Annotated in this window: 51 protein-coding genes and 1 tRNA gene (2 of these 52 running past the window's edge); 30 read left to right on the plus strand and 22 right to left on the minus strand. The window is 32.6% G+C overall.

Translation table 11 applies throughout. The features are described from left to right. Nucleotides 1-469 carry the 5' portion of an alpha/beta fold hydrolase gene (locus H6589_04900; protein MCB9173926.1) on the minus strand. The gene continues 332 nt to the left of window position 1, outside the view, so the window shows 469 of its 801 coding nt (coding positions 1-469); the start codon lies at nt 467-469; its stop codon lies off the left edge, out of view. Between the two features lie 86 nt (nt 470-555). Between H6589_04900 and H6589_04905 the strand changes: the two genes are divergently transcribed. From H6589_04905 to H6589_04920, 4 genes are all read left to right on the plus strand, one after another. Further along, the gene (locus H6589_04905) at nt 556-2,016 is read left to right on the plus strand and encodes a redoxin domain-containing protein (GenBank protein ID MCB9173927.1); all 1,461 of its coding nucleotides are present in this window, start codon (nt 556-558) and stop codon (nt 2,014-2,016) included. Continuing rightward, entirely contained in the window at nt 2,013-2,657 is a 645-nt protein-coding gene (locus tag H6589_04910) for an SCO family protein (GenBank protein ID MCB9173928.1), read from the plus strand. The genes H6589_04905 and H6589_04910 overlap by 4 nt, the downstream gene beginning before the upstream one ends. A 61-nt stretch (nt 2,658-2,718) precedes the next feature. Then, complete coding sequence (locus H6589_04915; protein ID MCB9173929.1) at nt 2,719-3,078, plus strand: hypothetical protein; 360 nt, start codon at nt 2,719-2,721, stop codon at nt 3,076-3,078. 3 nt (nt 3,079-3,081) lie between these two features. Next, the gene (locus H6589_04920) at nt 3,082-3,999 is read left to right on the plus strand and encodes a M28 family peptidase (protein MCB9173930.1); all 918 of its coding nucleotides are present in this window, start codon (nt 3,082-3,084) and stop codon (nt 3,997-3,999) included. A gap of 1 nt (nt 4,000) precedes the next feature. On the opposite strand, the gene H6589_04925 is transcribed toward H6589_04920, so the two are convergent. Next, entirely contained in the window at nt 4,001-6,055 is a 2,055-nt protein-coding gene (locus H6589_04925; protein MCB9173931.1) for an HDIG domain-containing protein, read from the minus strand. A 148-nt stretch (nt 6,056-6,203) separates the two neighbouring features. Here H6589_04925 and H6589_04930 point away from each other — a divergent pair, with 148 nt between their 5' ends. Together H6589_04930 and H6589_04935 are read left to right on the plus strand one after the other, a co-directional pair. Further along, nucleotides 6,204-7,379, plus strand: a complete 1,176-nt coding sequence (locus tag H6589_04930; GenBank protein ID MCB9173932.1) for an acetyl-CoA C-acyltransferase — start codon at nt 6,204-6,206, stop codon at nt 7,377-7,379. Between the two features lie 133 nt (nt 7,380-7,512). Beyond that, the gene (locus tag H6589_04935; GenBank protein ID MCB9173933.1) at nt 7,513-8,295 is read left to right on the plus strand and encodes a C40 family peptidase; all 783 of its coding nucleotides are present in this window, start codon (nt 7,513-7,515) and stop codon (nt 8,293-8,295) included. 50 nt (nt 8,296-8,345) lie between these two features. Here H6589_04935 and H6589_04940 read toward each other — a convergent pair whose 3' ends face one another. Next, nucleotides 8,346-8,675 (minus strand): hypothetical protein, encoded by a 330-nt coding sequence (locus tag H6589_04940; protein MCB9173934.1) that lies wholly within the window; start codon nt 8,673-8,675, stop codon nt 8,346-8,348. Between the two features lie 114 nt (nt 8,676-8,789). Further along, the gene (locus H6589_04945) at nt 8,790-12,281 is read right to left on the minus strand and encodes a M4 family metallopeptidase (protein MCB9173935.1); all 3,492 of its coding nucleotides are present in this window, start codon (nt 12,279-12,281) and stop codon (nt 8,790-8,792) included. A 175-nt stretch (nt 12,282-12,456) separates the two neighbouring features. Here H6589_04945 and H6589_04950 point away from each other — a divergent pair, with 175 nt between their 5' ends. Next, on the plus strand, nt 12,457-14,106 hold the full coding sequence (locus H6589_04950; GenBank protein ID MCB9173936.1) for a T9SS type A sorting domain-containing protein: 1,650 nt from the start codon (nt 12,457-12,459) through the stop codon (nt 14,104-14,106). A gap of 73 nt (nt 14,107-14,179) precedes the next feature. On the opposite strand, the gene H6589_04955 is transcribed toward H6589_04950, so the two are convergent. Next, nucleotides 14,180-15,409 carry an imidazolonepropionase gene (locus H6589_04955; protein ID MCB9173937.1) on the minus strand — a complete coding sequence of 410 codons (1,230 nt, stop codon included), beginning with the start codon at nt 15,407-15,409 and terminating at the stop codon, nt 14,180-14,182. 93 nt (nt 15,410-15,502) lie between these two features. Between H6589_04955 and aroC the strand changes: the two genes are divergently transcribed. From aroC to H6589_04980, 5 genes are all read left to right on the plus strand, one after another. Further along, nucleotides 15,503-16,606 carry a chorismate synthase gene (aroC, locus tag H6589_04960; protein MCB9173938.1) on the plus strand — a complete coding sequence of 368 codons (1,104 nt, stop codon included), beginning with the start codon at nt 15,503-15,505 and terminating at the stop codon, nt 16,604-16,606. Nucleotides 16,607-16,613: 7 nt separating this feature from the next. Next, nucleotides 16,614-18,020, plus strand: a complete 1,407-nt coding sequence (locus tag H6589_04965; GenBank protein MCB9173939.1) for a dicarboxylate/amino acid:cation symporter — start codon at nt 16,614-16,616, stop codon at nt 18,018-18,020. A gap of 71 nt (nt 18,021-18,091) precedes the next feature. After that, the gene (locus H6589_04970; GenBank protein MCB9173940.1) at nt 18,092-20,899 is read left to right on the plus strand and encodes a hypothetical protein; all 2,808 of its coding nucleotides are present in this window, start codon (nt 18,092-18,094) and stop codon (nt 20,897-20,899) included. 14 nt (nt 20,900-20,913) lie between these two features. Then, nucleotides 20,914-22,920: an OmpA family protein gene (locus H6589_04975; GenBank protein ID MCB9173941.1), complete on the plus strand. Its 2,007-nt coding sequence runs from the start codon at nt 20,914-20,916 to the stop codon at nt 22,918-22,920. 4 nt (nt 22,921-22,924) lie between these two features. Beyond that, nucleotides 22,925-23,009: transfer RNA gene (locus H6589_04980), tRNA-Ser, on the plus strand. Nucleotides 23,010-23,017: 8 nt separating this feature from the next. Here the strand turns inward: H6589_04980 and H6589_04985 are convergent. Both H6589_04985 and H6589_04990 read right to left on the minus strand, forming a co-directional pair. Beyond that, complete coding sequence (locus tag H6589_04985; protein MCB9173942.1) at nt 23,018-23,554, minus strand: hypothetical protein; 537 nt, start codon at nt 23,552-23,554, stop codon at nt 23,018-23,020. A gap of 3 nt (nt 23,555-23,557) precedes the next feature. Continuing rightward, nucleotides 23,558-24,196 carry an MBL fold metallo-hydrolase gene (locus H6589_04990; protein MCB9173943.1) on the minus strand — a complete coding sequence of 213 codons (639 nt, stop codon included), beginning with the start codon at nt 24,194-24,196 and terminating at the stop codon, nt 23,558-23,560. A 161-nt stretch (nt 24,197-24,357) separates the two neighbouring features. On the opposite strand from H6589_04990, the gene H6589_04995 reads away from it, so the two are divergent. The 3 genes from H6589_04995 to H6589_05005 all read left to right on the plus strand — a co-directional run bounded on the left by H6589_04995 (nt 24,358) and on the right by H6589_05005 (nt 29,076). Then, a complete protein-coding gene (locus tag H6589_04995; protein MCB9173944.1) occupies nt 24,358-27,579 on the plus strand; it encodes a PD40 domain-containing protein in 3,222 nt (1,073 codons plus the stop codon). Nucleotides 27,580-27,581: 2 nt separating this feature from the next. Further along, complete coding sequence (locus H6589_05000) at nt 27,582-28,772, plus strand: amidohydrolase (protein MCB9173945.1); 1,191 nt, start codon at nt 27,582-27,584, stop codon at nt 28,770-28,772. 82 nt (nt 28,773-28,854) lie between these two features. After that, on the plus strand, nt 28,855-29,076 hold the full coding sequence (locus tag H6589_05005; protein MCB9173946.1) for a 30S ribosomal protein THX: 222 nt from the start codon (nt 28,855-28,857) through the stop codon (nt 29,074-29,076). A gap of 24 nt (nt 29,077-29,100) precedes the next feature. On the opposite strand, the gene H6589_05010 is transcribed toward H6589_05005, so the two are convergent. The 13 genes from H6589_05010 to H6589_05070 all read right to left on the minus strand — a co-directional run bounded on the left by H6589_05010 (nt 29,101) and on the right by H6589_05070 (nt 41,573). Next, complete coding sequence (locus H6589_05010) at nt 29,101-29,340, minus strand: DUF3820 family protein (GenBank protein MCB9173947.1); 240 nt, start codon at nt 29,338-29,340, stop codon at nt 29,101-29,103. After that, nucleotides 29,341-31,017: a formate--tetrahydrofolate ligase gene (locus tag H6589_05015; GenBank protein ID MCB9173948.1), complete on the minus strand. Its 1,677-nt coding sequence runs from the start codon at nt 31,015-31,017 to the stop codon at nt 29,341-29,343. 172 nt (nt 31,018-31,189) lie between these two features. Then, nucleotides 31,190-31,729: a DUF1573 domain-containing protein gene (locus tag H6589_05020; GenBank protein MCB9173949.1), complete on the minus strand. Its 540-nt coding sequence runs from the start codon at nt 31,727-31,729 to the stop codon at nt 31,190-31,192. Nucleotides 31,730-31,743: 14 nt separating this feature from the next. Further along, nucleotides 31,744-33,333, minus strand: a complete 1,590-nt coding sequence (locus tag H6589_05025; GenBank protein MCB9173950.1) for a S41 family peptidase — start codon at nt 33,331-33,333, stop codon at nt 31,744-31,746. Nucleotides 33,334-33,468: 135 nt separating this feature from the next. Then, on the minus strand, nt 33,469-34,098 hold the full coding sequence (locus H6589_05030; GenBank protein ID MCB9173951.1) for a DUF3575 domain-containing protein: 630 nt from the start codon (nt 34,096-34,098) through the stop codon (nt 33,469-33,471). A 25-nt stretch (nt 34,099-34,123) separates the two neighbouring features. Continuing rightward, on the minus strand, nt 34,124-35,086 hold the full coding sequence (locus tag H6589_05035; GenBank protein ID MCB9173952.1) for a hypothetical protein: 963 nt from the start codon (nt 35,084-35,086) through the stop codon (nt 34,124-34,126). Nucleotides 35,087-35,113: 27 nt separating this feature from the next. After that, nucleotides 35,114-36,061 (minus strand): hypothetical protein, encoded by a 948-nt coding sequence (locus tag H6589_05040; protein MCB9173953.1) that lies wholly within the window; start codon nt 36,059-36,061, stop codon nt 35,114-35,116. Nucleotides 36,062-36,087: 26 nt separating this feature from the next. Next, nucleotides 36,088-36,600, minus strand: a complete 513-nt coding sequence (locus tag H6589_05045; protein MCB9173954.1) for a hypothetical protein — start codon at nt 36,598-36,600, stop codon at nt 36,088-36,090. An 18-nt stretch (nt 36,601-36,618) separates the two neighbouring features. Then, nucleotides 36,619-37,140, minus strand: a complete 522-nt coding sequence (locus tag H6589_05050) for a hypothetical protein (protein ID MCB9173955.1) — start codon at nt 37,138-37,140, stop codon at nt 36,619-36,621. Nucleotides 37,141-37,160: 20 nt separating this feature from the next. Beyond that, nucleotides 37,161-38,507, minus strand: coding sequence for a hypothetical protein (locus tag H6589_05055; GenBank protein MCB9173956.1), 1,347 nt, complete (start codon nt 38,505-38,507; stop codon nt 37,161-37,163). A 138-nt stretch (nt 38,508-38,645) separates the two neighbouring features. Next, nucleotides 38,646-39,182: a hypothetical protein gene (locus H6589_05060; GenBank protein MCB9173957.1), complete on the minus strand. Its 537-nt coding sequence runs from the start codon at nt 39,180-39,182 to the stop codon at nt 38,646-38,648. 62 nt (nt 39,183-39,244) lie between these two features. After that, nucleotides 39,245-40,705, minus strand: a complete 1,461-nt coding sequence (locus tag H6589_05065) for a glyceraldehyde-3-phosphate dehydrogenase (protein ID MCB9173958.1) — start codon at nt 40,703-40,705, stop codon at nt 39,245-39,247. 4 nt (nt 40,706-40,709) lie between these two features. Further along, nucleotides 40,710-41,573: an RNA polymerase sigma factor RpoD/SigA gene (locus H6589_05070; GenBank protein MCB9173959.1), complete on the minus strand. Its 864-nt coding sequence runs from the start codon at nt 41,571-41,573 to the stop codon at nt 40,710-40,712. Nucleotides 41,574-41,940: 367 nt separating this feature from the next. Between H6589_05070 and H6589_05075 the strand changes: the two genes are divergently transcribed. After that, a complete protein-coding gene (locus H6589_05075) occupies nt 41,941-42,486 on the plus strand; it encodes a hypothetical protein (GenBank protein MCB9173960.1) in 546 nt (181 codons plus the stop codon). 200 nt (nt 42,487-42,686) lie between these two features. Here the strand turns inward: H6589_05075 and H6589_05080 are convergent, their stop codons facing one another. Next, nucleotides 42,687-44,138, minus strand: a complete 1,452-nt coding sequence (locus H6589_05080; protein MCB9173961.1) for a trypsin-like peptidase domain-containing protein — start codon at nt 44,136-44,138, stop codon at nt 42,687-42,689. A 380-nt stretch (nt 44,139-44,518) separates the two neighbouring features. Here H6589_05080 and H6589_05085 point away from each other — a divergent pair, with 380 nt between their 5' ends. The 11 genes from H6589_05085 (at nt 44,519) to H6589_05135 (ending at nt 53,757) form a co-directional block, all read left to right on the plus strand. Then, complete coding sequence (locus H6589_05085) at nt 44,519-45,376, plus strand: ATP phosphoribosyltransferase (GenBank protein ID MCB9173962.1); 858 nt, start codon at nt 44,519-44,521, stop codon at nt 45,374-45,376. Nucleotides 45,377-45,473: 97 nt separating this feature from the next. Beyond that, a complete protein-coding gene (hisD, locus tag H6589_05090; GenBank protein MCB9173963.1) occupies nt 45,474-46,766 on the plus strand; it encodes a histidinol dehydrogenase in 1,293 nt (430 codons plus the stop codon). A 13-nt stretch (nt 46,767-46,779) separates the two neighbouring features. Continuing rightward, nucleotides 46,780-47,808, plus strand: a complete 1,029-nt coding sequence (gene hisC, locus H6589_05095) for a histidinol-phosphate transaminase (protein MCB9173964.1) — start codon at nt 46,780-46,782, stop codon at nt 47,806-47,808. After that, entirely contained in the window at nt 47,805-48,914 is a 1,110-nt protein-coding gene (hisB, locus tag H6589_05100; GenBank protein MCB9173965.1) for a bifunctional histidinol-phosphatase/imidazoleglycerol-phosphate dehydratase HisB, read from the plus strand. The genes hisC and hisB overlap by 4 nt, the downstream gene beginning before the upstream one ends. 101 nt (nt 48,915-49,015) lie before the next feature. Continuing rightward, a complete protein-coding gene (gene hisH, locus H6589_05105; GenBank protein ID MCB9173966.1) occupies nt 49,016-49,597 on the plus strand; it encodes an imidazole glycerol phosphate synthase subunit HisH in 582 nt (193 codons plus the stop codon). A 114-nt stretch (nt 49,598-49,711) separates the two neighbouring features. Further along, on the plus strand, nt 49,712-50,440 hold the full coding sequence (gene hisA, locus H6589_05110; GenBank protein MCB9173967.1) for a 1-(5-phosphoribosyl)-5-[(5-phosphoribosylamino)methylideneamino]imidazole-4-carboxamide isomerase: 729 nt from the start codon (nt 49,712-49,714) through the stop codon (nt 50,438-50,440). Between the two features lies 1 nt (nt 50,441). Next, nucleotides 50,442-51,197: an imidazole glycerol phosphate synthase subunit HisF gene (gene hisF, locus H6589_05115; protein MCB9173968.1), complete on the plus strand. Its 756-nt coding sequence runs from the start codon at nt 50,442-50,444 to the stop codon at nt 51,195-51,197. Nucleotides 51,198-51,274: 77 nt separating this feature from the next. Further along, nucleotides 51,275-51,868 (plus strand): bifunctional phosphoribosyl-AMP cyclohydrolase/phosphoribosyl-ATP diphosphatase HisIE, encoded by a 594-nt coding sequence (locus tag H6589_05120; protein ID MCB9173969.1) that lies wholly within the window; start codon nt 51,275-51,277, stop codon nt 51,866-51,868. Nucleotides 51,869-51,922: 54 nt separating this feature from the next. Further along, complete coding sequence (locus H6589_05125; protein MCB9173970.1) at nt 51,923-52,447, plus strand: outer membrane beta-barrel protein; 525 nt, start codon at nt 51,923-51,925, stop codon at nt 52,445-52,447. 18 nt (nt 52,448-52,465) lie between these two features. Next, nucleotides 52,466-53,374 (plus strand): hypothetical protein, encoded by a 909-nt coding sequence (locus H6589_05130; GenBank protein ID MCB9173971.1) that lies wholly within the window; start codon nt 52,466-52,468, stop codon nt 53,372-53,374. A 2-nt stretch (nt 53,375-53,376) separates the two neighbouring features. Further along, the gene (locus H6589_05135) at nt 53,377-53,757 is read left to right on the plus strand and encodes a DUF2237 domain-containing protein (GenBank protein ID MCB9173972.1); all 381 of its coding nucleotides are present in this window, start codon (nt 53,377-53,379) and stop codon (nt 53,755-53,757) included. Here the strand turns inward: H6589_05135 and H6589_05140 are convergent. Next, nucleotides 53,754-54,368, minus strand: a complete 615-nt coding sequence (locus tag H6589_05140) for a hypothetical protein (protein ID MCB9173973.1) — start codon at nt 54,366-54,368, stop codon at nt 53,754-53,756. The genes H6589_05135 and H6589_05140 overlap by 4 nt on opposite strands. Nucleotides 54,369-54,462: 94 nt before the next feature. On the opposite strand from H6589_05140, the gene H6589_05145 reads away from it, so the two are divergent. From H6589_05145 to nspC, 3 genes are all read left to right on the plus strand, one after another. Next, nucleotides 54,463-56,061 (plus strand): ATP-binding cassette domain-containing protein, encoded by a 1,599-nt coding sequence (locus H6589_05145; GenBank protein ID MCB9173974.1) that lies wholly within the window; start codon nt 54,463-54,465, stop codon nt 56,059-56,061. A 47-nt stretch (nt 56,062-56,108) separates the two neighbouring features. After that, on the plus strand, nt 56,109-57,311 hold the full coding sequence (locus H6589_05150) for a saccharopine dehydrogenase family protein (protein ID MCB9173975.1): 1,203 nt from the start codon (nt 56,109-56,111) through the stop codon (nt 57,309-57,311). 160 nt (nt 57,312-57,471) lie between these two features. Continuing rightward, nucleotides 57,472-57,671, plus strand: partial view of a carboxynorspermidine decarboxylase gene (gene nspC, locus H6589_05155; GenBank protein MCB9173976.1) — the 5' portion only. 937 nt of this gene lie beyond the right edge of the window; the window shows 200 of its 1,137 coding nt (coding positions 1-200); the start codon lies at nt 57,472-57,474; the stop codon falls past the right edge of the window.

Raw genomic sequence — 57,671 nt, forward strand, 5'->3', positions numbered from 1 at the left:
CAATACCTGTGCCTAGTGAAGTTCCATAGATGATTATATCACGTTCTTTATAGTCGTAAAGTAACTTTTTGTAAATCATCAAGGCATCAGCCATAATCATTTTTTCATTTTTTACTTTACCTGTACTTTTTCCAAAGCCTCTATAATCATACATCAAAATATCATAACCACGACTAGTAAAATCAATAGCTCGTACACCCCAATACTCAAGATTGTCGGCGTTTCCGTGGTGGTAATAAACTATTCCTTTTGCTTTTAAATTTGTTTTAAAAAGCAGCGCATTAATAGTTTTACCGTCTTCTGTAGTGTAGTTTATCTCAGTAAATGCGGGTTCAAATTTAAACAAGTGTTTTTGCGACAGCTTTAAAGGATGAAAAATTAACCGCTCCTGAAAAACATATAATGCAATACCTAAGCTAATTACAACAGCTGGCAAAATAATTGATAAGTATAGAATAAAGGTATTCAAGTTAAAAGTTTGTTAAAATACTTGTGTTGACTGTTAAAGCCAATTATATCATTAAATTTGAAACACTAAATAATTTTTATAAAGTTATGAAGAAACTATTAGTTATTGCAATCATTTCGAGCTTTTGTTTAACTGCATTGGCAGGTAACGATGGCTACAAAATCAAAATTAAATTTAAAGGGTTAAAAGATAGTACCGTTTATTTAGGTAATTATTTTGGCAACAAACAATATTATAAAGACACCGCCAAAATAGATGCAAACGGTATGTGTGTGTTCGAAGGTAAAGAGCCCTTACCTGGAGGGATGTATACAATTATTTACAACAATATGCAGTTGTTTGAATTGGTTGTAACAGAACCTTTTATTGAATTAGAGACGGATACCTTAAACTATGTGAAGAACATGGTAATTAAGAAGTCAGAAGAAAATAAAATTTTCTTTAAGAATATGTTGTTTATTGGGGATAAACAGCAAAAAATGATGGAATTACAGAGTAAAATGAATGATGAAAAGACTCCAGAAGCGGAAAAAAAGGAAATACAAGCTCAGTTGGATAGAATCAATGAAGAGGTGATAAAATTTAGAAGTGATATAATGGTAAATTATCCAAATTCATTTGTTACGGCAACTTTTAAAGCAATGAAAGAACCAGAAATTCCTGAGTTTTCAGAAGAGAAAAATGACTCTATTATTCGATATAAGAAGTACTATTACTTTAAAGATCATTTTTGGGATGAATTTGACTTTAAAGATGATCGATTGATGAGAACTCCAATTTATCACAATAAATTAGAGAAGTATTTCAATAAAATTGTTTTACAACACCCTGATTCTATAAATGCAGAAGCAGATAAAATAATATCTAAAACTACTTTTGGTTCAGAAATTTATAAATATACCGTTCATTACGTTACCAATACGTTTGAGAAATCTAAATTTATGGGAATGGATGCTGTTTTTGTACACATGGCATTAAAATATTATACGCACGAATTGGCATTTTGGGTAGATTCTGCACAAATAGAAAAAATACAAGAAAGAGCTAAAATACAAGAACCTTTGTTGATAGGTAAAAAAGCCATCAACTTAAGTTTATTAGATACTGCTGGTGTTTGGCAAAGCATGTATAAAATTCCTACGGAGTTAACTATACTTGTTTTTTGGGACCCAGAGTGTGGACACTGTAAAAAAGAACTACCTAAATTGGCAGAATATTTCGAGAAAATTAGAAAAAATAATAGTGTTTCGGTTTATGCAGTAAGCTCTGACCATAACGATGCTTGGAAAAAATTTATTAGAGACAATAAATTAGATTTTATCAATGTAGCTGTTCCACAAGAGGTTTATAAAGACCAAATGAAGGTAAATGAATACGTTTTAGGCGGTTATACTGATGTAAAAAGTTTGAACTATTCTACCACCTACGATATTTTTACAACGCCCCAAATTTATTTGTTGGATAAAGATAAAACGATTGTTGGTAAAAAATTAGATACAGAATTGTTACAACAGGTTTTAGAACAACGTTTTAAAATTAAAGAATGAAGAGATTAATTCCAGCAGCGGCTATTGTTGTTATAGGAATGGTTGTCGCTTATTTTTTAATTAAGCCTAAGGTACTACCAGTATTTAATCCATCCGATATCAACCCAAAGTTGGTTGATGAATCGGTGCAAGGGGTAACTAAATTGCATCGAGTGGGTGCGTTTAGTTTAATCAATCAAGAGGGTAAAACCATTACTGAAAAAGATTACCAAGACAAAATTTATGTAACCGATTTCTTTTTTGTTACCTGCCCAACCATTTGCCCAAAAATGACCAAACAAATGTTTCGTGTTTACAGTGAGTTTAAATCGAATAACGATGTGTTGTTTTTATCACATACCGTTATGCCCGAAAACGATTCGGTACCTGTTTTAAGTGAATATGCTAAAAAACACAACATTGATGCAAGCAAATGGAATTTAGTAACTGGCGATAAAAAACAGATTTATGATTTAGCCCGTAAAACCTACTTTGCAGCAATAACAGAAGGCGATGGAGGAGTAGATGATTTTATACATACCGAAAATTTTGTGTTGATTGATAAGGAAAAACGAATAAGAGGTTTTTACGATGGAACATCAGAAAATGACGTGGACAGACTAATTAACGACATTAATACGTTATTAAATGAATATGATTAAAATGTCATAGTGAGCTTGTTGAACTATTGTTAATAGCATCTTTACAATTAGATTTAAAATTATGAACAGATACCTAAAAATACTTTCGCTTATTGTTTTAGTTATAGGATTGATGCCTATATACTCGTGTAGTAAAAAATTAGACCAAAACAACATGTTTCAGGGGAGAACTACCCGAAACAAAAAAATGGGACACTACGATACTGGTGTTAGACGAAACAAACCCATGAGCGTACAATTGGCAGATGATTTAAGAAAAGAAAACAAAGACGCTACCAACCCACGAAAAGCAGCTAAAAAGGAAGAAAAAGAATTGCAAAAGAAAAAAGCCATTTCTCAAAAAGCTAGAGCCAAACACAATAAAAAAACACGTGTAAAAGTTAAAACAACAAAAGGTGCTGCTACTGGTGGAGGGAATTAAATAATGAAGTTCATACTACTAATAATTTTTTCGAGTGTCCTAAACCGGTCAGGCTTTGCGAACAATCAAGTTGATACCTCTCAGATTAAAAATCATTTAATTGCTATCACAAAGACAAATGGGTATAGAAATTATAAAAATGTCGAGTTATTAAATAATACTGCAGATTATATTTTCAATCATTTTCAGAAGTACGCCGATACTGTCTATTTTCAAGAATATATTGTCGATAAAATAACCTATAAAAATGTAATCTGTTCATTTGGAATTGAAAAATTAAAGACAATTGTTGTAGGAGCTCATTACGACGTATGTGGAAACCAAGAAGGTGCAGATGACAATGCAAGTGGAATTGTTGGTCTTCTTCAATTAGCTAAAGAGCTGAGTGGAAAAGAATTAAATCACAAAATAGAATTAGTAGCTTATACTATAGAAGAGCCTCCGTATTTTCGAACTGAATTTATGGGGAGTTATGTTCATGCAAAATCATTGATTGATAATAATGTTGATGTTTATGGTATGGTTTCATTAGAAATGATTGGATACTTTAAAGAAGAAAAAAGAACACAATCTTATCCTCTTGGTATTTTATCATTATTTTATGGGAATAGGGGAAATTATATAACTTTAGTAAATAAGTTTGGAAAAGGTTCTTTTGCAAGAAGGTTTTCTAAAGAATTTAAAAAAACTAAAATAATAAATACAAAAAAGTTTACTGGACCAAAATCATTGCCAGGAATAGATTTTTCTGATCATTTAAATTATTGGAAATTTGGATTTAGTTCCTTAATGATAACTGATACGGCATTCTATAGGAATAAGAATTATCACGAAAAAACAGATGTGCTTGAATCTTTAGATTTTTCAAAAATGGGATTAGTTATTGACGGAGTTCTAAAGTCACTACTGGAATTAAAATAAATTATTTAGGGTATTCCACTCGAACATGGTAAATGTTCATCAGTTTTTTAATAAACAGTTTTTTTACTACTGTAACATCTTTAAAGGTAATATCGGTATTAATAAACTGGTTTTCTCTTACCTGAGCATCTAAAATATTGGTTACCAAATCGGTTATGGTTTCTAAGGTATAGGTTTTTAAACTTCTCGAAGCGGCTTCAACACTATCCGCCATCATTAAAATAGCGGTTTCTTTATTAAACGGAATAGGGCCAGGGTATTGAAAAATTTCATCATCAATATTCAAATCGGGGTTATCGGCAGCAAACAAACGTAAAAAATACTGTGTTTTTGAGGTTCCGTGGTGCGTTCTAATAAAATCAATAATTTGTTCGGGCAATTGGTGTTTTTTAGCAATTTCAACACCGTTAATTACATGGCTAATAATAATGGTAGCACTTTCTTCATAGCTTAAATCGTCGTGTGGGTTTATGCCCGACGATTGATTTTCGATAAAATATGCAGGAGCCAACATTTTACCAATATCGTGATACAGCGCACCTGTACGAACCAAAAGTGGATTTCCACCAATTGCTCTACTGGCTTCTTCGGCAAGATTCGCAACTTGTAAAGAGTGCTGGAACGTTCCTGGTGCTTTTAGGTTTAGTTCACGTAAAAGTTTGTTGTTGGTATCCGATAATTCTAACAAAGTAACATCCGAAATGTAACCAAAAATCTTTTCCAACACATAAATAAAAGGGTAAGAAAAAACCGTTAAACCAGCACTTATCGCAAACCAATTTAAGTTTTTCCAGTTTATGGAGTAAATAGAGCCCTCTTGAATAATAGAAAAGCCAATAAAAATTAACGAGTAGGCAATAAAAATGGTTAAGGCGGTAAAAAACAATTCCGAGCGTTTGTTTACATTTAAAATGGTAAACAATGCAATAATACCCGCTACAATTTCAATCAATACAAATTCAAAAGGGTTGGGTACAATAAAACTGACAATGAAAATGGTGATTACATATACAAACAAGGCAATTCGGTTTCCAAAAAATGTTCGAATCAAAATAGGTAAGGAACAAAAAGGAATTAAATACACGTTAAGGCTCGAAAACTTTAACACCAACAAGGTGAGCAGTAAAAAACCAACCATTACTAAGGTTAAGAAAACAATGTCTTTATTGTCGTAAAACACTTTGTTTGATACGTTTTTTAGAAAAACAAAAAGTGTATAAAATATGATGAAAATGATAATAAACTGACCAATTAAAATCCAAACAAAAGAAGTGTTGCTACCCAACTTTGTTTCGTAATCGTTTTTTAGCGACTCCAAAATCAAGAATTTTTTGTCGTTAATAACCTCGCCTGTACTAATAATTTTTTGTCCGTTTAAAACACCTCCACGAGTTGTAGAAATGTTTTTTAAATCGTTGTTAAGTTGGTCGTTGGTTAGTTTTGCGTCGTAAATTACATTTTCGTGTAAACAACTTTTTATTAAATCAATAACCGCAGAATCAATGGTGTTATACTCTTTACTGATGTTATCAAAAGCTTCGGATTTAGTAAGTAAATCGCTAAAAGCAAACTCTTCACCAATATTTTGTTCGTTTAAAAGTAAAACAGGGTGGTTCTCTTTAATGTTAACTAAATCGCTTGAGGGTTCATAAATACCAATGTTGTAAGTTTGATGCAGTATTTTAGTTCCAATATTTAAAAAGGCTGGTTTATTTGATTTAATGTTTACATTGTTAGTTGCCAACTCATTTAATTTTACGTTAAAATCGCTTAACGATAATTTCTCCACATCTAATCTTCTTTTAAAATAGAGTAGGTGAGAGGCTTTTAATTGAGTTTTTTCTTTTTCAATATCTTTTTTTGATTTTAAAATAGCAAAATCAAAAGGAGCATATAAATCTTGATGAGCCCAAGCTTTGTTTTTTTGAAACTCGTATTTGAATTTTCCTTCACGCGGAAACAAGAATACAACAAGGGTAATTGCAGCTAAAAATATCAACAGCTTTAAAATAAACTCGTGTTTATCTCTTACTTTATTTAATAACTTATCCGACATTAAATTGCAAATTAAAAAGTAAAAGTAATTCTAAAAGTTTTACCCTTAATAATCAAAAGTAAATTAATGTTTTTTTGTTTAGACATTTAACTTGAAATACCTAACTTCGTAACGCTAAAAAAAGTAAGGAATTTAAACCAAAAAAAGTATGAAAGAAGTATATATTATAGCCGCAGCAAGAACTCCAATAGGTAGTTTTATGGGAAGTTTATCAACTGTTGAAGCAACAAAATTAGGAGCAGCTGCAATTAAAGGAGCTATTAAAAAAGCAAACATAAGTGTTGATGTTGTTGATGAAGTGTTTATGGGTAATGTACTTCAAGCTAATTTAGGACAAGCTCCTGCTCGTCAGGCAGCTATTTTTGCTGGTTTAAATCAAAATGTACCTTGTACTACAGTAAATAAAGTGTGTGCTTCGGGTATGAAAGCAATTATGTTGGGTGCTCAAACCATTATGGCTGGCGATAACAATTGTGTTGTGGTTGGTGGTATGGAAAACATGAGTATGGTTCCTCACTATTACAACGCTAGAAATGGTGTTAAACTAGGTGATATTAAGTTGGTTGACGGAATGGTTAAAGATGGTTTAACGGATGTTTACAACAGAGTACACATGGGTGTTTGTGCCGAAAAATGTGCAACAGAAAAAAAGATAAGTAGAGAAGAGCAAGATAATTTTGCGATAGAATCATATAAAAGATCTGCAGCAGCTTGGGATGCTGGTAAATTTAACGAAGAGGTCGTTCCAGTAGAAGTTCCTCAACGTAAAGGTGATGCCATCATTGTTTCAAAAGATGAAGAGTATTTGAATGTTAGAATGGATAAAATTCCAGCATTAAGCCCTGTTTTTGATAAAGAAGGAACGGTAACTGCTGCAAATGCTTCAACATTAAACGACGGTGCTTCCGCACTCATTTTAATGAGTAAAGAAAAAATGGAAGAATTGGGATTAAAAGCTCTTGCTAAAATTGTAAACTATGCTGATGCTGCTCAAGCACCTGAGTGGTTTACAACTTCTCCAACATTGGCAGTAAATAAAGCGTTAGAAAAAGCAAAATTAACGGTTGATAATATTGATTATTGGGAATTGAATCAAGCCTTTTCTGTTGTAGGTATAGCAAATACTAGAATGTTAAACTTAAATCCTGCAAAAGTAGATGTAAATGGTGGAGCTGTAGCTTTAGGACACCCACTTGGAAACTCAGGCTCAAGAATTATTGTCACCTTAATTAACGTGTTAAAACAAAATGGAGGTAAGTTAGGTGCAGCAGGTATTTGTAATGGTGGAGGCGGAGCTTCTGCTTTAATTATAGAAAACATATAAGCCTCCCCAACCCCTCCGAAGGAGGGGCTTGAGAAGAGGTGAAAAAAAGAAATAAAATAATCTTAAGCATTTTTAGTGGGGCTTAGTTTAGAATTATAACTATTAACTTTTAACAATTAACCAATAACTCATTTTGAAATACGGAATTTGTCATTTAAGTGTTGTACCCTGTAGGTTTGAACCCTCTGATAGAAGCGAGATGGTTACACAATTACTTTTTGGCGAAACGGTTAAGATTTACGAAGAAAAAAAAGGGGATTGGCGTAGAATTAAAACTGCCTTTGATGATTACGATTGTTGGGTAGATAAAAAACAAATCACCGAAATACCTATTGAAGAGTTTGATGATATCAATGGTAAATCTAGAGTATTGAGCGGTGAATTGGTACATGTTATCCATAATAAATCTACAGAGGAATTTATTCCGATTGTTTTAGGTAGTTTTTTGCCAAACTACAATAAAAACAAAGTTTCATTTAACGTTACCGATTATATTTTTGATGGATTAACTTTTGATACATCAAAGGAAAGTTTAAAAAATAAATTGGTTGAGAATGCTTACTTGTATTTAAATACGCCATATTTGTGGGGAGGTCGTTCGCCTTTTGGAATTGATTGTTCAGGATTTACTCAGCTTTTATATAAATTAAATGGAGTAAAGTTACCTCGTGATGCATCTCAACAGGCAAAAGTTGGACAGACCTTGAGTTTTGTTGAGGAGTCTGAAGCAGGCGATTTAGCTTTTTTTGATAACGAAGAGGGAAATATTATACATGTAGGAATGGTTCTAGAAAACAATAGAATTATCCACGCCTCTGGGAAAGTAAGAATAGACCGATTAGATCATCAAGGAATTTATAATGTTGATACCAATAAGTATTCTCATCGGTTAAGATTGATTAAAAAGATATTATAAATAAAAAAACCAGCATTCGCTGGTTTTTTTATTTATAATATCAATGGTTTTTATTCGTCACCAGTATTGGTTTTGTCTTTTACGCCTTCTTCCATTATAGCTCTGTCAGTATCATCACCTTCTTTTATAGGAGTAGCACAACATGCTTTTTTACAATCTTTAGCACATTTTTTTTCGTCTTTCTTTACGCAACATTCTTTTTTGCAATCCTTTTCACATTTTTTAGCATCTTTTTTTGCGCAACATTCCTTTTTGCAGTCTTTTTCACATTTTGTTGCTTTTTCGGTTGTAGCTTTAGTTGTTGCTTGTGCTTGAGCTGTGTTTGATGAAACTACAACAAATAAAAAAGCAGTAAGACATAATACGATAAAATTTTTCATAATTAAGATAGTTTAGTTTATAATTGGGTTAGTTCAATTTTTATGCCAAGGTAATAAAAAAAACCTCATAACTTAGTTATGAGGTTTTAATTTTTAAAAGAGCTATACAGAATTTTATTTTATAACTTTCTCTGTATAAGTATCTGTACCATTACTCATTTGAATAAAGTAAATACCATTAGAATGATTTGAGATGTTTATTGATTCTTTAAAATTTACATCAGAAATAGCTATTGTTTTATTGTATACGGTTTGTCCTAACGAATTGAATATGTTTAAGGTATATTCTCCTTTATCTAAACCTTTAGAAATTATTTCTACATTCCCATTTGAATGATTAAAAAATGAGGTCCATCCAGATTCATTTGATAAAGAATTGACATCAGTACATAGGCTTACAATTGCATCAACGGGCTCCCTAGGACTAGTACAATTTGATCCTTTTACTATCCAATCATAAAAATAATAGTAATAAGATAAACCAGCACTACTATTTTTAATAGATGCCAGACCGCTAATAGCGTAAGGATAAGTTACCCCAGCATTATTACGGTATAAATCTTTTACACTTGAAGCATCAGCTAAAACCAATCTGTAATCTGTGCCAGGACTAATGTTAAATGCTACAGTTACTGTTCGTAACCCAGTTGAAATACTAGTAGTTCTTGTATTTAATACGTTTCCATTATTATCTTGTAATTGAATTGTTCTAGTACCAGCTGTTTGAGCATAAACTTTAACAGATTGTAAAAACATTTGATCGTAAACATCAAAAACTAGATACTGTTCATTGTTAAGGTACCCACCGCCACCAGAATTATCTATCTTACCAAGTTGTTGATTTTGAGCAGCTATGAAATCTTCAACATAATAAGTAGTAGAATTTGTTAGTATTGGGGTGGTGTAACTTGAACCTGTGCTTAATATAGTTGTACTTACAGGAGAATCATACCATTTTAAAGTTCCAGCACCTGTTGCAGATAGGAAAGCCGTATTATTTGTACAAATACTATCCCCTTGAACAACAGGAGCATCGGGCATATTAACAAAAATGTAACCAGTTTTAACTTCTGTATTTGATCCAACAACATTTGTAGCTGTTAGTTGTACCGTATAAAGCCCTGGTTGAGTATACGTATAGTTTGGGTTTTGAATGTTTGAGGTGTTACCATCACCAAAATCCCAAGCCCATGCATTTGGTCCATTAGATGATAAATCTTGAAATTTTACATTACCTGTACAAGTAGTGTCAACATCTACGGTAAAATCTACAGTTGGAGCAGCAGTTGCTATATCGCAAGTCCAATCAATTTGAAAACCAGATTCTTCCAGTCCAGGATCTGAAGTAAACAAAATTGTAATAGAACTGCTTGATGAAGAAATGGTAGCAGGAGGCAGATTGTTATTGCAATAGGTTCCTATTAATGGATAAGTAGTATTTGGTCCATCATAAATTTTTAGATTATCATAGTTACATATCGTACCACCTTGATCCCCAGATTCGACATCAAATAATGGAAAAGTTAAATGAACTTGACCAGCCATTGTTGGCGAAATTGTAGCTATGGCAGTTTGATTTGCACCGTAAGGAGCACATGGACCTCCGCTATCAAATAAAGAACCTGAACAACTTGTTAAAGAAGTTGAACCTGAAGTTGGCATAATGGTATTACACGTTAATGTTGAATCAATTGTGATGTAGGCTGTTTTAATTTCGGTATCACTTCCACAAGTAGGACCTCCATCTGCGAAAAGTTCTACATTATAGGTGCCATAGTTAGTATAGGTATGAGACGGGTTCATACTATTACTGGTTGAACCATCACCAAAGTCCCATGTAAATGTTCCTCCATTTACACTTGTATTATTAAAATTAACTGTAAATGGAGCAGAGCATGATGTTGTTAGACAAGTTTCAAAATCACTTACCGTAAAAGGCTGATACATACTTCCAACACCAACAGCATACCAAGCATTGGTAACAGATTCAACATGAGCAGTACAAGCCCCAAATAAATCTACTGTTGCTTGAATAGAAAAAAATCTAGCATCTGCATAATCAGAACTTGATGTTAAATAAACCGTTAAATTTCTAAATGCGACTTTACTAGCATCTTCTAAACCGATAGCATTAACAGTATAAGCATCATTATTATCATTAGTTCCTGATCCTCCATCAACCAATAAAACATACCAAAAATTTTGTACGCCACTATTGGTGTGAACCCCACCATTATCAGCGCCACCAAGAGCAGCCCAATATGTTCCAAAATAAGTATCTGGGTCACTTTTTGAGTTAGGGTTTGCCATGTTTCTAATTCCAGTTCCACCTAAGTCTTCACCCATTATCCAATTGGCTAAGGCAGGACGAGCAACATACTCAACTGAAACTCCAAAAATATCACTAAACGACTCGTTTAATGCTCCTGATTCATCTTGATAGACAAGATTAGCAGTAAATGTTGTTAATCCATGAGTTATTTCATGTCCAGCAATATCCAATGCCGTAAAAGGTCTATTTCCTGAACTACCATCTCCATAAGTCATTCGTTGTCCATCCCAAAAAGCATTGCCGTAATTTAAATCATAATGTACATAGCTATCTAATCTAAAACCTGCATTATCAATACTGTTTCTACCGTGTTTATTTAAATAGTAGTCATAGGTCATTTCAGCACCCCAATGAGCATCTGTTGCATATTTATCAACACCAGCTAAATTCCAAACACTTGATGTATTTGTAAAATTTGTATTAGAATAATTTGTAGTCGTCCCACAATTAAATGTTCTTACTCCATTTCCTCTCCCTGTCTCTTGTAAACGATAATTACCAGCACTTACCATATCTGATGTCATAGTTTGAGTGCCGCTATAGCCAGTTACAGCTGATCCAACTTCATCAACATGATGTATTTTATTCTCACTCCATAAAACCTCGCCAGTATTAGCGTCAACATAAATTTCTTGTCTTGATAATGGCTCCTGAGCATAAATGTTAAACGAATAAGCAAGTTTTAATTCATTTTTTATTTTTCCATCTTTATTTATATAAATTAATTTTCCTTCAGGAAAATAAGTCGCATTTGGATTGTTTTGTTCCCATTTTAAATGAGTTTCTTCAGATGGGATTTCCCATTTGTATTTAGATGCATTTACAAACGATAATGCCTTAGAAAGTGCAATTGTTTCGGATAATGAATGATTATTGGAGTTGATGGGACTAAATAACTCACCATTCATTGAAATTATTTTTCCATTTTTAGTATGAACAATATACATTCCTAATTTAACAGGAATGTTGTTTATGGTTTGTTGAAACCTATAGTGTATGAACCCTAAAAGGTCCTTTTCTTCACTTAATAGATTTAATCCAAATTTTGTATCAGCATTAGATAAACTATTTAAGTAGCTTTCCAACTTATTAAATGGCAATTCATTACCTTCTTTAAATTTAATGAAATTTGGTATTAATGAGAATTCTTTATACCTAAGTATTTCAGTACCATTAATTTTATCATTTGCTTTTTTACCATACAATTCTATTGTTTCAGAGTAAACAGATATAACTGTAAATAAAGCTAGAACAATTGTAATTATTTTTTTCATGAAAATTAGTTTGGTTAGGTTGTGAATTCAAATGTAATTTTTTTTATAAAGAATAAAAATCACTTTAATTGTTATTGTTGGATTGTTGATTTTTAAATGTTAATTTTTTTAACTTAGATAAAAAAAAGGTTAGATTTGTAAAAATTAATAATATTAATAACCAAAAAATTAAATTATGAAAAAAATGTACATTTTAGGTTTAGCTTCTATGTTTGTTTTGGGTGCAACAGCTCAAAATAGGGTTCAAGTTAAATCGTTAAAAAAATCTGAATCATCAGTTAATGCTAAATTAGGTAATAATGGTGGGTCTTCAATTTCTCAAATTGCTGGTAATCTTGTTTGTACTACTCCGTATGTAGCTGGTACTACAATGGACTTAAATTTTGAGTTAACTTTAACAAACACTGATTTTGAATATGGTGACTATTTGGAAATTACTTTTCCTGCAGGTATAACACCTAATTCTAGTCCAAATGACCCATTTGCTTCAGATGCTGCAGATCCAGGTCCTGATGGTCCAGAAGCACTAAATCCAATTGTAGGTCAAGTTATTTCATGGGGTAATAATGATGATAATTGGGGTGGTATAGTTGCTGACGGAACTACATATCCATTTACTGTAAATGTTACGATTGCACCTGGTACAACAGGTAATTTACCTGCTAACTATGTGCTTTCAGGGGATCAATATACAGGTCCAGCTCCTGATCAAACAGGTTCAATTACTATTTTTGAAGCTGGAGCTTCTATTGATGATGTTCAAGCATTTTTAGGTGGTGCACAAACGTTGACAAACTGTAATAATGGTATGTTAGATGTTGCTGTAAGAATCAAAAATTTAGGAACAACTACTGTTTCTGGTTTCCCAGTTTCATACAAAATCAATGCTTTACCAGCTGTAACAGAAACTGTTTCTGCAACTTTAGCTCCTGGTGATTCGACTGATTATATATTTACTGCTCAAGGAGATTTTTCTGCTGAAGGAGTTTATGCAGTTAAAGTATATACTGGCTTAGTTGGTGATGCTGTTAATTCAAATGATACAATAAACCAATCTTTTTATAATGGTGTTTCTGTGGATTTATCTACTACTCCTTATGCAAATGGTATAGAAACTTCTGCAGAAGTTGCTCAATTAACTGTAGCAGCTAATCCTGGTACTGTTGCAAATTGGGGCTTATCAACTGTTACTTTTCAATCAGGTGTTCAGGCATTATTTTTAACAGGTTCTTCAGCGATTGCTGATTCTTGGGTATTTACTAAATGCTTAGATGTAACTGCTGGTGAAACTTATAGAGTTACTTATTGGACTAGAACTAATACTGGTTTTAATGGTGGTATGAGTGTTAGTGTTGGAGCTACTAATTCAGCTGCAGGTATGACTGCTGGTACTGAAATTAAGGCTTTTACTGCTAATACTGCTGATGCTACATGGAGAAAAGATTCAGCTGATTATACTCCATCTGCTTCAGGTACTGTTTATTTTGGATTTAGAGGTCAAGGAACTGCTGCTGGTAGTGGTACAAATGTTCGTTTAGATAACATTAATATATTCAAAACTACTACTGTAGGTGTTTCTGAATTAGCTACTTCTAACGAAGTTTCGATTTTCCCTAACCCTAGTACAGGTATATTTACTGTTAAAGCTTTAGATAATAATTCAACAGTTGAAGTTTACAACATTGTTGGAGAAAGAATGTTATCAAGCAAGTTAGTAAACGGAAATAATACTATTAACATGTCTAACATGTCAGTTGGAACTTATTTCTTCAAAGTAACTTCTAATGGCGAAGTAACAACTAAAAAAGTTGTTTTATCTAAATAAGATAAATCATATTTAAGCTAAAAGAGTCCCGAATATTCGGGACTCTTTTTTTATAGCAATTTTTTGTATTTTATTAAATCACCCTATCCACACAACTACTTCCAAAATAATAAGGAATAAAAGCAATAGATGGTATTTCTTTTGTGATAAAAATACTCGCCTTTTTTCCAACAGTAATACTTCCATGAGTTTTTTCAATACCCATTGCATAAGCAGCATTAATAGTTGCAGCATTAATAGCTTCTTCTGGTGTTATTTTGTAATTGATACAAGCAAGTGAAATTACAAAGTTCATGTTACCTGAAGGAGTAGAGCCAGGGTTGAAATCAGTTGCTAAAGCTAAAGGAAGTCCACTATTAATTAGTTCTCTTGCGGGTGCATAAGGTATGCCTAAGAAAAATGAGCATGAAGGTAAAAGTGTTGGCATTACTTCAGATTTAGAAAGATCTATAATGTCTTGTTCTGACATTATTTCTAAATGGTCAACAGAAAGGGCTTTGTTTTTAATTCCAACCTGTATTCCGCCAATAGATGTAAATTGATTAACATGTATTTTAGGTGTCAAACCAATTTTAATACCAGCTTCCAAGATTCTATTCGTTTCTTCAGGGGTGTAATAATTTGTTTCGCAGAACACATCAATATAATCCGCTAATTGCTCTTTTTGTATAGTAGGCAGCATTTCATTAATAATTAAATCAATGTATGCTGTTCTATTTTCTTTAAATGCTGTTGGGATGGCGTGTGCACCCAAAAACGTAGCTTTTATAGTAATGTTGCAATTTTCTTTTAGTCTTTTAATAACGCGTAACATTTTTAGTTCCGAATCTACAGTTAAGCCATATCCACTTTTTATTTCAACTGCACCTGTTCCCAATTGTTGTATTTCTTGTATTCTTAAAAGTGCATCATTATAAAGTTCGTCTTCCGATTTATCTTGTAGTTTTTTAGCAGAATTTAAAATTCCACCACCCTTAGCTGCAATTTCTTGATAGGTTAACCCTTTAATTCTATCCACAAACTCTTCCTCACGACTTGCTGCAAAGACCAAGTGAGTATGCGAATCGCACCAAGTAGGAAAAACCATTTTACCTGTAGCATCAATTACTTCAAGGTTCGTCCAATCAGAAATTCCTTCCCAATCGTCCATTTTACCAAATCCGACAATCAAATCATCTTCAATAGCAAGCCAAGCATTTTTAATGGTTGATAAATGAGCCATTTCTTTACCTGACAGTTTTCGTACGTTTTTATCTAGTACTTGAACAAGCTCTTTAATGTTTTTGATTAGGATTCTACTCATTGTTTTTGTAATTATGTTTCGAAATTAGTAAAAAAATGATTGAAGGGTTAAATTATAATTAATAGTATTTTAGTGTTAATTTCGTAATTACTTATGAGCGGCAATAGTTTTGGACATATTTTTAAGTTAACCACTTATGGTGAATCTCATGGTGTGGCTATTGGTGGTGTTGTTGATGGTTGTCCGGCTGGTTTGCCATTAGATGTTGGTTTTATTCAACATGAATTGGATAAAAGAAAACCTGGACAGTCGAAAATTACAACTCAACGCAAAGAAAGTGACCAAGTGGAATTTTTAAGTGGAATTTTTGAAGGTGTTACCACGGGTACGCCAATAGGTTTTGTTATTAAAAACACCAATCAAAAATCAAAAGATTACGACCATAATAACGATGTATTTCGACCATCACATGCCGACTATACTTATCATGCAAAATATGGGGTAAGAGATTATAAAGGAGGAGGAAGAAGTTCTGCTCGAGAAACAGCTTGTAGAGTTGTTGGAGGTGCTATTGCAAAATTGGTTTTAAAGCATTATGGAATAACCATATTTGGATATGTTTCTCAAGTTGGAGACATTAAATTATTAAAGTCATACAAAGAGCTTGATTTAAATTTAACTTATACAAATTCTGTTCATTGTCCTGATAAACAAATTGCAGAGGTAATGTTTAACTTTATTGATAAAATAAGAAAAGAAGGAGATACTGTTGGTGGAATTGTTAGTTGTGTGATTAAAAACACACCTGTTGGTTTAGGTGCTCCAGTTTTCGACAGATTAGAAGCGGATTTAGCAAAAGCGATGTTAAGTATAAATGCATCAAAAGGGTTTGAAATAGGTTCAGGGTTCTCAGGTATCACTCAAAAAGGTTCAGAGCATAATGATGAATTTTTCTGTCATCCTGAGCCTGTCAAAGAATCTAAAAAAATTGGTACTCGAACAAATAATTCTGGAGGAATTCAAGGAGGGATAAGCAATGGAGAGGATATATATTTTAATGTAGCTTTTAAGCCTGTTGCTACCATTATGCAAAAACAACAAACGGTTGATGCAAATTTTAATGAAACAGAAATTTCTGGAAAAGGAAGGCACGACCCTTGTGTTTTACCAAGAGCAGTTCCTATAGTTGAGGCAATGGCTGCATTGGTTCTTGTTGACCATTTTTTACGCAATAAAACAATTAAATTAAACGGATAATCATTTTATGAAAAAACTTGCACTGCATTGGAAAATAATAATAGGATTAATTTTAGGTGTTGTTTGGGCTTATGTTTCTTCAAGTCTAGGTTGGGCAGGATTTACTAAGAGTTGGATAGCTCCGTGGGGTGATATCTTTATTAACTTATTAAAATTAATAGCCATTCCGTTGGTGCTTTTTTCTGTTATAACAGGAATAGCAGGTTTGTCGGATATTAAAAAACTAGGTAGGGTTGGGTTTAAAACACTCTCGGCATATTTGCTTACTACCATATTTGCGGTTTCTTTGGGTTTGGTATTGGTAAATACTATAAAACCGGGTAAAAATTTAAGCGACGACCAAAAAATAAAAAATAGAATTTCATACGAATTGTGGGCGCAAGAGAACAATATTAAAATTAAAGATGATAAAAAATTCTTGATAAATCCTAAGTACGTTAGTTATTTAGATGAGGCTAATCAACAGTTTCAAGAGGAAAAATTAAGAACAGAATCAGACGCAAGTATTCAAGATAGAAAAAAAACAGCACAACAAACCAAAGAAGCAGGTCCATTAGCGTTTATTGTAGAAATGGTTCCTGACAATATTTTTCTTTCTTTATCAAACAACAAGTTGATGTTACAAATCATCTTTTTTGCCATCTTTTTTGGAGTTGTTTTACTACAAATTGATAAAACAAAAGCGCTGAATGTAACCACTTTTTTAGATTCATTTAACGATGTATTTTTAAAAATGGTGGACATTATTATGGCAGGTTCGCCATTTTTTGTTTTTGCTTTAATGGCATCTAAACTAACCGAAATGGCTGGAGATAATCCTGATGCCATTAAAGAAATAATTATCAATTTAGGTTGGTATAGTATTGTGGTAGTTTTAGGCTTGGTATTAATGGCATTTGTTGTTTATCCGTTTTTGATAAAAATCTTTGTAAAAAAGTTTAATTACATTGATTTTTTCAAAAAGATTAGTCCAGCACAATTGTTGGCTTTTTCATCAAGTTCAAGTGCAGCAACATTGCCAGTTACTATGGAATGTGTCAACGATAATTTAAAAGTACCAGAAGAAGTTTCAAATTTTGTTTTACCAATTGGAGCTACTGTAAACATGGATGGAACAAGTTTGTATCAAGCAGTAGCCGTAATTTATTTGGCTCAAATTCATTTGATTGATTTAGATTTTACACAACAATTAACTATAGTTCTTACTGCAACACTTGCATCTATAGGTTCTGCTGCAGTACCAAGTGCGGGTTTAGTAATGCTGATGATTGTGTTAGATTCTGTAGGTTTAAACCCTGCATGGATTGCCATTATTTTTCCAATAGATAGAATTCTAGATATGTGTAGAACAGTTGTAAATGTTACTGGAGATATAACTGTTTCAACAATTATCGCTAAAACCGAAGAAAAATAATACAAAAGGATTTCTATAAAAACATTAATTTTAGCACAGTTATTGATTAACTCATTAAAACTTAAATTACGATGAAAAAAGCCCTTAAAATCACTGGAATTTCAATTTTAGCATTACTAATTATTATCGTTTCGTTACCATTTATTTTTAAAGGTAAAATCATAGAAATGGTGAAAGAAGAAACCAATTCAATGTTGAATGCAAAGGTCGATTTTGGTGAATTTGATATGGGGTTAATCAGTACGTTTCCTGATTTTAATTTTACTATCGATAATGTAAAAGTTGAAGGTGTTGATAAATTTGAGGGTATAGCTTTAGCTGACATTAAAAATCTTACACTTAAAGTAGATTTAATGAGTGTTATTAGTGGATCTGAAATTAATATCAAAACGATTAAAATAGAAAGTCCAATTATAAATGCTATTGTTTTAGCTGATACAACTGCAAACTGGGATATCATGAAAGTATCTGCAGAGGATACTGTTACAACTGTTGAAGAACCATCTAATTTTAAATTAGGGTTAAAAGAATTAACCATAAACAATGCTCGCATTGTTTACAAGGATGAGACCATGAATTTGGTCACCGAAATGATTGGTTTAAACTTTAATTTAAGTGGTGATATGACAGCTTATTTTACCTCATTAAAAACCAAAACAAGCATTGATACTTTGAACTTAAAAATGGATGGTATCAATTACATGAAAAATGCTGTGGTTGTTGCAACTGCCGATATTGATGCTGATTTGGCTAACTCTAAATATACGTTTAAGGAAAATGAATTTAAAATCAATGAGTTGATTCTTGGGTTAGATGGTTTTGTTGCCATGCTAACAGATGATATTGACATGGATTTGAAATTCAGTGCTAAAAAAACAGATTTCAAAAACATACTTTCCATGGTTCCTGCGGTTTATATGACTGACTTTAAAAACGTTAAAACAGCTGGTAAATTAGCTTTAGATGGTTTTGCAAAAGGAGTATATGCAGAAAACAAATTACCAGCATTTGCATTAAACTTAATTGTGGAGAATGCTATGTTTAAATACCCTGATTTACCAAAATCGGTAAACAACATTCAGGTTGATTTGCATGTAACCAATATTGATGGAGTAGAAGACCATACCGTAATTGATTTAAAGAAATTTCACATGGAAATGGCAGGGAATCCTATCGATGCTAAATTGTTGCTTAAATCTCCAATTTCTGACCCAGACGTGTTGGCTAGCTTAAAAGCAAAAATAGATTTAGCTACTTTAAAAGATATCATACCTTTAGAAAAAGGTGACGAAATGAATGGAATTTTCACTTCTGATGTAAATATTAAGGGGAGGATGTCGTCGATTGAAAAAGAAAAATACGAAGAGTTTAATGCTGAAGGTATGATGAGTTTAACAGGAATGTTATACAAGAGCGATTCTTTACCTTATGATGTAATGTTGAACCAAATGGGGTTAAAATTCTCGCCTCAATTTGTTGAGTTAACAGCGTTTGATGCTAAAATTGGTAAAACTGATTTACAAGCAAATGGTCGTATAGATAATATTTTATCGTATGTATTTAGCGAAGATCAAGTGTTAACAGGTCGTTTTAACCTTTCTTCATCTAATCTTGATGTAAATGAGTTTATGAGTGATAGTGACGAACCTGCAACTACTTCAACGGTTACTGCAGAAGAACCACTGTCGGTTGTTGAAGTTCCTAAAAACATTGATTTCACCTTAACATCATCATTTACTAAAATTATTTACGATAATATTCAAATAGACAATGTTAAAGGTTTATTGGTGGTGAGAGATCAAAAAATTGACATGCAAAATTTAAGCATGAATTTAATGGATGGAAGTATGATAATGGATGGTTTCTATGAAACGACTAATCCAATTCAGCCAGGCATTAAATTTGATATGGACATTAAAGAGTTTGATGTACAAAAAGTAGCCAATACCTTTACATCTGTTGCTGAAATGGCTCCAATTGTTAACAATACTCATGGTAAGTTTAATACAAAACTTGCTGTTAAAGGTGTATTAAACGATAAAATGGAACCAGACTTACAAACGTTGAATGGTGATGGAGTTATCCAAACAAAGAACATAGAGGTTAGAGACTTTAAACCAATGGTTAAATTGGCTGATGTGCTTAAAAATGATAAATTAAGAACTGTAAGTGTTGCTAATACTAATGTTACTTATGAAATTAAAGATGGTAGAGTTTACACAAAGCCGTTTGATGTGAAATTGGGTAATACTGTTGGAACAATGTCTGGTTCTAATGGTTTAGACCAAACAATTGATTATACTATGGCTTTAAAAATACCAAGTAAAGATTTAGGCGTAAGCAATGCGTTAAATCAAATGTCATCGCAAGCAAGTGGTTTAGGTTTAGATATTAAAGCTGCAGAACACATAAATGTTGATGTGTTGATTGGTGGTACAGTTACTGAACCTAAAATTTCTACCAATTTAAAGGGTGCTGCAAAAAATATTGTTGGTGATGTTAAAGAACAAGTTAAAGAAAAAATTAACCAAGAAATTGACAAAGCAAAAGAACAAGCTATAGCTAAAGCTAAAGAAGAAGCTGCTAAATTGGTTGCAGAAGCTAAAAATCAAGCAGATAAATTGCGTGCTGAAGGAAAAAAAGCTGGAGATGCTATAAGATCTGAAGCTGATAAACAAGCTCAAAAATTATTAGATGAAGCGGGAGGTAATTTTATCAAGAAAAAATTAGCTGAAGAATCTGGAAAGAAGTTAAAAGAGACTGCTGATAAACAAGCCTTAAAAGTAGAAGCAGAAGCTAATACTAAAGCTGATCAGGTTGAAGCAAAGGCTCAAGAAGAAGCAGATAAATTAATTGCAAAAGCAGAAGCTCAGAAGTAATTCTGATGATTAACATGAAGCAGTATTTTTTAATAGGTTTATTAATCCTTTCATCTTCTTGTGTTTTCTCTCAAGAGGATGATGCTGGTTGTCCTGAACCTAAAAAAAAAGCGTTGAAATTGGTTGAAACTGCTAAAAAAGGAGATTACGAAAATTATTATCGAGCATTAATTGAAGCAATAAAAATTGATGAAAATTTTTTAGAAGCTTACGATGAACTAGCCAGTATTAATGAACGAAAATCGGCTACAGCAAAATCTACCAGAGATGCTCAACAACATGTAAACCGTGCATTAGAATATTACAACAAAATAATAGAAATATGCGCTGAATATCGTGGCTTTTATGCTCCTATGCGTTTGGGCGATTACTATTATAGTATGAAGGATTATGGTAAAGCAAAACCGTATTACCAAACCATTTTAAGTTCTCCAAAAGCATTTAAAAAAGATGAACGTAAAGCTTTCGACAGGGTTCAAAACATCGATGCTTATTTCGCTTTGTTAAAAGATACTGTTCCGTTTAATCCTCAATTGGTTGTGGGGCCAGCTACTTCTAAAGATGAGTATTTACCAATGTTATCTCCCGATAATAAGTACCTGTATTTTACACGTAAGATGCCAGATGAAACTAAAGGTTCGTTTGATGGTGGAGATAAGGAATTGTTTATTGTAAGTCGACAAATAGCAAAAGACAAGTTTAGTGGTGGAATACCAATGCCAGAACCTTTTAATTTAGGTCAGTTTCAAGGTGGAGTGAGTATCTCTGTAAACAACAAAATTATTTTTATTACCATAGTAGAAGTTATTCCTTACCGAGGAACGAACCCTGCTGGTAGAGGTCAAATGTTTGATAATGCTGATATTTATTTTTCGGAATTTGTTGATGGTGTTTGGACCAAACTACAATCTATTGGAAGTAATATCAATACAGAAACAACTTGGGAAGCTCAACCCTCCATATCGGCAGATAATAAAACGCTTTATTTTACAAGAGTTACCGACCCTTTTGCACCAAACATGGACATTTACAAAAGTGAACGACGACCAGATGGCATGTGGGGAGACCCTATTAACTTAGGAGAAACAATCAACACTCCAACAGGCGATGAAAAATCACCTTTTATGCACTCCGATAGTTATACCTTGTATTTTTCTTCAACAGGTCATTTGGGCTTGGGAGGTTACGATATCTTTTATTCTAAATTAGACCCTACAACCAATCAGTTTTCAAAGCCAATAAACATTGGTTATCCTATTAATTCTGAAAATGATGAACATGGTTTTATTGTAAATCGTGATGGTGATAAAGCATATTTTGGTTCGGAAGATGCTGTAACCAAAGATTTAAACATTTATTCGTTTGATTTATACGAAAAAGCTCGACCACAAAAAGTAGTGTTTGTAAATGGCGAAATAAAAAACAATAAAGGCGAAGTTCCAGAAGGGGCACAAGTTATGTTAAAGAACACCAAAACAAACAGAGAAGTAGAAGGGGTAATAGATAAAAATACAGGAGAATATGTGGCTGTTATGACTGTTGATAAAGATGAAGATATTATGTTAACGGCAAAAAAGAAAGGTTATGCATTCAGTTCTCAACTGATTAGCTCTGATGAAATAGTAATAGGTAAACCAGTAAGAACGGAAGCCGTTGAAATTAAACCTATAGAGGTTGGAGAAGCGTATAAAATTAACAACATCAATTTTGCAACCAATTCGTTTGAGATTACACCAAAAATCACCTTGGTATTGAACGAGTTTATTGCGTTCTTAAAAGATAACCCAACAGTAAAAGTAGCCATACACGGACATACCGATAATGTTGGTGATGCTAAAGAGAACTTGTTGTTATCCGAAAACAGAGCAAAAGCTGTGTTTAATTATTTAATTTTGGAAGATATAAATCCTGCACGATTATCGTTTAAAGGTTTTGGATCAACCAAACCAATTGCAAATAACAATACCGACGAGGGTAAGGCTAAAAACCGTAGAACCGAGTTTGTGGTTGTAGGTAAATAAATACAGAAGAGTGGCCGAGTGGCTTAAGGCGCACGCTTGGAAAGCGTGTATACAGCAATGTATCGGGGGTTCGAATCCCTTCTCTTCTGCAAATTTCTTATTTTCGAAAAGTCCTGTCTTTTATTACAGTTAACCCAAAAATTCCTTTAGCCAACGTAATATCAATTGTTTTAGCAGCAACAAACTCTTCTAAATTAACATTACTCATACTGGTAATCTTTGGGTCAATTACTCCAATTTCTGATTGTAATTTTAGCTCAATGTTTTGTCCGCTCGTTTTGCAACCTATTATTTGATAATTAATGGTTTGGGCATTAGTAGTAATTAGCAAATTAAGTACAAGAAATAAGCCTGTAAACAAAGGTCCTACGCCCAATATATTAAATAAAATCATTTCATATTTTATAAATTGAAACCATTTTTGATACAATTTTAGTGGAATTAGAAAACCAACTACTGTAAAGCCAACAAAAAATTGAGTTAGCGTAAAAAAGTTGATTAAAATAAAGGGGTAAATGGTTATAATTAATCCAAAACCAATAAACATAGCAAAAACGGCAATAGTAATTACTTTTTTACTGTTGTCTTTAATTGGTTGATAAGGAGTTTCTACTTTATGTGTACTAGGTTTCAAAGGTTAATTTAAAAAAGGGTTGTGTTTTTTTTCATAACCAATAGTTGTTGTTGGGCCGTGTCCGGTATGTACTTCAAAATCATCAGGTAAAGCAAACATTTTGGTTTTAATACTTCTAATGAGGGTGTTGTGGTCGCCACCAGGCAAATCGGTTCTTCCAATACTTCCTCTAAACAACACATCGCCGTTAATTACAAATTTTTGTTCGTGATGTACAAAAACAACATGTCCAGGAGCATGACCGGGTACAAAAAGTACATCAAGACTTGAATTTCCAAATGTAATTTTATCTCCATCGTTAATAAAATGAGTAGGTTCTGGAGATTTGTCAACGGTAAAACCATATAAATGTCCGTATTCGGTAGTGGCGTGTAAGGTTGGTAAGTCTAATTCGTGCATATATAATTCAATATTAAACTTTGAACAAACATAATTATTGCCCAAAATATGGTCGATATGGCAATGTGTATTCAATAATTTAACAGGTTTCAGGTTATTGTTGGTAATGTATTTTGATAACTCAGCTTGTTCTGCACTAGAACAACATCCTGGGTCAATAATTACAGCTTCGTTGGTTTCATCATGTAAGATGTAAGTATTTTCTTGAAATCCGTTATAAACAAACGTTTGAATAGTTATCATTTTATTACTTTTTTAGATTAAATGTAAAAGTACACTTATTCAAAAAAATAAACACCTTGTTAACCCATTTGAGTAACTATTTTGAACTAAAATTGGTTATTTTTACAACTACTTTAAACAATTGTATTATTACTTTTTTTAAAAGATATAAATTCCTTTTGATGATTTTGGTTATGATTATTTTAAATAATCAGCAATCAAAAGCACAGTTTTATAATGGTACCAACACAGGGTTTGGTAAAAACAGGGTTCAGTTTAAAAATTACGAATGGAAATATTATCGTTTCGATAATTATGAAACCTATTTTTATACAGGAGGTAATGAATTAGCTGTTTACACATCAAAAATTGCGAAAGACTTTATTGAACAACAAGAAGATTTTTTTGATTTTGATTTACGTGAAAAAATCCAATTTATCATCTACAATAAACAATCTGATTTTAAACAAAGTAACATTGGGTTAAGTTTAGAAAATGGTGAAATAGGGGGGATTACTCAAATAATGGGTTCCAAAGTGTTTATTTATTTTAATGGTAACCATGCCGATTTTGACAAACAAATTAAGGCTGGAATTGCCGAAGTTTTAATCAACCAACAAGTTTATGGAGCAAGTTGGGGGCAAGTAGTTAAAAATTCGAGTTTACTCAATTTACCAGAATGGTACATCACTGGGTTAACATCGTATATTTCCGACCAATGGAATCCAGAAATTGAAAACCAAGTTAGAGATGGTATACAATCAGGAAAATATCAAAAATTCAATCGATTAAATACACATGAAGCTAATGTCGCTGGTCATTCCATGTGGGCATACATTGCAAATACCTATGGCGATAATGTAATTCCGAATATTTTATACATGACTCGATTAACTCAAAGTGTTGATAAAGGATTTTTATATGTATTGGGAGTATCATTAAAAACGTTGCGAAAAGATTGGGTAGAATATTATCAACACGATTACGAGAACTTACCTGATAATACTTTGGTGTATAAAGAATATGAGAAGCTTAAGTTAAGAAAACATCGAGAGTACAAACAGTTTAAAGTTAGCCCAGATGGACAATCGTTTGCTTATGTAACTGACCAATTGGGTCAATATAAAATTTATGTAACGTATTTATCTTCAACTAACAAGAAATACAAAATCTACAAACGTGAGTTTAAAATGTATCGAATAAATGACAAAACTTATCCAGTTTTGGCTTGGCACCCTGCTAGTGAAATATTAGCTTTTGTTACAGAGGAAAAAGGCTTGTTAATGATGCATTATTTTGATATTAATTCTGGAGGAATTGAAGTAAAAGCCTTGTTTAATTTAGAAAAAGTGACCGATATGGCGTACTCATCTGATGGGAAACAAATGATTTTCTCAGGTGTTTATAAAGGGCAGTCTGATTTGTTTTTGTATAACATTGCTGCCAACTCTCATAAAAATTTAACACAAGACATTTACGATGATTTAAACCCTAAGTTTATTGATAATTCTACTAAAATAGTTTTTTCATCAAATCGTACCAACGATTCGTTAGGAACAAAAGCTAAAAATCAAGAATTTGGGCAGAGTAAGCAATTTGATATTTGGGTGTTAGACCATGCTGCTGAAGATAAATCGTTGTTTCAAGTTACTACAACTAAAGATTCTGAAATACAGGCTTATGGTGTTGACTCCGCAATTTATTATTTAGGAGTTAAAAACGGTATTTATAATAGGTATCACGCGGTTAAAGATAGCTTTATTACCAGTATTGATACGAGTATTCATTATCATAAATTTTATGAAACCAGACCTAGTCAACAAAATAATAGTAGAGGAATTATAGAGCAAAGTATAAATCCTTTAGGAAATTTCACCGAAATAATTTTGGATAACTATAAGTATCATTTACTTACTAAGGAATATGCTAATATTTTAACACCTTATCCATCTGTTGCTGATACTTTAATTAAAAATAACATTGATACTACGTTTAAGGGAAGTGATGTTCAATCAACTGTTCCTTTGGTGTTGTTTAATTCTATTCAATTAACAAAAGATACGGTTGTTGAAACTGTAAATATTGACAAGTATATTTTTGAAAAAGAGAAAGAAAAAATATCGAAACGTACGGTTGTAATTGGAGATGATAAGCACGAAAAAGATAGTTTGATTAAAGAGTTTAAATTACCAAACCAACGAAACTATAATTTATCTTTTTTCAACGACAACTCATCTTTAAAACTATCTAATTCGTTTGTAAACCAAGAGTATCAAATATTTACAGGAGGTCCTTTTACAGGACCAGATATTGGAGGGGTTTTAAAACTTGGAGTTGTTGATTTGTTCGAAGACCATAAGTTATTTGGAGGGGCAAGAGTATCGTCAGGTTCAAGAGAATATTTTATGACCTTACAAAATTTTTCGCAACGAAGAGATAAAGAATACACTTTTGCAAGAAGTACTGCTGATGCAAGTGATGGGTTTGATATTTATGGTGTTACAAGTAACATAGGAAAGTATTCGGTTAAATATCCTTTTAGCGAAGTCGCATCTTTACAATTTACAACTGGTGTAAGAAACGATGTTATAGTGGTGAAATCTATTGATAGAGTTTCGTTGTTGGCAGAGAATTTAAATGAGTACAGAGGTACTTTAAAGGCTGCTTATGTTTTCGATAATTCGTTACCAAAAATGTTAAACATTTATTACGGAACCAAATTTAAGGTGTTTGCAGAGTATTATCAGGAGGCATTTGACAATAGAGATGGTAAAAATGGAAACACTCAAATTGTAGGATTTGATTTACGTAACTCATTAAAACTAAGTCGTGAATTAATATGGGTAAACCGTATTGCGGCTAGTTCATCTTTTGGTAAGGAAAAACTAATTTATTATTTGGGTAGTGTAGATAATTGGTTGGATCAATTCAGTAATTCAAGTCGATTTATTAATCAAGAGGATATCAATCGAAAGATAGATTATAGGTATCAAGCATTAGCTGCAAACTTGAGAGGGTTCCCGCAAAACATACGTAGAGGGTCAAACTTTGCAGTTGTAAATAGTGAGGTTCGGTTTCCAGTATTTTCTTATTTTATTAGAAGACCAATCCGATCTAACTTTATTAAAAATTTCCAAATTATTGGGTTTGCTGATGCAGGAATGGCATGGGATGGTTTAGACCCTTTTAGTGAAGAAAACAGAATTACCAAAGAAATAATTAATGATGGACCTATAACTGTTGTTGTGTTTAAAGAATCTTATCCAATTGTTGGAGGTTATGGGTTTGGAGCTAGAACAACTGTTTTGGGTTATTTTTTAAGAGCTGATTGGGCATGGGGCGTTGAAAATGGAATTGTTACCGATAAACCAGTGTTTTATTTATCATTAAGTCTAGATATATAATTATGGATATTAAATCAATAATAAAAGATAAAGCTGCGACATATAAAACAGAAGTGATTGCTATTAGAAGGCATTTACATCAATATCCAGAATTATCGTTTAATGAGTTTGAGACAGCCAATTTTGTAGAGCAAAAATTAAAAGAGTTTGGAATAACAAAAATATCTAGACTTGTTAAAACAGGAGTTGTTGCCTTAATTGAAGGTAAAAATCCTTCGGCTAAAGTAATTGCTTTGAGAGCTGATTTAGATGCTTTACGAATTCAAGAAACAAATGAGGTGGGTTACAAATCAAAAAATGATGGAGTAATGCATGCTTGTGGACATGATGTACATACTTCATCGTTGTTGGGAGTTGCAAAAGTTTTACAAGAGCTTAGAACTGAATTTGAAGGAACAATAAAATTGATTTTTCAACCTGGTGAAGAAAAATTGCCTGGCGGAGCTTCATTAATGATAGCTGAGGGTGTTTTTGAAAATCCTAATCCAGAATCAATAATAGGTCAACATGTTTTTCCGGAGTTAGAGGCTGGAAAAGTAGGATTTAAATCAGGTATGTACATGGCTTCTACAGATGAGATTTATGTAACAGTAAAAGGAAAAGGTGGACATGCTGCCTTACCTCATTTGGTTATCGATCCAGTATTAATTACATCACATATTATTGTGGCTTTACAACAAGTTGTTAGTAGGTTAAACAAACCAACAACACCAAGTGTATTGTCATTTGGTAAGGTTTCGGCTAATGGTGCTACCAATATTATTCCTGACAAAGTTTTATTAGAAGGTACTTTCCGCACTATGGATGAAGATTGGAGAGCTAAAGCGCATACTAAAATGAAAAAGATGGCAGAAACCATTGCTGAGAGTATGGGAGGGGAGTGTGAGTTTAATATTGTAAAAGGTTATCCATTTTTAGTTAATAATGAAGATTTAACCAATAAGCTAAAACAAGCAGCAATAGATTTTTTGGGTAAAGACAATGTTGTTGATTTGGAATTAAGAATGACTGCAGAGGATTTTGCTTATTACTCACAAGTAAAGCCAGCTTGCTTTTATCGTTTAGGTATTCGTAACGAAAAAAAACAAATTAATGCAGGGCTTCATACTTCGAAGTTTAATATAGATGAGGATGCTATTGAAACAAGTATTGGTTTAATGACTTGGTTAGCAATCTGCGAAATGCAATCGTAATTTCTTTAACTAAAAAATTTCTTTTTAGCACTCTTTTTTTCTATATTTGTTTGATTACGAACTATAAATAAAAAATTATATTATGGGTAAAGGCGATAAAAAAACTAAAAAGGGTAAAATTAGTAATGGTAGTTATGGTGTTACTAGAAAAAGGAAAGAGAGTGTTAAGATTGCTGTAAAACCTAAACCAAAGAAAGAGGTTGCTGTTAAAAAAGAAGCACCTGTAGAAAAAGCAAAACCTGCGGTTAAAAAAGCTGCTCCAGCAAAGAAAACTACTGCTAAAAAAACGGTAGCAAAAAAATAAGATAAGTAACATAAAAAAAAAGCCTTACAAACGTGAGGCTTTTTTTAATGGAGTTAACAAATCTTCTAATCCATTTATACGTATTTCAAGCATGGTTTCGAGTAAAATGCCAAGCTTTCCTTTTGGAAAGCCTTGTTGCTTAAACCAAAGCAAATAAAACTCTGGTAAGTTACAAATTAACGTGTCTTTGTATTTTCCAAAAGGCATTTTAATTTTCACCAAATCGAGTAAAATAGTTGGATTTGCTGGGTTTAATTCATTCATTTAAGATAGTCCTGATATTTTTCCGTTATTATCTATGGTCATTCCTTCCGATGCTGGATGTTCTGGTAAACCAGGCATACGCATCATGTTTCCAAAAATAGGAATAACAAAACCAGCACCAGTAGCAAATTCAAATTCACGCACGGTAACTCTAAATCCTGTTGGTCTTCCGGTTAAAACTTCGTTATCAGAAAATGATTTTTGTGTTTTTGCCATACAAACTGGTAAGCCTTGCAAACCTAAGGTATCAATCTTTTTTAAATCGGTTAAGGCTTGTTTAGCATAATCAACACCATCAGCACCATAAATTTCTTTAGCTATTTTTTCAATTTTATCTTTAATTGGTAAACTCCAATCGTAAAGTGGTGTAAAATTGTTTTTACCAGCATTTACTTCATCCACTACTGCTTTAGCAAGGTTGGTCATACCATCACCACCTTTAGCAAAACCTTCAGCAACCACAGCTTTTACACCCATAGCTAGACATCTTTCTTGTATCAATTTAACTTCTTCGGTAGAATCGGAAGGAAATGCATTGATTGCAACAACAGGGTTTAAACCGAATTTCTTACAGTTTTCAATATGTTTTTCTAAGTTAGCAAAACCTTTGTTCACTCGTTCAACACTTACATCGTTGTATTGCTCTTTAGTAGCACCTCCATGGTGTCGTAAAGCTCTAATAGTAGCTACTAATACCAATGCTTTTGGTTTCAAATTACCCGACACACATTTAATGTTTAAGAATTTTTCAGCTCCTAAATCAGCACCGAAGCCAGCTTCAGTAACAACATAATCAGCTAATGATAAGCCCATTTTTGTAGCTAAAATAGTGTTGGTTCCTTGTGCAATGTTTGCAAACGGACCACCATGTATTATAGCAGGGTTACCTTCTAAAGTTTGTACCAAGTTAGGTTTAATAGCATCTTTTAAAAGAATTGCCATAGCATTTTCAGCTTTTAAATCTCGAGCATAAACTGGTTTTTTACTAAAAGTAAATCCTATAAAAATATTTCCTAACTTTTGTTTTAAGTCTTCAAAACTTTGCGACATACATAAAATTGCCATTACCTCCGAAGCTGGAGTAATGTTAAAACCATCTTGTCGAGGAACACCATTTCCAGTGCCACCTAAGCCTATTACAATATCACGTAAAGATCGGTCGTTCATGTCCATTACACGTTTCCAAACAACTGTTCGAGCATCAATACCTAAATTGTTGGTTTTGTTTTGAATGTTATTATCGATTAAAGCAGAAAGTAAGTTATTTGCTTTTTCTATGGCTGAGAAATCGCCAGTAAAGTGTAAGTTAATGTCTTCCATTGGAACCACTTGAGCATAACCTCCACCAGCAGCACCACCTTTAATTCCAAAAACTGGACCTAAAGATGGTTCTCTTAATACCACCATTGCTTTTTTACCAATTTTATTCAATCCTTCTGTAAGCCCAATTGATGTAGTAGTTTTTCCTTCGCCAGCAGGAGTGGGAGTAAGGGCAGTTACTAAAACCAAGTTACTGGTTTTTATTTTTTCGTTATTTATTAAAGTTAACGGCAATTTAGCTTTGTATTTTCCATACATTTCTAAATCATCATCGTTAATATCAAGTTTTTTAGAAATACCTGTAATGTGATTCATTACATTTTTTTGAGCTATTTCAATATCAGAAGGAAATCCCATTTTTTATGTTTTATAATTTAGCCTAAAAGTAAAAAATATAGAGAAGTAAGCGAAGTAATCTAAAATAAATTTTGTCTATAAATTTGTTTAATAGACAATTTATAAGAAAAGAAGGGGATGTATTTCTAAAATACATCCCCTTCTTGTAAGGTTTATGATATCGTTTAGTTTATTAGTGCTTATGTACTTTTGCCGATATATTTAATGTTGTAACTATTGGATCGGTATTAGCTGTAATACTTACTGTTTTAGTTTGTTCGCCTTCTTGTTTTCCAGGACTGTAAACCACTTCAATTTCACCAGTTTTTCCAGGAGCTATTGGCTCTTTTGGATAAGTTGGAACAGTACAACCACAAGAACCTGTTGCATTCTCAATAATTAATGGTTCTGAACCTGTATTTGTAAATTTAAACACATAAGTATTTTTTGAATCTTGTTCAATTTCTCCAAAACTATGACTCGATTGTGCAAATTTAATCGAAGTTTTTGCTCTACTTTCTGATTGAGTAGGCTGTTGTGGAGGTTGAGGAGAAAGAGTTGGGTCGTTTATTGGAGTAGGAGGTGTAGCAGCTACATTCGACACCATGTTACTTGTTGGTTGGGTTACTTCTACAAGTTCAGATGAATTTCCAGAATCATCCATAATAAAGGTATCAATTACTAAGGTAAACGCAATAATACCTAATAATCCAATTTTAATATTTTCTTTCATGTTGTTGTATAAATTTAGTTATAGACTAGTTTTTCTTTTTTAAATGAATCGTTGTTAATTTCTTCAATGGCTTTTTTATAAGAATTGTTAAACTCGTTCGAAATTTGATAGAAGGCCGAAGTACCCCATATATTTCTTGCTACTAAAGCTTTTAATCTATTTATAATAATAGGTTTGGAAATATTAATTTGTTCATCATTTGGCTCAACTTCATTGTTTTTGGCATATTCTATAAACTGGTTAAACAATTCTTTTTCTGCATCAAAATTAGATGCAAAATCGGTTACTGTAGTATGTTTTTTTTCAATTTCTGCCCTCTTATTGTCCATATACGATAATGTAAAATCATTTAATAACCCTTTGCGATTAACGGTTCCAAAATATTCAGAATAAAGTGTTGTATCAATAGGTACAAAAACATCAGGCATAATACCACCACCACCATAAACAGTTCTCTTACTATTTAATGTTTCGTATCTCAACGAATCAGGAAAAGTAATACTATCTTCATTCATTAATTCTCCATGCTCGTAACGGCGGGTTAGCTCGTTGTAATAATCTTCTTTTCCACCTTCATACGAACGTTGAATACATCTTCCTGATGGAGTAAAGTATCTTGCAACAGTTAACCTAACTGCTGATCCATCAGTTAATGTAAATGGTTTTTGAACCAAGCCTTTTCCAAAAGAACGACGACCTATAATTAAGCCTCTATCGTAATCTTGTATTGCTCCTGAAACAATTTCTGAAGCTGAGGCAGAACCTTCATCAATTAATATGACTAGCTTACCTTTTTCAAAACCACCCTTAACTGCAGTATAATATTCTTGTTTTGGATTTTTATTTCCTTCAGTAAAAACAATCAATTTTTTATCGTCTAGTAATTCGTCGGCTAATTGGATAGCTGTTTTTAAGTATCCACCACCATTACCACTTAAATCGACAATAAGATGCTTCATTTTTTGTTTTTTCAAACTTTCTAAAGCATCAGTAAATTCTTTATCTGTGTTTTGAGCAAAGCGATTTATTTTAATGTAACCAATATCTGGAGTAGCCATGAAAGATGCATCTACACTAAAAATTGGAATTTCATCTCGGGTAATGGTAAAATCCAACAATTTATTTGATGAGCGTCTAAGTATAGAAACGTTCACTTTTGTACCTTTTTTTCCTCTCAATTTATCTTGTACATCGCTGTTTTGAAGACCTATACCTGCAATGTTTTCGCCATTTACTCCTACTATTTTATCACCTGCTAATATCCCCACTTTTTCACTAGGGCCACCTGCTATGGGTGAAACAACAATTAACGTATCATTTAGGATGTTAAACTGAATGCCAACTCCTTCAAAATTTCCAACCAATGGCTCATTCATTTTTTTTACTTCATCAGCTGAAATATAAACTGAATGAGGGTCTAATTCTTTTAGTGCTGCTACAATAGCATCTTCAACAATTTTACTTTCTTTAGTAGAATCTACATAAGCATAATTGATGTATTGGAGTAGGGCGTCAAATTTACGACCACCTTCTGTAGCAAATTGAGCTTTTAAACTTATAAAAGAGCTTATTATAAGCAGTAGTAGGGTTGTTTTTTTTATCATAGGGAATTGTTTCTTATGTCTTACACAAATCTAACAATTTTAGTTACGAATATTTTGTTAAATTTTGTTAACTAATTTAATGATACAAAAAAGGGTTGGATAAATCCAACCCTTTTTTAGTTTTATTGATGAAGTTTAGAATCTTTTACCAATTTTAAAAGCAATTCTTAAATCAACTCCTATTTTGTTTCCTAGAATTGGTAGATAATCATTTTTATCCCAACCATTGGTAACATTTACTTTTTCGTCATCAGCATTTTTATTACTGATGTTAATTGAGTTAGTGATAGCCTTTCCTAAACCAATTTCAGGTTCAACAAAAAAACCATTGCTTGCAACCCATTTATAGCCTGTTAAAGCTCCTAAAGCAATCGTTGATGAGGATACATCAGTTTTTTCGATTGTAGTTGTAAGTGTTGCTGCATTAAATGCAAGAAACTCGTTTCCTTTTGAATTAGAACTTCTATATCTTGCATAAGCACCCAAATAAAACCCATCAGCTCCTTTTTCGGGAGTAGTGAAATATTTATATGTTGGTATAATGTTAAACTCAGAATATTCTTTACCTCCAGATTCAAACATGTTTTTGTTGGTAAAATTTATATTAATACCAGCTGATTGTTTATCACCAAATCCATGTTCAAAACCAATTTCATAGGTTGAAATAATGAAGTTTAAAACATTAATACTTACATCATTTGTTTGAGATTTTACCGATGATCCTGATATTAATGCCACAAATAATATTATTGAAATCTTTTTCATAATCATTTTTTTTAGTGATTAATAATTACCACCAACCGTTTACATTGTAAGTAACTGATTTTGGTTGACCATTACCATAAGCAACACCAACATCTCTGTAAGCTTTAATCATTTCGCTTTTTTGCTCTTGATCTTTTAAGATGTATTTCCACTCTCTAGCATCAATTTCTTTAACTCTAGCAGCAATTTTATTACTTAACGCTTTTACTTCACCATAGCAACTAGATTGAGGTTCGATAGAAGATAAAATAGCTCCTGCTTGGTCTGCAGATTCAACACTTTGTCCAGCTGCCCAAATATTGTTTGCTTCAGCTAACTTCAATTTACAGTCTCTGTCAATCATTTTTTGATACATTGGACCAACAGCAGCAATAGCTTTATCGTAACATTGAGCACAAGCATCAGGAACACTTGTTAACAAGAAAATAGCTTCTTCATACTTATTTTGTGATGCTAAGGTATTCGCTTCTTTAATAATGAAGTCGCATTTAGAATTATAGTATTCTATAATTTTTTGTTTTCCTTTCTCAACAAAAGCCGTTAAGCTTGGGTCAGTAGGTTTAATGTTTTTAAGTGCAGCCATGTATGCTTTAGTTTCGTTTTGACCAACACCTTTAACTTGAACGGATTGACTAGCAAACAACGTTCCATCAAAACCATCACCAATATACAATGTTACATCTAGAGTATAAGCTTGCATAGGTGGAGCAGTAGCAGTTAAATCTTTAGTTAAAACCGTAACGTTTGCAGTTAACACAAAACGTGAGTTAAAACTACTTGCTGCAACACCATTACTATTGATTACTTGAGTAAGTTTGTTTGCTAAGGAATTTTTTGCAGTAGCGGGCATACCTTCAATTTGGTCTGGTACCCATGCTGTTATAGCAATTCGTCCTAAATCATCTTTTTTGTCTTGAGCATTTGCTGAAATTCCAGAGAACAACAATAAAGCCGAAGCCAAAGCGATATTAAAAATTGACTTTTTCATAGTTTAATTTGTTAATTAGTAATTTGGTTATTTTTCACCTAAAACAATAACTGCTTGTCCTAAACCTTTCATCATTAATTTGTTAGTGATTTCAAAAGGAGCAGCTTTTAAGTATTTAGATAAACCTTTAGCAAAATCTCTTGCATCAGAAGCATTCCCTTTTTCATTAAACAAAGGAATTCTAACTTGTTCAAATAACATCATGTTTTCAGTTGCATCAGTAGTATTAAATCTACCTTTAACAGAGTTTGCAGCCATCCATTCTTCAATAATCTCACCCAATTCTTTTCCATCGTATTCAGTTTCTAAATCTTCTGACCAAGAATCGAATTTTTTAATTCTGATGATGATTTCTCTACCATTTTCAAACATATCTTCAAAATGTTTCATTAAAGTAGCATTAAAATTATCGATATGAGCAGTAACAGCTTCTTGTAACAATACAGGTAATTCAGCAGAAAAAGAAGGTGCACCAGTACCAACTGCAGTAGCAATTTGTTTGTCTGTATAAGAATCTAAACCTTGTAAGTTAAAAGTGATTGATTTTTTTGGACCAGTAGTGTTAACTGTCCAAGTCAACTGCATAATGATATCTGCTTTAGCAACTCTTTTCAAAGCGTCAACAGGAGATTCAGCTAATTCACTACCTGATTTAGATGTTAACATTGAGTTTTCAGCACTTTCAGATTCTAATGATTTAATAGCTGATTCCATGTTTTTTAATGGAAAACCTCTTTCTGCCATCATACCATTAATAGCACTAATTACAACATTTAAATCAGCATTTTCTTGAAAAGCTTGTTTGTAGTTAGGAATTTTTACTTTAGTTCCTTGATTATCAAACTCCATTACATAACCGTTTGAAATACACCAGTTATCGCTTGGAACAACCATAATGGTTGGTTTTTTTGCCTGACCGAAAGTTACAGCAGAAATTAAAACTGCTGATAAAGTGGTTAAAATTATTTTTTTCATTTTTTTAGTTTAGATTAATTGATAGATTATTGACTAATGATTTTATCTTGAATCATTCTTTCTTTTAGTTTGGCACGTTGTACTCGAACAACTACACCGTAATTTTCTTGAGAACCAGCTTGAGATCTTCCTTTTCTAACTTCGCTGTGCATGTCAGAACCATCTTCGCCTGTAATAAATTCTTTGTAAGGTCCTCCATCTGCAAAAAATGCATTGAAATAATCTTCGAATTTTTCTCTAGCATTTGGATTGAAAAGTAAAGGTTTTGTATTACACTCTGAACTACCTTTGGTAATGCCTTTAAAAAGTACATCTTTTACAGCATTCTTTTTAGCTTGTTCAATAGCATCTTCTCTATTTCTTCCTTTACCGTGAGATCTTACAGTTTGAGAACCATCTCCTTCAACTCCTAAACATTCCGTTTCGTAATCGTAAAAACCTGCAGTCTTTTTTTGTTTGCTTTTTTGAGCAAAGGTATCTGATGTAAATCCAATTAATAGCGCAGTAGCTAAAATGGATGATTTAATTAATAGTTTCATAATTGATAATTTTTTAGGTTAAAATCCTGAAGCTAATCCTTTAATTATTCCAGCAGCTTCTAAGTCACTTCTTAATAAATCAGTCATTACTGTAACAACCACTCCAACTTTATATTCTTTACCAACTTTTACTATGGTTGGTGTACCGTCTCCAGAAGTTGAAACAAATTTCATGTATTTTCCACCTTCAGCAAAAAATGGCGTAAAAAAATCAGCCTTTTGTTGTTCTAACGATGGGTCGTTAGTTAATGGTCGTTGTGGAGTACATCCTTGACCGCCACCAGCATATCCTTGAAAAATAATTCCATGAACAGCATTCTTTTTTGATTGATGATTAGCAACATCTGGTTTTTTAGAATACGACCAAACTTTAATTAGTTTAGTTCCTGGTTGACCAATGCCAACACATTCTATTTCGTATCTCCAATTTTCAGTGTCTTGATTTGCCTTTTTTTCTTTACCAGTTTGAGCAGTAGAAACAAGTGCAAAAGCAAGAAACACAGTAGTTAATAAACTTGCTTTGTTAATAATTTTTCTCATAATAAAAATATTTAGGTTAATTAATTGATTTGTCTAATTAGCATACCAGGATAATATCCTTTTCCGCCTTTAAAAGTTGTAAATTCTAACGTGTTCTCTGGAGCAATAGGATTTCCTTCTTCATCTAGTGGTTCTTCACCAGCAGCATACCTGTTATCCATTATTTTACCTTTTTCAACGGTTATAACTCCTTTTCTTTTATATGAAATTTTTCCTTCAGCATCAGTGCTTTGTTCTAACACTTCATATTTATCTCCTTTTTCCAAGCCCTCTTTCATGCCAATTTTAGCAGCTAAAGGGTCGATGCTAACCAAAGGAGTTTTTGTTCTAAATTTCTCGAACTTACGTTGAAGTTTTGCATAAACAGCATCGATAGATTTTAATGTTGCATTTTTAATAATTGAAGCTTCGCTATCGGCATTTTTACCTAAACCAGATATTAAAATAGATGCTTTTTCATACCCTAAAAGTTGTAAATTGAATAAGGTTGAATTATCAAATGCTTCTTTTTTTGCAGGGTCAATTTTTGAATCATCCATCCAGTAATCTTGATAGAAAACTGCAGAAGTAGAATCGTTCCAATTGATTTGATACAAATAAGCTGTAGTCCAAACTGAATACCCATGACGAGTTTTTTCATAAACGATATCTGCAGCTTTTTCAAGAGCTTCTTTAAATGCTCCTTTATCTGCAGCAATAGCATAAGCTGTTGTTTTAACAGCTAAAGCTGCTGTTTCGTTGCTCACAAATTTTGAATAATTTACAACAACAAAAGTGTTCGGAATTAGTTCTTCACCAGCATCAGCTAACATTGCATCGCCTCTTGCAGTGCTAGATGCAACAGCTATATCTTGAGCAGAAGCATCGTATAGACCTCGTTCTTCAATTAAACTCATGTCGAAAGCACCATTGTCTTTTCTGCTAAACCATTTTGCAATCAGTTGATTGGCAACTTTTTTATCTGCAAAATATTTATTTATTGCTGGACTTAAATCTTTATCAGCTTTTTCTTCTTTACCTTTTTCATTAATAACAGGTTCAGCCATATAATTAGCTAAATTGAACGATTTTTCAGCTACAGTATGGTCGTTGTATTTATCTGGAAATGGTGCGTTATTAAACGTGTTTAAAATGATATCGATTTTTGGAAGTTTTGCATCTTCGATAATCATGGTATGGAGAGAACTTCTTCGGTATTTTACTGTTTCAGCTTTGTTATCAGCTTTATCTAATTTGCCAGATTCTTTCTTCTCTTTTTCTTTTGTTTCTTCAGTTTGTGCTTGAGCAGATACTGAAGAACTTACAACTAATAAAGCTGCAACTACTTGAGTAATAAATGATTTTCTCACAGGTAATAATTTTTTCATATAATTTTTTAAGAATGATTTTAACCAAAACTACATAAAATAATTATGTAATACTTGATTGTTAAAAACATGTGAGAAAAACTATTTTTATAATCTCGAAAACAACTTGACAAATTCTATGCCAAGAAAAGAATAAGGTTAAAATTCAACTGAAAGTTGAGAAACAACATCTTTTAAGAGGTATAGTAATTTTTTGTACTCTTCGTCTAATTCATCATCATCTAATTTTTCTTCAATGTCGTAAATAGCATCTTGAATTTGATCTTCATCAAAACTTGAATCAAATGATTCGATAACGGTAAATACTTCAAGACAAATGTTATAATCTCCTTTTACTGCAAAGCGTATAAAAGTGCCTAAATGTTCGCTAGCGTCTAATGATGATTGCCAGAAGATGGAGATTAAAAAGGCTTTTATCGAAGCATATTTTTTATCGTTTATTGCTTTTAATAAGATGGGAGTACTTTTTTCGTCTTTTAAATCGAATAAAAGATTGGTAATGCTAGTTTTTATATCGGCGTCTTCATTACTGATATAAACATCCAATAAATCTGTAATGGATTCTTTCTGCCCGTGACTTCGTAATTGCTTTACAGCAATCAATATTTTTTCTTTATCTGTAGATTTTAAGTCTTTTATGATATTGTTGTAACGGTTGTTGTTCTCTTTCTCCATAAGTAGTAAAAATATAAAAGCCCACTATATTAGTGAGCTTTATAGAAATAGTATATTCTTAATTAGTAATAAATAAGTCTTCTAACTTTAGCAATGTATTTAGCTAAACGAATAACTTGTTTGGTATAACCAAATTCGTTGTCGTACCATACATATAGCACTATATTCTTTTTATCATTAGAAACAATGGTTGCATTGCTATCGTAAACCGAACAACAGATGTTTCCAATAATATCGGTAGAAACTAATTCTGGGTCGTTTTCATATTTAATTTGATTTACCAATCCACCTTCAAGAGCAGCTTTTCTAATCAACTCGTTTACTTCCTCTACATTGGTTTCTTTATTTACACTTAAACTTAAAATGGCTAAAGAACCGTTTGGTGTAGGTACACGAACAGCATTTGCAGTTAATTTGTCTTTTAATGATGGTATTACTTTTGTAACAGCACTTCCTGCACCAGTAGAAGTAATTACCATGTTTATTGCTGCCGAACGACCTCTTCTTGGTTTTTTATGAAAATTGTCTAATAAGTTTTGATCGTTGGTATATGCATGTACTGTTTCGATATGACCTTTTACAACTCCTAATGAATTTTCGATTACATATAAAATAGGAGAAATGGCATTAGTGGTACAAGATGCAGCAGTAAAAATGTTTTCTTTTTCAATATCAAGGGTATCTTCATTAATACCATAAACAATGTTTGGAACTTCTTTTCCTGGAGCAGTTAATAATACTTTACTAATTCCATTGGCTTTTAAATGTCTTGATAATTGTTCTCTATTGGTAAAAACTCCCGTATTATCAATCAATAAAGCATTATTAATGCCATAAGCGGTGTAATCAACATCTTCAGGGTTTTTTGCTTCGATTAAACGAACCATTTGACCATTGATAATCAAGGCATTGTTTTCTAAATCTTCTTCAACAGTTCCAGAAAACATTCCATGAACTGAATCATTTCTTAATAATGCTGCACGTTTTATGGTGTCATCGTTATTTACCGAACGAAGTACTATGGCTCTTAACCTTAATTGTTGTCCTTTGCCTGCTTGTTTAACCAACTCACGAGCAGCCAAACGACCAATACGACCAAAACCAAACAAAACCACGTCTTTTGGTTGTGGAGCTTGAGCTTTGTCTTCAGAAAAACCAGTAAGCTTGTTGTTTAAAAAGTCGCTTAATTGTGAGAAATTATTTTTTTCCATTAACCATTCGCTAGCTAACCTTCCAACATCAAGTTTAGAAGGAGCCAAGTCCATTTTGGTTAATTCTTCTGCAATTTTTTGAGTGGTATAAATGTCTACGGGGTTGTAAACAATACTTTTTGCTCTTTTGTGAAGGTTTAGTACCTCCGAAATACTTTTATCAACTAATGGATTTCTAAATAAAACCAATTCTATCGACTTTTCATACATTAAATATCCAATAGAACTGATAAGGTTTACAGCCGCTTTTTCATTGCTTACGTATTCGCTTAATTTTGATTCGTAAGCATTGTTTCCATTTAATACTTGCATTATTTTATCCTAAATATGTTTTTAATAAATTACTTCTTGATGAATGTCTTAATCGTCTAATTCCTTTTTCTTTGATTTGACGGACTCTCTCACGAGTTAAATTAAATTTATCGCCAATTTCTTCTAATGATAAAGGATGTGCAATGCCTATTCCGAAAAACATTTTTATTACATCTTGTTCTTTATCGGTTAAGGTTGATAGTGAACGGCTAATTTCTTTTTGTAATGACTCATTCATTAATGATAAGTCGGAGTTAGGGGTGTCGTCATTGGCAAGAACATCCAGCAAATTACCATCCTCATCATCACGAAAAGGAGCATCAACCGACACGTGTCTTCCTGATATTCTCATGGAGTCAACCACTTTGTCTTCGCCCATTTCTAATATGTTGGCAAGTTCATCAACCGATGGCTCACGCTCAAATTCTTGTTCTAACTTTGAGAATGCTTTGTTTATTCTATTTAACGAACCCACTTGGTTTAATGGTAAACGTACTATACGAGCTTGTTCGGCTATGGCTTGTAAAATAGATTGACGAATCCACCAAACGGCATACGATATAAATTTAAATCCTCTGGTTTCGTCAAAACGTTGAGCCGCTTTAATTAAACCCAAGTTACCTTCGTTGATTAAGTCGGGCAATGTAAGTCCTTGATTTTGATATTGTTTTGATACTGAGACAACGAATCGTAAATTGGCTTTAACCAATTTTTCTAGAGCTCGTTGGTCGCCTTGTTTTATTTTTCGGGCTAATTCTACTTCATCTTCTGCGGTTATTAACTCTTCTCTTCCAATTTCTTGTAAATACTTATCAAGAGAGGCACTATCACGATTCGTAATAGATTTTGTGATTTTGAGTTGTCTCATTAAAGATAGTTTATGTTAATATTGATAGGGTTGAGCAAATTTACCCATTAATTTGTTTGAAATTTAAAATTGTGTTTACTTTTTATTTATTGAACGTATTCGTGTTTTTATCAGTAAAAATTAGCTGTTTGGACGAAAAAAAAACTCGCAAAATTGTTTTTGCTACTTAACACTTGGCTAACATTTAGTTAAAGTTACATCCTAAAACCATAAAATATAATTTATCTGTTAGGTATAATAATTTAGGTTATTTATACTAGCTTAACCAAAAAAACACTTAATTTTAAATAAATTGAATTATCATAAATACCTCAAGCGGATGCTTGTGATAGAGGGGTGATTAATTAAAAAATATATGCTAAGTATTTTGTTTGATTACATATTATGGTTTATTTTTCCTCCTTTAATAATCTTTATAGGTATTAAATATCTCAAAAGAAAGAAAAGAGAAAAGGTAGAAACTATTATTTTATACTTTATAATGGTCATTACATTTTTTATTTTTTCTCATCACTTAATTTCAAGTCCAAGTTTGTTTGAAAGAATAAATGAATATAACGAGACAATGAATTTGAATAGTTCAGAAATTTCTAAGATAACTTTTTTTAAAGATGCTCGTCATGGAAACTATTCAAAAGAATATGAAATTATTGATAAAGAAAGAATACATGAAATAAATAATGTATTAAAGTTAAAAGAATGTACTTTAAGTGAAGGTAATCTAATAGGAAATAAATATTGGAAAATAATTATAGAAACAAAATCGTCAAAAAAATATACTTACACAGTTATTGATACTCATAAAGGTTTATATATTACTTTAATAAAAAATAAAAAAGGTATTGGAGATTATAAAAACAATTATTTGAGAATAATATTAGATAATATTGAACAACAAGATAAAGGTAACTAAACTACAAATTAATTTTATCTCAAACATTTCCAACCACCATCAAAAAAATCCTCAAGCCTCTCGATAATAAAAGTCGGGAGTTTTTTTTGTTCAAAGAGAATAGGAACACTCGAACTGACAGGTAGCAATCTGCTTTTGTCACTTCGAGTGTTTGTAGTGCAACGGAAAACGTATCGAGAAGTATTGTTTTGCACTATAGGTTACACCCCAAAACCGTAAAACTCTCTTTTTCCGTTACCATAAAGTCCTTCAATTAAAACACCACCTTTAATTTTAGATAAAACTTCGGAAGCATTGCTTAAATTTTTAATCGGCACATGGTTTATTTTGGTAATTATAAAACCATCACGAACGCCTATGCTTCTTAATTTTCCCGCAAAAACTTCTTCCACTTTAACACCGTTTTCAAGGTTCAGCTCTTTTTTATCTTCTTTGGTTAAATCGGCCAATCGAGCACCTAAAATTTTGTTGATTGTATTTTCTTCGTAGGTAATCACTTCTTCGTTACCATTCAGGTTTTTAAGTACCAAATCAAAATCTAAAAGTTTGTTATCCCTTAAAACAGTAATGCTTGTTTTTTCGCCTGGTCGGAACTGGCTAATTTGTTCTTGCAATTCAGGAACATCGTTAATGTTATTATTTCCCACTTTTTTAATTACATCTCCCGATTTAATTCCAGCCTTGTCGGCAGAACCATTTTTATTTACATCGTTAACGTATACTCCAGCATAATCTTTAAGCCCTAAGTCTTTGGCTACTTTATCGTCGATGTTTTTAATGCTAACACCAATAAATGCACGTTGAACTGTTCCAAACTCTTTTAAATCTTTTACCACCTTTTGAACAATGTTAGATGGTATGGCAAACGAATACCCAGTGTACGAACCCGTATTGGATTGTATGGCAGTATTAATACCAACCAACTCGCCATTAACGTTTACCAAAGCGCCACCACTGTTACCAGGATTTACCACTGCATCGGTTTGTATAAACGATTCGATAGGAGGTAAGCCGTTGGTTTGGTTGCCGCTTAGTATGTTAATGTTACGTGCTTTTGCGCTAATAATACCCGCTGTAACAGTAGAAGTTAAATTAAACGGATTGCCAACAGCTAATACCCATGCTCCAATGTTTAAATCGTTTGAGTTTCCGTAATTGATATAAGGTAAGTTTTCGGCATCAATTTTTAATAAAGCTAAATCGGTACTTGCATCGGTGCCAATTACTTCGGCTTTGTATGTTTTTTTATTGTTTAAGGTAACATCAATAGAACTAGCATTGTCAACCACATGATTATTGGTAACAATATAGCCATCGTTTGATAAAATAACACCCGAACCTGCCGATTGAATGGCATGTTGTTGTGGGCGTTGTGGTCTGCCATAAAAAAACTCATACAAGGGGTCAACTTGTCGACTGTAAATGGTCGATGTTTTAATGTGCACAACAGCATTTACCGATAAATCGGCTGCATATTCAAAGTTGGTTAAACCGGCTTCTTTTAAGGCCACATTGATGTATTTTGGTGGTGTATTATTACTCGAAACAATAGTGGTTTCGGGTGTTAATTTTTGATAAATAAAAACCGAAAATAAACTGCTAAATAAAGCAACGCTTAATATTGCACCGAATTGTTTGAATTTGTTTTCCATAATTTTTTATTTTTTATGATTTTACTACTACAAAATTTAGCACTAAAACGTATATTTTAAAGGGGTAATTGCGGTTTTTTTGTTAAAAAATGTTAAGCCAATTTGTGAAAAAATGTTAATTCGAGTAAAGCAATAGCCAAATAAAATATGGTGATTTTTCAAAAAAATTGTAGGGTATGAAATTTTATTTTATATATTTGCACCATTCAAACAAAAAAACATGAACAATACATTACATCATCACCATTTACATTCTTGCACACAGGCGAGCTGTTAATGATATCTGTAATACATAAATAAAAAATATCAAAAACCCGTCTGAGTAATATCGACGGGTTTTTTGTTTCCTTTAGGTTTGCTCAGACATAAAAAAGAACAACATGAGCAAATTAAAAATTGCAATTCAAAAATCAGGAAGACTGAATGAAGATTCGCTTAAAATTTTAAAAGAATGCGGAATATCCATTGATAATGGCATAGATCAATTAAAAGCATCGGCGTCGAACTTTCCATTAGAAGTATTGTTTTTAAGAAATTCGGATATTCCTCAATATTTAATTGATGGAGTGGTGGATGTGGCTATTATTGGAGAGAATTTATTAATTGAACAAGAAAAAGACATCGAAATAATAGAATATTTAGGTTTTTCAAAATGCAAATTATCAATTGCAACACCTAAAAATGTAAGTTATCAATCATTAAACGATTTAGAAGGCAAGAAAATAGCGACTTCTTACCCCAATACATTAAAGCGTTTTCTTAAAAAGAACAATGTTACTGCCGAGTTGCACGAAATTTCTGGTTCGGTAGAAATTGCCCCAAACATTGGCTTGGCAGATGCCATTTGCGATTTGGTAAGTTCAGGAAATACCTTGTTTAAAAATGGATTGGAAGAAAAAGAGGTGGTATTAAAATCGGAAGCTTGTTTGGCAGTATCACCATTAATATCTAATGAAAATAATGCTGTATTGGATAAATTGGTTTTTCGCATACAGTCTGTTTTAAAAGCTCGAAAATCGAAATACATTTTAATGAATGTTCCAAACGATAAAATTGAGGCTATCAGTAAAATATTACCTGTTTTAAAAAGCCCCACCATATTGCCATTGGCTGAAGAGGGTTGGAGCTCGTTACACTCGGTAATTGACGAAAACAAGTTTTGGGAAGTAATAGACGAACTAAAATTAAATGGAGCAGAAGGTATTTTAATTGTTCCGATAGAAAAAATGGTGTTATAAGCCCATCCCAACCCTCCCGAAGGGATGTTTTTTAAGAATGTCATCCTGAGCTTGTCGAAGGATTGTGGTATGAAAAATAAGTTAAATTAAAACCAAGATGAAAAAGTATATAAATCCAACCAAAACCAATTGGAGTGAATTAACAACTCGACCAGCTGTTGAAGCGGCAGATTTATCAGCATTGGTAAAACAAGTGTTTAATGAAGTTAAACTAAACGGAGATAAGGCTATAAAAAGCTATACCAATCAGTTTGATAAGGTTAATTTATCATCTTTATGCGTTTCTGCTGCTGAATTTACTGTTGCTGAAAAACAAGTGAGTGATGAGTTGAAAGAAGCCATAAAACTTGCCTCAAGTAATATTGAGAAATTCCACAATATACAAAAGCAAGAAAAACAAGTGGTAGAAACAACTAATGGAGTATTTTGCTGGCAAGAATCTCGCCCAATTGAACGCGTAGGATTGTATATTCCAGGAGGAACTGCGCCTTTGTTTTCTACCGTGTTGATGTTGGCAATTCCTGCTAAAATTGCTGGATGTAAAAAAGTTGTTTTGTGTACTCCTCCAAATAAAGAAGGTAAAATAGCAAACGAGATATTGTATGTTGCAAAATTGGTAGGTATAACAGAGGTTTATAAAGTTGGCGGAATACAAGCCATTGCAGCGTTAACCTATGGTTCTGAAAGTATTCCTAAAGTGTATAAAATTTTTGGACCCGGAAACCAGTATGTAACAGCAGCAAAACAAGAAGCTTTTCAGCAAGGGGTGGCAATTGATATGCCAGCCGGACCTTCAGAGCTATTAGTGGTAGCTGATGAGAGCTCAAACGCAGCTTTTGTTGCTTCCGATTTATTGTCGCAAGCCGAACACGGTACGGATAGCCAAGTAATTTGTATTGCAAATAATGAGGTGCTGATAAAAGCTATTGAAAAAGAAGTTGAAGCTCAATTGGAACAGTTGCCTCGAAAAGAAATAGCTCGTAAAGCCCTAACAAACTCAAAACTAGTAGTTTTAGAAAGCGTAAAAGATACGATTGACTTTGTGAACGAATATGCCCCAGAGCATTTAATATTAGCTGTTAAAAATGAGGATGAATACATTCAAAACATTATTAACGCAGGCTCAGTATTTATTGGAAATTACACCCCAGAAAGTGCGGGTGATTATGCTTCGGGAACAAACCATACTTTGCCTACCAATGGGTTTTCGAAATCATTTAGTGGGGTAAATTTAGATGCTTTTGTAAAGAAAATTACCTTTCAAAAAATAACAAAAGAAGGAATTCTAAATATTGGAAAATCAATAGAATTAATGGCTGAGGCTGAATTGCTCCAAGCGCATAAAAATGCGGTAACAGTTAGAGTTAAAAGTTTGAAAGTGGAAAGTTAAAAAGTAATACGAAATGAATATAAATCAATTAATAAGAGAAAATATCGCAGCAATGAAACCTTATTCGTCTGCTCGTGATGAGTTTAGTGGTTTAGATGGTTTGTTTTTAGATGCCAACGAAAACCCTTACAACAATGGCGTAAATAGGTATCCTGATCCCTATCAAAATGATTTGAAGTCAGTTTTGGCTGAACTTAAAGGAGTGGCAGCTAAAAATATGATGTTAGGGAATGGTAGCGATGAAGTACTAGATTTATTATTTCGTGCTTTTTGTGAGCCAAAACAAGATAATGTGGTAATAACAGCACCAAGTTATGGGATGTACAAAGTGTTGGCTAACCTTAACAATGTTGAACTGAAAGAAGTTTTATTGGAAGAAGATTTTAGTTTGAATGCAGATAAAATTTTGGAAGTTGTTGATGAAAACACCAAACTGATTTTATTGTGTTCGCCCAATAACCCAACTGGAAATGTTATCGATTTTGAGGTAATAGAAAGGTTATTGAATAACACTAATTGTTTAGTTGTAGTTGATGAAGCTTATATCGATTTTTCTACAAAAGTTAGTTGTATTGAAAAATTAAGTGAATACAATCAACTTGTTGTTTCACAAACACTTTCAAAGTATTATGGGATGGCTGGAATACGTCTTGGAATGTGCTTTGCATCGGAAGATATAATTGCAATTTTAAATAGAATAAAACCGCCTTACAACGTAAATAGTTTAACCCAAAATAAAGCTATTGATATCTTAAAAAATAAAAACGAAAGGTATAAAAATGAAGTAATAGAAGAGCGAGAGCTTTTAAGTAAATCATTAGCCAAACTCCCATTTGTACTAAAAGTTTATCCTTCAGAGGCTAATTTTGTATTAATTAAAACAACTGATGCAACTGGAATTTATAATCAATTAATTAAAAAACAAATAGTAATTCGCAACAGAACCAAAGAACCTTTGTGTGAAAACTGTTTAAGAATAACTGTGGGAACACCTGAAGAAAACCAATTATTAATTGCAGCATTAAAAGAAATTAAGTTATGAAAAAAGTACTTTTTATAGATAGAGATGGGACATTGGTTATAGAACCTCCAATTGATTATCAGTTGGATAGCTTAGAAAAATTAGAATTTTATCCAGGAGTTTTTCGATGGTTGAGCCGAATAGTTGAAGAATTAGATTACGAATTGGTAATGGTTACCAATCAAGATGGATTAGGAACAACATCTTTTCCTGAGGAAACTTTTTGGCCAGCTCATAACAAAATGATGAAAGCTTTTGAGAACGAGGGGATTTTATTTAAAGATGTTTTAATAGACAGAAGTTTTCCAGAAGATAATGCTCCAACCCGTAAACCACGAACAGGGTTACTTGCGGCATATTTGAATGGAAATTATGATTTGACGAATTCGTTTGTAATTGGAGATAGGCTTACAGACATTGAACTGGCAGATAATTTAGGTGCTAAAGGAATATTAATTAGTAATGATGCAGCGTTGAATTATAAAAACGAAACCCAAATTTTAAAGACCACTGAATGGAAAACCATTTATGAGTTTTTAAAACTGGCTGATAGAACTGCTGAGATATCAAGAAAAACCAACGAAACGGACATTGAAATCAAACTCAATTTAGATGGAACTGGAAAGGCAAATATCGACACTGGTATTGACTTTTTTAATCACATGTTGGATCAAATTGCTCGACACGGTTCGTTAGATTTGGATATAAGGGTAAAAGGAGATTTAGAAGTCGATGAACACCACACCATTGAAGATACAGCCATTGCTTTGGGTGAGGTTTTTAATAAAGCTTTAGCCAACAAATTAGGCATTGAGCGTTATGGTTTTTGTTTGCCAATGGACGATTCCTTGGCTCAAGTGGCTATTGATTTTGGCGGTAGAAATTGGCTGGAATGGGAAGCTGAATTTAAACGTGAAATGATAGGTAAAATGCCAACCGAAATGTTTTTTCATTTTTTTAAATCGTTTACCGATGGTGCTAAATGTAATTTGAATATAAAAGCAGAAGGGGTAAATGAACACCATAAAATTGAAGCTATTTTTAAAGCTTTTGCGAAAGCGATAAAAATGGCTAAAAAAAGAGATGTAAACAATATGCAGCTACCATCAACTAAAGGAATGTTATAGGTTAGTGTCATTTCGACTGAAGTAACACGAAATGGAGAAATCTTACAAATAAACAAGAAGATTTTCTCGACTTTGCTCGAAATGACGATAAAATAAGAAAAATGAATATAGTATTAATAGATTATGGAGCAGGTAATACCAAATCAGTTCAATTTGCATTGAAACGATTGGGTGTAGAAGCCATTCTAACCAATAACGAAGCATTGATTTGTAAGGCTGACAAAGTAATTTTTCCTGGAGTTGGTCATGCCAATGCTGCAATGGAAAAATTACGACAAGTTGGTTTGGATAAAATAATTCCAAATTTAAAACAACCAGTTTTAGGGGTTTGTTTGGGTATGCAGTTGATGTGTAAATATTCGGAAGAAGGCGATGCCAATGGCTTGGGGATATTTGATTTGAACGTATTGAAATTTAGTTCAGCCAATAAAATTCCTCAAATTGGATGGAATACTATTGTTGATTTAAAATCGAAACTATTTAACGGGTTACAAGAAAATGAATTCATGTATTTTGTACATAGTTATTACGTTCCGTTAGCAAAAGAAACCATTGCCAAGGCTCAGTACGGAATAAACTATTCGGCTGCATTGCAAAAAGATAATTTTTATGGATGCCAATTTCATCCCGAAAAAAGTGGAGATAAAGGCGAAATGATTTTAAAAAACTTTTTAATGCTATAACTAGTTCTCGATACAATTTTTGATTTTGTCAGTTCGAGTATTTCAACTTATGTTGGAATGTATCGAGAACCAAAATCAAAAACTACTCGAACTGACACTTAAAGAAAAATAAATATGAGAATAATACCTGCAATAGATATCATCGATGGAAAATGTGTTCGTTTAACCAAAGGCGATTATACTACAAAAAAGACTTATAACGAAAACCCATTAGAAGTAGCTAAACAATTTGAAGCCAGTGGAATAGAATTTTTACATTTGGTTGATTTAGATGGAGCAAAATCGAATCAAATTGTTAATCACAAAGTATTGGAAACCATTGCTTCTAATACCAAATTAAAAATTGATTTTGGTGGCGGGTTAAAATCCGATAAAGATGTTGAAGTAGCTTTTAATGCAGGAGCTACTCAAATTACAGGTGGGAGTATAGCTGTTAAAAATCCTGATTTATTTAAATCTTGGATTAAAAAATATGGTACTGATAAAATCATTTTAGGAGCTGATGTAAACAACAAAAAAATAGCGGTTAGTGGTTGGCAAGAGGATTCAGGATTAGAATTATTTCCTTTTATCCAAACATATAAGCAACTTGGTTTGAATACCGTAATTTGTACTGATATTGCAAAAGATGGTATGTTGCAAGGCACCTCAATAGAATTGTATAAAGAAATGATGCAAGTTTTTCCTGATTTAAAATTAGTGGCTAGTGGAGGTGTTACTACCATTGCTGATTTAGACTTGCTAGTTGAAATGAATATTTACGGAGCAATTATCGGTAAAGCCATTTATGAAGGAAACATCAGCTTAAAAGAATTGGAAAAATTTAACTATAAAATCAATTAATATGTTAACAAAACGAATCATACCTTGTTTAGATATTAAAGATGGCAGGACAGTTAAAGGTGTAAACTTTATTAACTTGATTGATGCTGGCGACCCTGTAGAATTAGCGAAGATTTATGCAAATGAAGGTGCTGATGAATTGGTTTTTTTAGATATTTCAGCCACGGAAGAAAAACGAAAAACTTTACTCAAATTGGTTGAAAGAGTAGCAGAACAAGTCAATATTCCATTTACTGTTGGTGGAGGAATTTCATCAGTAGAAGATGTAGAGTTGTTATTAAAATCGGGTGCAGATAAGGTTTCTATCAATTCGTCGGCAGTAAAAAATCCAAACTTAATTAACCAATTGGCTGATAAATTTGGCTCACAATGTATTGTTGTTGCTATTGATGCAAAACAAGTTAATGGACTATGGAAAGTTCATTTGGTTGGTGGAAAAGTAGCTACTGAATTAAATTTGTTTGATTGGGCAAAAGAAGTGGAGCAAAGAGGGGCAGGGGAAATTTTATTCACTTCAATGGATAACGACGGTACAAAAAATGGTTTTGCTAATGAGGCTCTAGCTCAATTAACTAAATTGGTTAATATTTCTATTATTGCTTCTGGTGGAGCAGGAAACATTCAGCATTTTATCGATTGTTTTAATGAGAGTAATGCTGATGCAGCTTTAGCAGCAAGTGTATTTCATTTTAAAGAAATAGAGATTAATCAATTAAAAAAAGAATTAAGAAGAAACAATATACCTGTAAGAATTTAAATTCTCCCCTTGAGGGGAGATTAAGAGGGGTGATTTTCAACCACCTAACCTCCTTCAAGGGAGAAAAAAAGAAAAATATGAAACTAAAATTAAACGAACAAGAGTTAATACCCGCAATTATTCAAGACAATAACACCAATAAAGTATTGATGTTGGGTTACATGAATCAAGAATCGTTGGATAAAACGATAGAAACCAAAAAAGTTACTTTTTTTAGTCGTAGTAAAAATAGATTGTGGACCAAAGGTGAAGAAAGTGGGAATTTTTTAAACTTAATAAGCATCGAAAACGATTGTGATAATGATACCTTGTTAATTAAAGTAATCCCAAACGGACCAACTTGTCACAAAGGAACGGATACCTGTTGGGGAGATAAAAATTCAAATGATTTAAGTTTTTTAAATCAACTGGAATCCATTATTGAGCAACGTAAAGAATCTGGTAACGAGAAATCGTATGTGAATGATTTGTTTAAAAAAGGCATCAATAAAATTGCTCAAAAAGTAGGAGAAGAAGCGGTGGAAGTTGTTATAGAAGCAAAGGACAATAATGATGAATTGTTTTTAAATGAAAGCGCTGATTTGTTGTTTCATTATTTAATTTTACTTCAAGCCAAAGGTTATAAACTAAACAACGTTATAGAAGTTTTGGTAAAACGTAACAAGTGTTAGTAAAATTTTAAAAGTGGTCTGGTTTGTGCTGTATTGATTCATTATTTTTGGACAATGCGTAAATTTTTAATAGCTTTTGTTTTATTAACAAGTTCACTTTCAATGTTTAGTCAAAACTTTGGATTAGGAGCTTCAGCAATGTATAATTTCCAAACAGAAAGTTTTGGAATAGGAGCAAGAGCAAACTTTTTTCCAAACAATAAACTAAGTTTTGTACCTCAATTCACTTATTACCCAGGTTGGGGAGAAATAAACGAATACATGATTGGGATGGCCCTTGAATATAAAATTAGGAGAGGCAATAAGCTTAATTATTATGTTTTGCTTCATGGAGCTTACAACAAATGGAACGATTATGATGAATCAGCTTTAAAAGATGCGGAACCAACCAACTGGAATGCAGAAGGTGGAATAGGTATTACAACCAATAAGTGCCTTCGTCCGTTCTTAGAATATCGTTACAACATTAAATTTATGGAAACGCATTTACGACTTGGCTTGCTTTATGTTTTTGGTTGTAGTGGCGGAAATAAAGGTGGCAGAAGAGGTGGAGAGGGCATTTGTCCTGCTTATCGTTAATAGTTAAAAAACTTTTTTATGAAAAAAATAAACCTTTCAGTTCTTATTGTAATTCTTTTAGCAGTAGCTACATCTTGTAAAAAAGACCGTATAGAGAAAAAAGAAAAAAACGAATATGCTCCAATTAACGATTATTTGGACACCAAAAAACAACAAGAACAAGAGTTTGAAATAACAGGTACGTCAAACGATACCATTACAGGTAATCAAGGAACTCATTTGTTAGCTGGTAAAGATTGTTTAATGTTTCCAAATGGCGATACAGTAGGTTTTCCTTTTACAGTTAAATTGGTTGAGTTATACACGCCTAAAGACATGATTTATTGGCAAATTCCCACTGTTGCTGGGGGTAATATTTTAGAAACAGATGGCGAAATTCGTGTTAGAGCAGTAAAAAATGGACAAGATTTATTGTTAAAACCATCGTGTTTTTATCGAGTAATGATGCCAAACTCAGCACCTAAAAATTACATGAGAGAATTTTTAGGATTTGATGGTGGTGGTTTCACCGATTGGACAGATAATCCTTCTTCTCTTGGAGTTACTACTTCAGTAAACCCCGTTTTTGGAACAGATTCTTATGGCTATATTGGTGATGTGCCTCGATTGGGTTGGTTAAATTGTGGTTTTTTGGCTAACAATGGAGCTGGAAGTAACATTACATTTACTTCAGAAACCGATAATTTACAAAATGTAGGAGCTTTTATTTATTTTCCAGCAACTAAATCGGTTATGCAAGTGTACAATACAGTTTCTGGTTTAGTACCAAACGGAACAAGTATTAAAATAATTTTAATTGGTATGAAATCATCAGGAGAATTATTTCACTTTTATCAAAGTACAACTATTAGTGGGGCTACTACTATTGATGTAGAAATGACTTCAATTTCTGATGCAGATTTAACAACTTTATTAAATAGTTTATAATTATGGAACAACAATTAAATGTATTCGGAGAACCTCTTATAGCTTGTAGTAATAATCCTGTTACAGGATATTTTAGAGATGGGTGTTGCAATACCGACGAAACTGATTTTGGTGTACATACTGTTTGTGTTATTGTAACCGACGAATTTTTAAAATTTTCGATAGAAAGTGGTAATGATTTAACCACTCCACATCCAAACTGGGGTTTTCCAGGTTTGCAAGCAGGCGATAAATGGTGTTTATGTGCTTCTCGATTTTTAGATGCTCACGAACGTGGTTTTGCACCTAAAGTAGTGCTAGAAGCTACCAACGAAAAAACACTTGAAGTAGTACCTATGGATGTGTTAATTAAACACGCTTATTACTCAAAGCAGGAGATTTAGTCCTTTATCTTCCAGTAAAATTTAGTTATATAGTTTCTCCAATTCCAATTAAGAGAATTATTGTCAATTACATTGATTGAAGTTAAAATAACTAAATCATGCTCTGAAAGAAGATTTAGTTCATATTTTAACATCGTAAGCCAAGAATATTCTCCTTTAATAATTTTTTGAAAGGACAATTTACTTGCAATCAGAATAGTGAAATTAGTCTCAAATGTATTAGTGTCAATTCTAAATAGAATTGGATTCGATAAGATTTTGAGTAATGTGTCTTTATTAATCTCACCCAAAAATAAATCAACTCTTATAGAATCTTCTATTATTTTTTTAATATTTATTTCTTCCCCATACTCATCATATTGAGTATAATATTCATAATGAGGATATGTTTTTATGAATTTTTGATTTTCAGTTATAGGGTTGAAATTATTGGCAATTTTGTCTGTTTGATTAGTTGAATATAAAAAATCCCCATAGATATCATAACTATGTACTCTAGACATAATGTATTCTACTTTAACATTACCAATATGTAAATAAGCTTTATCTGTATTTTGAGAATAAACTCTAGTATGAAAATAAATTCCAATAAATAAAAGTATTAATCGCATAATTTTTTAATAAATACGAGTAAATATAATCATTTATCACAATTAGTTTAATTTCTATTAACTTTGCAATCCTTTTTAATTAAATAGATTAGATATGATTGCAGCACATAATGTTTCCTTACAATACGGAAAAAGAGTTTTATTCGATGAAGTAAACATTAAGTTTACCGAAGGGAATTGTTACGGAGTAATTGGTGCAAATGGTGCCGGAAAATCTACTTTCTTAAAAATATTATCGGGCGAATTATTGCCTAATTCGGGTAATATTTCAATAGACCCAGGCAAGCGTTTAGCCGTTTTAAGTCAAGACCACAACAAGTTTAACGAACAAACAGTGTTGAATACTGTAATGATGGGTTACGACAAACTATGGAAAGTAATGCAAGAAAAAGATGCTATTTACGCTAAACCAGATTTTTCGGATGCTGATGGATTACGTGCAGCCGAATTAGAAGCAGAATTTGCTGAAATGGATGGCTGGAATGCAGAATCGGATGCAGCAAACATGTTGAGCGGTCTAGGAATAAAAGAGGAACATCATTATAGTTTATTGAAAGACATTAGCGGTAACCAAAAAGTGAGAGTATTGTTGGCTCAAGCGTTGTTTGGTAATCCGGATATTTTAATTTTAGATGAGCCTACCAACGATTTGGATATTCATACCATTTCGTGGTTAGAAGATTTTTTAATGGATTTTAAAAATACGGTTATTGTAGTTTCTCACGATAGACACTTTTTGGATACGGTTTGTACACACATTGCCGATATCGATTTTAGTAAAATAAGTGTTTACACGGGTAATTACTCATTTTGGTATGAAAGTAGCCAATTAGCTTTACGTCAAAAACAATCGGCTAACAAAAAAGCTGAAGATAAAAAGAAAGAATTGTTAGAGTTTATTGCCCGTTTTAGTGCCAATGCATCTAAGTCGAAACAAGCTACTGGTCGTAAAAAAATGTTGGATAAAATCAATTTTGAAGAAATTAAACCTTCTACTAGAAAATACCCAGCCATTATCTTTAATCAAAGTAGAGAAGCAGGCGACCAAATTTTACACGCCACCAATTTATCCAAATCGGGTCTGTTTAAAGATTTTAATTTGAATGTACGTAAAGGCGATAAAATTGCTTTCATTTCTAAAAATAGTATGGCAACCACTTCGTTGTTTCAAATTTTGATGGAAGAAATAAAGCCAGATACAGGCGAGTTTACATACGGACAAACCATTACAACAGCCTATTTACCTAATGAAAATTCACATTATTTTACTGCCGATTACAATTTAATTGATTGGCTACGTCAGTTTTCTGTGGAGAAAGATGAAGTGTATATCAGAGGATTTTTAGGTAAAATGTTGTTTTCTGGCGAAGAGGTATTTAAAAAATCAAATGTATTGTCGGGAGGTGAAAAAGTTCGTTGCATGACTTCAAGAATGATGCTTGCCGAAGGAAATTTATTGATTTTAGATGAACCAACCAATCACTTGGATTTAGAGTCGATTACTGCGTTTAACAATGCCTTAAAAGATTTTAAAGGAACCGTGTTGTTTACATCGCATGACCACGAATTTACCAATACTGTAGCAAACCGAATTATAGAATTAACACCTAACGGATGTATTGACAAAGAGATGACTTATGATGAGTACATCGAAAACGAAAAAATCCAAGAGCAAGTAGCTCAACTTTATTAATTCATCAAAAACAATTAATTTCGTAGACTTAAAAATAAATAAAAGATATGTCAAAAGTACTTATTATTGGAGCAGGAGGGGTAGGACAGGTTGCAACTTACAAATGTGCAATGAACACTGATGTTTTTACGGATATCGTTTTAGCCAGTAGAACAAAATCGAAATGTGATGTTATTGCAGCATCAATAAAAAGAGATTTAGGGGTTACGATTACAACTGATCAAGTTGATGCAGATGTGGTTCCACAATTGGTAGCGTTGTTTAAAAAACACAAACCAGTTATCTGTATGAACTTAGCTTTACCTTATCAGGATTTAACCATTATGGATGCTTGTTTAGAAGCAGGTGTACATTATTTAGACACAGCAAATTACGAACCTATTGATGAGGCAAAATTTGAATACAGCTGGCAATGGGCTTATCAAGATAGATTTAAACAAGCGGGTTTAACAGCCATTTTAGGTTGTGGATTCGACCCAGGTGTATCCGCAATTTATACTGCATATGCAGCAAAACATCATTTTGATGAAATGCACTATTTGGATATCGTAGATTGTAATGCTGGTGACCATGGTAAAGCTTTTGCTACCAACTTTAACCCAGAAATTAACATTAGAGAGGTTACTCAAAAAGGTAAGTACTGGGAAAACGGCAAATGGGTAGAAACTGAACCACATCAAATTCACCAACCTATTAATTACCCGAACATTGGACCAAAAGAGTCATATGTGATTTATCACGAAGAATTAGAATCGTTGGTTAAAAACTTCCCAACCTTAAAAAGAGCTCGTTTTTGGATGACATTTGGACAAGAATATTTAACGCATTTAAGAGTAATTCAAAACATTGGCATGTCGCGTATCGACCCAATTATGTATGAAGGTAAAGAGATTGTGCCAATTCAATTTTTAAAAGCAGTATTGCCAAATCCAGGTGATTTAGGTGAGAACTACACGGGAGAAACTTCTATTGGTTGTAGAATTAAAGGTATTAAAGACGGAAAAGAAAAAACGTACTACGTTTACAACAACTGTTCACATGAAGTAGCTTACAAAGAAACAGGTACTCAAGGTGTTTCTTACACAACAGGTGTTCCAGCTATGATTGGTGCAATGATGTTCTTAAAAGGAGAATGGAACGGTGCGGGAGTATTTAATGTGGAAGAATTTAATCCAGATCCATTTATGGCTGAATTAAACAAACAAGGATTACCTTGGGTTGAATTGCATGATATTGATTTAGAGGTTTAAGAGCCTCCCCAACCCCTCCGATGGAGGGGCTTCTCTAGAGGTGTAAAATTAATTGTAATGAAATCAATCGGCTGTAGTAAAGAAATATTGTCAATTCAAAGTACCATTTTAGGCAATGGCGATGGGAACTCCTCCCTTTCGGGGAGGTCGGGAGGGGCTTATGAGTATTGATTTATCCAAAATTCCCGAAACCTGTTATATTGTTGAGGAAGAATTACTTCGACGTAATTTGTCATTAATAAAAAGTGTAGCCGATAAAGCTGATGTTGAAATTATTTTGGCATTTAAAGGTTTTGCGATGTGGAGCACATTTCCAATAGTGAGAGAATACATTAAAGGTGCTACTGCGAGTTCATTGTT

This window comes from Flavobacteriales bacterium (assembly GCA_020635795.1).
In the GTDB taxonomy this organism is placed as follows: domain Bacteria; phylum Bacteroidota; class Bacteroidia; order Flavobacteriales_E; family Vicingaceae; genus Vicingus.

Bases quoted from the DNA above. Each gene is read 5' to 3' on its own strand.
- H6589_04905 (MCB9173927.1), top strand. From the start codon at position 556: ATGAAGAAACTATTAGTTATTGCAATCATTTCGAGCTTTTGTTTAACT.
- H6589_04910 (MCB9173928.1), top strand. From the start codon at position 2,013: ATGAAGAGATTAATTCCAGCAGCGGCTATTGTTGTTATAGGAATGGTT.
- H6589_04915 (MCB9173929.1), top strand. From the start codon at position 2,719: ATGAACAGATACCTAAAAATACTTTCGCTTATTGTTTTAGTTATAGGA.
- H6589_04920 (MCB9173930.1), top strand. From the start codon at position 3,082: ATGAAGTTCATACTACTAATAATTTTTTCGAGTGTCCTAAACCGGTCA.
- H6589_04925 (MCB9173931.1), bottom strand. From the start codon at position 6,055: ATGTCGGATAAGTTATTAAATAAAGTAAGAGATAAACACGAGTTTATT.
- H6589_04930 (MCB9173932.1), top strand. From the start codon at position 6,204: ATGAAAGAAGTATATATTATAGCCGCAGCAAGAACTCCAATAGGTAGT.
- H6589_04940 (MCB9173934.1), bottom strand. From the start codon at position 8,675: ATGAAAAATTTTATCGTATTATGTCTTACTGCTTTTTTATTTGTTGTA.
- H6589_04945 (MCB9173935.1), bottom strand. From the start codon at position 12,281: ATGAAAAAAATAATTACAATTGTTCTAGCTTTATTTACAGTTATATCT.
- H6589_04950 (MCB9173936.1), top strand. From the start codon at position 12,457: ATGAAAAAAATGTACATTTTAGGTTTAGCTTCTATGTTTGTTTTGGGT.
- H6589_04955 (MCB9173937.1), bottom strand. From the start codon at position 15,409: ATGAGTAGAATCCTAATCAAAAACATTAAAGAGCTTGTTCAAGTACTA.
- aroC (MCB9173938.1), top strand. From the start codon at position 15,503: ATGAGCGGCAATAGTTTTGGACATATTTTTAAGTTAACCACTTATGGT.
- H6589_04965 (MCB9173939.1), top strand. From the start codon at position 16,614: ATGAAAAAACTTGCACTGCATTGGAAAATAATAATAGGATTAATTTTA.
- H6589_04970 (MCB9173940.1), top strand. From the start codon at position 18,092: ATGAAAAAAGCCCTTAAAATCACTGGAATTTCAATTTTAGCATTACTA.
- H6589_04975 (MCB9173941.1), top strand. From the start codon at position 20,914: ATGAAGCAGTATTTTTTAATAGGTTTATTAATCCTTTCATCTTCTTGT.
- H6589_04990 (MCB9173943.1), bottom strand. From the start codon at position 24,196: ATGATAACTATTCAAACGTTTGTTTATAACGGATTTCAAGAAAATACT.
- H6589_04995 (MCB9173944.1), top strand. From the start codon at position 24,358: ATGATTTTGGTTATGATTATTTTAAATAATCAGCAATCAAAAGCACAG.
- H6589_05000 (MCB9173945.1), top strand. From the start codon at position 27,582: ATGGATATTAAATCAATAATAAAAGATAAAGCTGCGACATATAAAACA.
- H6589_05005 (MCB9173946.1), top strand. From the start codon at position 28,855: ATGGGTAAAGGCGATAAAAAAACTAAAAAGGGTAAAATTAGTAATGGT.
- H6589_05010 (MCB9173947.1), bottom strand. From the start codon at position 29,340: ATGAATGAATTAAACCCAGCAAATCCAACTATTTTACTCGATTTGGTG.
- H6589_05015 (MCB9173948.1), bottom strand. From the start codon at position 31,017: ATGGGATTTCCTTCTGATATTGAAATAGCTCAAAAAAATGTAATGAAT.
- H6589_05020 (MCB9173949.1), bottom strand. From the start codon at position 31,729: ATGAAAGAAAATATTAAAATTGGATTATTAGGTATTATTGCGTTTACC.
- H6589_05025 (MCB9173950.1), bottom strand. From the start codon at position 33,333: ATGATAAAAAAAACAACCCTACTACTGCTTATAATAAGCTCTTTTATA.
- H6589_05030 (MCB9173951.1), bottom strand. From the start codon at position 34,098: ATGAAAAAGATTTCAATAATATTATTTGTGGCATTAATATCAGGATCA.
- H6589_05035 (MCB9173952.1), bottom strand. From the start codon at position 35,086: ATGAAAAAGTCAATTTTTAATATCGCTTTGGCTTCGGCTTTATTGTTG.
- H6589_05040 (MCB9173953.1), bottom strand. From the start codon at position 36,061: ATGAAAAAAATAATTTTAACCACTTTATCAGCAGTTTTAATTTCTGCT.
- H6589_05045 (MCB9173954.1), bottom strand. From the start codon at position 36,600: ATGAAACTATTAATTAAATCATCCATTTTAGCTACTGCGCTATTAATT.
- H6589_05050 (MCB9173955.1), bottom strand. From the start codon at position 37,140: ATGAGAAAAATTATTAACAAAGCAAGTTTATTAACTACTGTGTTTCTT.
- H6589_05055 (MCB9173956.1), bottom strand. From the start codon at position 38,507: ATGAAAAAATTATTACCTGTGAGAAAATCATTTATTACTCAAGTAGTT.
- H6589_05060 (MCB9173957.1), bottom strand. From the start codon at position 39,182: ATGGAGAAAGAGAACAACAACCGTTACAACAATATCATAAAAGACTTA.
- H6589_05065 (MCB9173958.1), bottom strand. From the start codon at position 40,705: ATGCAAGTATTAAATGGAAACAATGCTTACGAATCAAAATTAAGCGAA.
- H6589_05070 (MCB9173959.1), bottom strand. From the start codon at position 41,573: ATGAGACAACTCAAAATCACAAAATCTATTACGAATCGTGATAGTGCC.
- H6589_05080 (MCB9173961.1), bottom strand. From the start codon at position 44,138: ATGGAAAACAAATTCAAACAATTCGGTGCAATATTAAGCGTTGCTTTA.
- H6589_05085 (MCB9173962.1), top strand. From the start codon at position 44,519: ATGAGCAAATTAAAAATTGCAATTCAAAAATCAGGAAGACTGAATGAA.
- hisD (MCB9173963.1), top strand. From the start codon at position 45,474: ATGAAAAAGTATATAAATCCAACCAAAACCAATTGGAGTGAATTAACA.
- hisC (MCB9173964.1), top strand. From the start codon at position 46,780: ATGAATATAAATCAATTAATAAGAGAAAATATCGCAGCAATGAAACCT.
- hisB (MCB9173965.1), top strand. From the start codon at position 47,805: ATGAAAAAAGTACTTTTTATAGATAGAGATGGGACATTGGTTATAGAA.
- hisH (MCB9173966.1), top strand. From the start codon at position 49,016: ATGAATATAGTATTAATAGATTATGGAGCAGGTAATACCAAATCAGTT.
- hisA (MCB9173967.1), top strand. From the start codon at position 49,712: ATGAGAATAATACCTGCAATAGATATCATCGATGGAAAATGTGTTCGT.
- hisF (MCB9173968.1), top strand. From the start codon at position 50,442: ATGTTAACAAAACGAATCATACCTTGTTTAGATATTAAAGATGGCAGG.
- H6589_05120 (MCB9173969.1), top strand. From the start codon at position 51,275: ATGAAACTAAAATTAAACGAACAAGAGTTAATACCCGCAATTATTCAA.
- H6589_05125 (MCB9173970.1), top strand. From the start codon at position 51,923: ATGCGTAAATTTTTAATAGCTTTTGTTTTATTAACAAGTTCACTTTCA.
- H6589_05130 (MCB9173971.1), top strand. From the start codon at position 52,466: ATGAAAAAAATAAACCTTTCAGTTCTTATTGTAATTCTTTTAGCAGTA.
- H6589_05135 (MCB9173972.1), top strand. From the start codon at position 53,377: ATGGAACAACAATTAAATGTATTCGGAGAACCTCTTATAGCTTGTAGT.
- H6589_05140 (MCB9173973.1), bottom strand. From the start codon at position 54,368: ATGCGATTAATACTTTTATTTATTGGAATTTATTTTCATACTAGAGTT.
- H6589_05145 (MCB9173974.1), top strand. From the start codon at position 54,463: ATGATTGCAGCACATAATGTTTCCTTACAATACGGAAAAAGAGTTTTA.
- H6589_05150 (MCB9173975.1), top strand. From the start codon at position 56,109: ATGTCAAAAGTACTTATTATTGGAGCAGGAGGGGTAGGACAGGTTGCA.